Source organism: Azomonas macrocytogenes (assembly GCF_014191985.1).
Lineage (GTDB): Bacteria > Pseudomonadota > Gammaproteobacteria > Pseudomonadales > Pseudomonadaceae > Azomonas > Azomonas macrocytogenes.
In genome coordinates this window covers 1-57671 of the sequence record NZ_JACHXI010000002.1, presented here as the reverse complement: position 1 = coordinate 57671, position 57671 = coordinate 1, and the positions used below count along the sequence as shown (strand labels likewise).

The window sequence follows — 57671 nt, the reverse complement described above, 5'->3', positions numbered from 1 at the left end:
TTTCGCCCTGATACAGCCGCAACAGCCGTTGCTGATCATCATACAACTGATCGACAGCACTCCTGGCGTTGAGCTGCAGGCGGGTTCCATCGGCGAGTTCCCAGAGCCGCCGTTCCCCGGTCGAGGTCTTGAAATCCGCCCATTGAGCATGCCATTCCCGCGTGCGGCTGCCCCAGGCCGCCGCACCGGCGACCAGCAACACTCCCAGGCTCTTCAACGCGGTGCGGCGGCTGTTGCGCGGTTGCGCCAGGGTGTGGCGCGTCAGCTCGACAGGCAGGCCGTCGAAGCGCTGCAGGATCGTTTCCAGCAATGCCCAGGCCTGGGCATGCTCAGGGGCAGCGGCGAGCCATGCCCGCCATTGCGCCCGTTCTTGGTCACTGCTGTCTTCTGCGCAAAGCAGGGCATACCAGTCGGCGGCGGCCCGTTGGGCGTCGACGAAGCGTTGCGAAGGTTCAGGATGCGACATTGTGCTCAAGTCTGGGGATCAATCACCGCCATGCAGTGTAGCAGGGCGCGGGCGATGTATTGACGTACCGAGCTCTGGGAAACGCCGAGGGTCTCGGCGATCTGGCGGTGTTTCAGCCCTTCGAGCTGGTGCAGGAGAAATGCCTCGCGCACCTTGCGGGGCAAGCCATGCAGCATGGTGTCGATGGCCTGTATGGATTGCAATACTTGCCAGCGTTCCTCTGCCGAGGGGGCTACCGCCTGCGGAAGGCTCGCCAGTGCTTCCAGGTAGGCCTGCTCCAATTGGCGACGGCGCAGCAAATTGACGAACAGGCCATGGGCGATCGTCGTCAGGTAGGCGCGTGGCTGGGTAAGCTCGGGTACGGAGCGTTTGGCCAGCAGCCGCAAAAAGGTATCTTGCACCAGGTCCGCCGCGCTTTCGCTGCATCCCAGCCGGCGATACAGCCAGCTGTGCAGCCAGGGACGGTGTTCGCGGTACAGGTCGGAGAGGTGTTTTGAGTCGCTCATTGTTCCCTCAATGATGAACGGGACGGATCTCTCACTATCGTCTAATTGAGAATGATTATATTTATTGTTGGATCGAAAAGCTATACGCGTTTCGTTTTGCTGCGCGCCATGACGTGAGGCGGGCAGCGCAGATCGGCCTGTTCAACAAACGGGGCCTGGTTTGGTGCAAGGTTGTGTGGCGGAGTAGGGGGTGACGAGGATGGGGGCACATCGCTCCAGGGTACTGATGCTGCTGTAGACGACCGCGAGCGCCTACAGCAGCAGATCGCCGTCGCCAGGCATTGTCGTGCGGCGGCGGCATGATCACTGTGGCGACTGCGGTCTGCGGCAGTGCCGCCGATAGAGAACGCCGAGAGGCTTCTCAGGGGTGGAAAGCGTGCTCGAAGGAGGTGTCGATGACCGGTCGGACATTGAAGGCTTTGGGCAGGGCGCCGGTTTCATGGAGGAAATCGGCCGTGTCCTGGTAATCGGCGGCGGCCTGCGGGTCCACCGGCTCGATGGTCATCCCGGCCTGGCCGATCCAGTGGCGAGATACAGCCGGATCGAGGTTGGCCTTCTTCGCCCAGAGATCGGCGTAGGTGTCTTTATTCGCCTCGACCCAGGCGCGGGCCTTGCGCAGGCGGCCGAGGAAGTCGGCGATGGCTGCGCGCTTGGGGCCGATGGATTCGGCATTGGCGGCGATGCTGCTCAGACCCGGCATCAATCCTTTGGCGGTGATGATCGGACGGGCACCGGAAAACAGGATCTGCTGGGAGATATAGGGTTCCCACACCGGGAATGCATCGATGCTGCCACGCGGCAGCGCGGCGGCGGCATCGATCGGCATCAGCTTGACGAAGTCCACGTAATCATGCGGCAGACCGGCCTTGTCCAGGGCGCGCAAGGTCAGTTGCTGGCTCCAGGCTCCGGGCCAGTAAGCGACCTTCTTGCCCTTGAGGTCAGTGATGGATTGCGCCGGGGAGTCCTTGGGCACCAGCAGGGCGATGGTATCGGGATTCTGTCGCGAGACGCCGATCAATCTGACTGGCGCGCCTTTGGCGGCAAGGAAGATGAAGCCCGAATCACCGAGAAAACCCAGGTCCAGCGCGCCCGCATCCAAGCCCTCGGCCACTGGGGCGGCAGACTGGAAGTGTTTCCATTCGACCTGGTAGTCGGCGCCTTCGAGCGCGCCGGAAGCTTCTATCGAGGCGCGTACGTTGTAGTAGTTCTGGTCACCGATGCGCAGCACGGTATCGGTAGCCTGGGCCGGCGACACGGCCAACAGCAGCACACTCAAGCTACTGCATAAAAGATACGAGAGTTTCATGGGGATGTTTCGATGTCCTTGGGCGTGTTCGGTGGAGGCGCTGGTAGACGCTGGTGGCTGTCAGTCGCCAGTGTGCTTGGTCGCCAGGGTTTTGCTGCGGGCGTCCGGGTTGAAGCCGTGGTCGAAGGTGGCGGCAACCTCCAGTGGCCGTGCCAATAAGGCATGGGCATGGTAGAAATCGGCAGTGGCCTGTTGCTGGGTGATAGTGGCGTCGTCCACGGTCTGCCAGGTCATTTCCCGGCGGGCGAACGACAGCCGGGCCGCGTCCTCGGGAAAGCCGATGATCTGGGCCAGGGTCCTGGCGTATTCGTCGAGATGCGCGTAGGCCCAGTGCTGTGCGGCGTCCAGGCGTTCGAGGTAGTCCTGCAGGGCCGCGCGCCGGGCCGGATCGGCCAGCGCCTGGTCGGTAGCCGCCAGGTAGCTGTTGCCGGCCCAACGGCCGCGCCCGTCCACCAAGACCCGTCCGGCGCCGCTGGTTTCCATCAGCGCGGTGTAAGGCTCCCAGGTCGACCAGACATCCACTGCGCCGTTGGCCAGGGCCGTCTTGGCATCCACCGGGCCGAGGAAGCGGAATTCCACGTCCTTTTCCGTCAGGCCGACCTGGGTCAGGGCCTTGAGGGCGACGAAGTGGCCGATGGAGCCGCGCCCGGTGGCGATGCGCTTGCCCTTGAGATCGCTGGCCGTCTGCAAGGGGCTGTCGCTCTTCACCAGCAGCGCGGTGCCGTAGGGATTGGATTTGTTCACCGCGATGGCCTTTACCTGGGCACCCGCGGCCAGAGCGAACAGTAGCGGAGCGTCACCGATGATCCCGGCATCCACCACGCCGGCATTGAGTGCCTCGGCCAGCGGTGCGGCGGCTGGAAACTCCGACCACTGGATGCGATAAGGCAGATTCTGCAGGGCCTGCGCCGCTTCCAGTTGCGCCCGCATGTTGCCCTTCTGGTCGGCGATCCGCAGAGTCAGGGGCTCATCGGCACGTAACGGCGCGGCGTTAACCAGCAGAATCACCGCGAGGGCAAGCAAACCTTGGATCTTCATAGTGCTTCATCCGAAGTGAACAGGGTGCGATCGGTAATGGCTTGGACATCGACATGCTGCGGCAGGACCTCTACCTCATGAAACAGGTCGGCTACTTTCTGCACTTTTTCGATGTCCTCGGCGGTGACCGGCCGTAACCCCCTGGAAGCGCGTTGGGTGATGAAAGCCGCGGTATCCAGGGGTAAATGAGTGAGTTCGGCGTAAACCTTGGCGTATTCCTGAGGATGCTCGATAGCCCATTGCCGAGCTTGCGCAAAGCGCCGCACGACATCGGCGATTGCCGCACGCTTAGCCGGATCGGCCAGAGAAGACTCGGTCGCAGTGACGAACGACAAGGCGCTGGTCAAGCCTTCGCCGTTGCGCAGAAGACGAGCGCCATTGCGTTCGGCGATCCCCAGATAGGGATCGAATACCGCCCAGGCGTCGATCTGGCCGGCGTTGAAGGCCGCGCTGGCATCGGTCGGCAGGACGAATTTGAGGGTGACATCGCTGCGCCTGAGCCCGGCTTCTCTGAGTGCTTCGTAGAGCAGGTGCTGGGAGATGCTGCCTTTGGCAGAGGACACCACCACGCTGTGGCCTTTCAGATCCTTTACTTGGCGCAGTGGCGAGTCGGCCTGGACCAACAGGCCGTTGCCACTGCCGTAACCGGCATTGGTGGCAATGATCTTCAGCGGTACGCCACCAGCCGCTGCGGCCAGCACCGGCAGGTCACCGGCATAGGAGGTATCGACTGCCCCGGCGCGCTGCGCTTCGAACAGTGGCGCGGCGCCCTGGAAATTGGCCCAGCGATACGCGTAAGGCGTGTTTTCCAGTACACCGGCAGCCTCGACCATCGAGCGCAGATTGCGGGCCTGATCGCCCAGCACCAGGGTTACCTTGGCGTGATCGACAGGTTGATCGGCCAGCGCGGTATGACCGAACAGCAAGGCTGCCGTCGCCAGCAAGCCTTGCAGCGCCTTTGCGGGCGTGAAGCGTCTAGTTGCGGAAGGATGCATCGGTGCGCTCCAGTTGCCGGACCGCGGCCGCCCAGTGCAGTTGTGGCCGTTCGTTGGCGACGGCCTTCTCGAAGGCGCGCGCGGCTTTTTCCGCGACCTGCTCGGGCAGGATGATCAGCTCGGCGCCACCGGCTTGTGCGGCGATCTGTGCGGCGCAGGCGCGCTCCAGGTAGAAGAGATTGTAGAAGGCTTGTTCGATATTCCGGCCACTGGTGAGCAGGCCATGGTTGCGCAGGATCAGCGCATCTCGGTCACCGATGTCGGCGACCAGGCGCTGCTGTTCGTCCAGGTCGAGGGCGATGCCTTCGTAGTCGTGGTAGGCCAGACGGTTGTGGAAGCGCGCCGCGTGCTGAGAAATCGACAGCAGGCCGTTGCGTTGTGCCGACACGGCGATGCCGGCGGTGGTGTGAGTATGCAGGACGGCGTGGGTGTGCTCCCGGGCGCGGTGAATGGCGCTATGGATGACGTAGCCGGCCGGGTTGATGCCCAGGCCGCTGGGGTCATCGATGAGGGTGCCGTCGATATCCACTTTCACCAGGCTGGAGGCGGTGATTTCGTCGAAGGTCAGGCCGTAGGGGTTGATCAGAAAATGCCGGTCTGGCCCCGGTACGCGCACGGAAAAATGCGTATAGATGTGATCGGTCCAGCCTTCCCGCGCCGCCAGCCGGTAAGCGGCGGCCAGCTTGATGCGGGCTTCCCATTCTGCGGCGCTGACCCGGTCTTTGACGGAAGTGATTTGAGTGATGGCATTCATGAAAGGATTCCTTGATCAACGGGCGGCTTGTGCCTTGGCGGCGCTTGCCGGAGTTTGCAGGTACTGATTGAAGGAAGTATCGAACAGGGTTTTCGCCGGATAGCGTTTGATCAGGTCGATGCTGCTGAAAAAATCAACGGTCCGCTGGGCTTCGGCAATTCTTTGCTCGGTGATCGGCAGCACCTGGATGGCCGCACGGGAAAACCAGCGGCGCGCCACATCGCGGTCGGCGCGGCTCAATTCGGCCCAGGTATCGGCATAGCGTTCGCTATGCGCAGGATCGCTGGCTGCCCACTGGCGCGCCTGGTACAGACGCCGTAGGAAATCACCCAGCAGTTCACGCTTTTCGGCGATGGCCTGGTGGGTGGCGACGACGAAGGTCTGGGCCGGAATCAGGCCTTCGGCGGTAGCCAGGACCCGCGCACCGTTGAGTTCCTGCTGGGTGACATAAGGCTCCCAGGTGGCGATCACATCCACTGAACCGCCTTCCAGGGCATGTGAGGCGTCCAGCGCGCCGAGGTAGCGCAAGTCCACCTGATCGCGCGTGACGCCAGCCTGGTCGAGTGCGGTGAACAGCAACTGCTGGCTCCAGGAACCTTTCCAGATCGCCGCGCTTTTGCCGCGAATGTCTGCCAGGGTCTTGATGGGTGAATCCTTGCGCACCAGGATCGCCACGCCTTCGCGGTTCTGCTGGCTGATCCCGATCACCTTGATCGGTGCCCCCAGCGCGCCGAGGAACAGCGGCGGGGCATCGCCCAGCAGGCCCACGTCCAGGCTGCCGACGTTCAAGGCTTCGGCCACTGGCGAGCCGGCCGTGAACTGTTTCCATTCCAGGGTGTAGGGTAGGTCCTGCAGCAGGCCGGCGGCCTCCAGGACGGTCCGGGCGTTGAAGCTCTGATCGCCTACCACCAGCGTGGCGGCGACTGCCTGGGTCGTGGCGAGCAGGCCGATGGCCATGCCGAGCAGACGTTTGAAGGCGGATTTAGGCATACCGTGTTTCCTGGCTGTCATGTGTAGGCCCGCACGGCCGGGTAGCGGCCATTCAGGGCGTATTCGCCAACTTCGAGAACCTTGTGAACCAACGGATCGTGCAGGCTGTGGGTGCGGGTATCGCGCCAGAAACGGTCGAAGGCAAAACGGTTGTGGGTGGCGCGGGCACCCATGGCATCGAACACCTTGGCCGTGACGTCCAGGGCCGTGCGGGCCGCCAGCACCTTGGCGCTGGCTACCTCGATCGCCGTCTCGCCGCGCAGTTCGGCCGTGAAGGCTTCGTCCGCCGCCAGCAGCTCGTCCACTTTGCGCGCTGCCCGGTCGGCCAGGGCAATGGCACCCTGCAAGGCAATCCACAGCTCGCCGAACTGGCTGACGACCAGCGGGTCTTGATGGGCTTCGGCGAATTTGGAGTGCACCCAGGCGCGGCTATGTTCCTTGACGTAGTGCTGGGCTGCCCGCAGAGCGCCGAGGGCGTTGCCCAGGTAGAATTGGGTAAAGGCCGACTGATTGACCGGCGTGCGGATCACCGCCGAGAAATCGTCACCGTCTTCCAGGTCGTTGGCCTGGATTTCGTGCGCGTCGGCACGCACCCGGTCCAGGGTGAAGCTGCCACTGTCGCTGCGCTCCAACCCGAAATAATCCCAGTCGTCGGCATAGCTCAGACCGGGGCGGCCGGCAGGGATCAGCGCCACCAGCCGCGCGCCGGTCTGGGCATGGCGGGCGCTGATGTTCAGGCGGTCGGCGAAGGCTGCGCCGCTACAGAAGCCCTTGCGTCCGTCCAGGCGAAAGCCGTCGCCGTCCGGCGTGGCGATGATGTCGTCATCGAGCGGGTTGACCACCCCAGCCAGCCAGAAGCGGTTTTCGACGATGTCTTCCAGCAGGGCATTGCGCTGTGGCTGTGGCACCCGGCGCAGGTTGATGACGTTGAGCTGGTGATAGCCGTAAAGCATGCCCACCGAGCCATCGGCGGCGGCGAGTTCACGGATGGTTTGCACCACCAGCGACCAGGGTTGTCCGGCGCCGCCGCATTCGCGGGCAATGGCCAGGTTGGTCAGGCCACTGTCCTTGATCCGCTGCAACTGCGCTGCCGGTGAGGTCCGTTCGCGGGTACGCTGCACGATATCCTGGCTGAATTCATGGCCAAGCGTCGTGGCCAGCGCCAGCCAATCGGCGGCAGTTTGTGGATAGCTCATTCAATCCTCCAGTGGGCCGAGACCCAGATGTTCGCGCAGGGTGGAACCTTCATACGCCGTCCGATAGAGGCCACGTCGTTGCAGATGCGGCACCACGCTCTCACTGAATTCGGTGAAGGAGCCTGGTAGATAGCCGGGAGAAATGACAAAGCCGTCGCTGCCGCCAGCCAGGAAAATCTCGGCCAACTGCTCGGCAATCTGCGCGCCGGTGCCGATCAGTTGCGGGACGCGCACGCTGCTGGCGAAGCTGCGCCCGAGTTCCTCCAGGGTCAGGCCGTTGCCTACGGAAAGCAGTTTCTCGGCTACCGCCGGCGGTATTTCGGGGCGAGCGGCGAGGTCTTCCAGGCGGCTATCCAGGGGATAACCTGAGAGATCGAAATTAAGCTGCGCAGCCAGCGTCACCAAGCCGATCTGCGGATGCGCCAGGGCATTGTGACGGTCGCGCTTGGCGCGGGCTTCGGCTTCGCTGCCACCAATGAATGGCATGACCGCCGTGAGGATCTTGCATTGGTCCGCCGCGCGCCCTTGGGCTTGCACCTGCTGGCGCACGTCCTCGCGGAAATCGCGCATGGCGGCGAGATCCCGGTTGATGGTGAAGATGGCTTCCGCCCAGCGTCCCCCGAAGCGCCGGCCACGGCCGCTGGAGCCCGCCTGAACCAGTACGGGCCGCCCCTGCGGGCTGCGCGGAATGTTCAGCGGGCCTTCGACCTTGAACCATTCGCCCTGATGCTGGACGTTGTGGACACCGGCCGGGTCAGCCAGCACGCCGTTTTCACGATCCAGCTTGAGCGCACCCGGTGCCCAGCTTTTCCAGAGCTTGAGCGCCACTTCGACGAACTCGTCGGCCCGGTCGTAGCGCAGGTCGTGTTCCAGGTGACGATCCTTGCCGAACAGCCGGCCTTCGCTGTCGTTCATCGAGGTGACGATGTTCCAGGCCGCGCGGCCGCGCGACAGGTGATCGAGCGTCGCCAGCGCACGGGCCACATGCGCAGGCTCGTAATAGGTGGTGGAACGGGTCACGCCGAGGCCAAGCTTGCTGGTCTGGCCAACCAGATAGGCCAGAATCGGCAGTGGATCGAGCCGCGTGGCGTCTTGTGCCCCATGGCGCAGCGCCAGCTCGCGTGAGCCACCCATCTGATCGCCCACGGCGAAGCGGTCGGCGAAGAACAGGAAGTCGAACAATCCTTCTTCCAGCACTCGGGCGCTGCGGGCGTAGTACTCGGGGTCGAGGTAGTTGCTGACGGTTTCCGGGTGCCGCCAGGCGGCGTGGCTATGGATGACGGGGCCGGCGAGCAGAAAGCCGGCCAGGTGGATTTGACGGCTCATCGAGAGGCCTCGCTGGGGTGGGGTTGCAGGTAATGGTTGAAACTCTGGTCATACAGCCCAGTGACTTCGTAGGGTGCCGCCAGCACACCCGCGCGAACCAGGAAATCGGCGGTGCGCTGGCCGTCCTTCAGTGTTTGGCTGCTGATGGGCTCGACCCAGGTGGCATCGCGGCGAAACCAGCTTTCGGCGATGGCCGGGTCGGAATTGTTCTTGCGCGCCCAGGCTTTGGCGTAGATATCCACGTGCTGGCGCGCCCAGTCACGAGCCCGTTGCAGACGGGCGACAAAATCGCCGATAGCCGCCCGGTGTTCTTCCAGGTGAGCGGTATTGGCTACCACGTAGACCGGGGCCGGCATCAGGTTTTTGGCCGTGACCAGAATCCGTCCGCCCTGGCGTTCGACCATGCTGACGTAGGGCTCCCAGGTTGCGGTCGCATCCAGCGCACCCTGGGACAAGGCGGCGATGGCCTCGGTGGGCATCAGGTAGTGATATTGCGGTGCATCGACAGGCAGACCGGCCTGTTCCAGCGCCGAGTACACCAGTTGCTGACTCCAGGAACCTTTCCAGATGGCTACCCGTTTGCCGGCCAGATCGGCGACCGAATGGATCGGTGAATCCTTGCCGACCACAATGGCGGTGCCATCCAGGCGATTGCGTGTCACGGCCACGACCTTGATCGGTCCGCCCCGCGCTGCCAGGGCGATCACCGGAGTATCACCGACGATCCCGACATCGATGGAGCCAACGTTCAGGGCTTCGACTACCGGCCCACCGGCATTGAAGCGTTTCCACTGGATTGCATAGGGCAGGTCCTGCAGCTCTCCGGCCTCTTCCAGCAGCGTACTGCTGTAGTAGAACTGATCGCCGATGGTGAGACTGGTCGCGGCCTGGCCAGGTACAGCCAGGAGCATGCCGCAGAGGCTCGCCAGGGCGAGCAGGGGCTTGAGCATGGAAGCGGTCTCCGGGTGGAGCGCTCCGCTCGTGCGGTTGCGCGGGATTTCTGCGAAAGGGGAACGGCTCAGGCGCGGCGAGCGTTGCCCTGGCGCTCGCGTTCGGCGACCTTGGCGCGGACCAGCGGCAGCAGTTCGCGGCCATATTCAACGGCATCGTTCAGTGGATCGAAGCCACGGAATAGGAAGTTCTCGATGCCCAGGTCGTAATAGTCGAGCACGGCATCGGCGACCTGTTCAGGGGTGCCGACCAGTGCCGTGGAGTTGTGTCCACCACCGACCAGCCCGGCGATGCCGGTCCACAGCCTTTTGTCCACGCGTGCGCCTTGGGCGACGGTTTCTCGCAGGCGCTGGGCACCGATGCTTTCCGGCTTCAGGGAAACCTCCAGCTTTTCCCGTTCCAGCCGCGTGCGGGCGGTATCGAGTACGGTATCGGCTTTGGCCCAGGCTTGCTCTTCAGTGGCACCCAGGATCGGCCGGAAGGACACGCTGAAGGCGATGTCGCGGCCATGTTTGGCCGCTTCGGCGCGGACTTGCTCGACGATCTCGCGGGTCTGGGCCAGTGATTCACCCCACAGCATATAAACGTCGGCATGCTTGCCGGCCACCCGGATCGCCGCCTCCGACGCGCCACCGAAGTACACCGGCAGGTGCGGTTTTTGCGCGCTCTTGATCGCCGAGAAGGCATTTTCGGCCTTGTAGAACTGGCCGGCGTGATCGAAAGGCTTGTCTTCGATCCAGACTTTCTTCACCACGTCGAGGAATTCGTCGGTACGGGCATAGCGCTGGTCATGGTCGAGGAAGTCGCCATCCTTGCGCTGTTCGGCGTCGCTGCCGCCACTGATCACGTTCAGCGCCAGGCGGCCATCGAGCAGGTTGTCCAGGGTAGCCAGCTTACGGGCTGCCAGCGTTGGCGCGACGAAGCCTGGACGGTGGGCCAGCAGCAGGCCGATCTTCGAAGTCGACAGGCCGGCCAGGGCGGTGACCAGAAAGCCATCAGGCTGATCGGACCAGTAGCCGATCAGGATGCGGTCGAAACCGGCGTTCTCATGGGCCTGGGCGAAAGAGCGGATGTAGTCCTTGTCGAATACCGGGCCTATCGGCGCGATGGTTTCCGAGGAAAGACGATGGCCGATCATGCCGAGAATTTGAAGGCTCATATGCAAAAGCTCCTGCCTGTGGGGTTTTGAGGGACAAGAGCTTGCTTATTTGCTTAGAGCCTGTTCACGATCTGCTGCGCGTCGGCCATACGGCGTTGAAAATGGCCTGGATCGCCAGCCCGGTCGGAATGCTCATTTACCACTCGTAAACTCGCACGCCAGTCCGGTCCGCTTGCTCAGCCATTTTCGCCTTGTCTGGCTCTAGCTCGCGAGATCGTGAACAGTCTCTTATAAGAAAAGGATCTTGTCCGACTTGTTGTTTAGAAGGCTACAGAGCTAATCGATATGATGGAAATTCATTTTTTGCATATTCTAATATGCAAACTGTGCCCGTTTATGGCCCTCGCTTCGCTCGCCTGCTTTTGCGCAAGAGCGCTGGTAAGGAAAGTGCCTTGAGCCTGGGGTCGTTCAGGCAGTCGGGGTTTTGGATTCGCTGCGGGGCTTGCTGGTCAGTTCGGCCAGTTGTCCGGCATCGAGCGTTTCCTTCTCCAGCAGGCGGCGGGCACAGCGTTCGAGTAATGCCCGGCGCTCTTCGAGCAGGGCCACGGTACGCTGGAACGCCCGTTCGATGATCCCCTGCACCTCACTGTCGATGGCGGTTGCCGTGGTTTCGCCATATTCGTGGCGAGCCGGTAGCCCATATATCTGCTCGTTCCCCAGATAACTGTGCTGGTCGCGTTCCAGGCTGACATGGCCAAGGCGCTCGGACATGCCGTAGCGGGTGACCATGGCGCGGGCGATGTCGGTGACCTTGACCAGATCGTCGGCAGCACCGGTGGAAAAATGGGAAAACACCACCCACTCGGCCGCACGGCCACCGAGCAGGACCGCCATCTTGTTTTCCAGCTCCTCGCGGGTCATCAGAAAGCGATCCTCGGTGGGCCGCTGGATGGTGTAGCCGAGCGCACCCATCCCGCGTGGGATGATCGATACTTTGTGCACCGTGTCCATTCCCGGCAGAGCCATGGCCACCAGGGCGTGGCCCATTTCGTGATAAGCGACGACTTCCCGCTCCTTTGGATTGAGCAGGCGATTGCGTTTTTCCAGCCCGGCGACAATGCGTTCGATGGCCGCCGTGAAATCGTCCATCGCCACCGCTTCGGCCTGCCGGCGGGTGGCGAGCAGCGTTGCTTCGTTGACCAGGTTGGCCAGATCGGCACCCGTGAAACCGGGGGTCAGCGCGGCGATCTGCTGCGGATCGACATCCACTGCCAACTGCGTCTTTTTCAGATGTACCTGAAGAATCTGCACGCGCCCGATTTTATCGGGTCGATCCACCAGTACCTGGCGGTCGAAGCGTCCGGCGCGCAGCAGGGCCGGGTCCAGGATTTCCGGGCGGTTGGTGGCCGCCAGCAGGACCAGTCCGGTGGAGGTATCGAAGCCGTCCAGCTCGACCAACAACTGGTTGAGGGTCTGCTCCTTCTCGTCGTGGCCACCGCCCAGCGGGCCGATGCCGCGGGCACGGCCAAGGGCGTCCAGCTCGTCGATGAAGATGATCGCTGGCGCCTGGGCCCGGGCCTGCTCGAACAGGTCGCGGACCCGCGCTGCGCCGACGCCGACGAACATCTCGACGAACTCGGAACCGGAGATGGAAAAGAACGGCACTTTTGCCTCACCGGCTACCGCCCGTGCCAGCAGGGTCTTGCCAGTGCCCGGCGGGCCGATCAGCAGCACACCCTTGGGCATGCGCCCGCCAAGACGGCCATAGGCCTGCGGCTCCTTGAGGAAATCGACGATCTCCTTGAGTTCGTCCTTGGCCTCGTCGACCCCGGCCACGTCGGCGAAAGTCACCTTCATGTCGGTCTCGACATAGATCTTCGCCTTGCTCTTGCCAATCTGCATCATGCCGCTGCCGAGCCCGCTCCCCATGCGCTTGAGCAGAAACAGCCAGAGCGCAAAGAACAGCAGCGCTGGCAGTGTCCAGGAGAGCAGATCGCGCAGCAGGGTACTTTCGATCTTGCCGGCATAGCGAACCGGAAACTGCTGCAGGTGCTGAGCCAGATCCGGCTCGACACGGGTCGCGACGAAGTGGGTTTGGCCGCCTGGCAGTGGCTCCTTGAGCGTCCCCTCGATCTGCCGCTCGGAAACCGCCAGCTCGGTGATCCGGCCTTCCTTCAGGTATTGCTCGAATTCGCTATAGGGGATCTGCGCGACCTGCTGTCGTTCGGTCAGCAGGTTCTGGATGAGCATGAATCCCAACACGGCGATGAACCAGTAGCCGATATGAAACTGCGCCTGTTGTTTCACGGTGCCTCCCATGTGGATCAACGTGCCTTCTGCCGAGCCTGTTTGCGCATGGTCTGCGCAGCGAACAGGCTGTGACCTGTTCAAGATTCAGCACCTATCCACAAATAGTAGCCATGCTGAATGTCTGACAACGGTGTGTTTGACGCTCATCATGGCTGCCAAGGCATGGGCGACCTCGGATAAGCCTTGGAGCCATGTCGCGTCGGACGCTTGAAGGCGGCTCTTGCGTCAACTCACGACAGCATCAAGCAGACGCGACTCTAGCGGCTTGCCGCAGTCCATCGAAGATCATGGCGCGATCCAGGCAGACAGGTCGCCTGGAAATCTGTTTTCAGGATCGCTGCGTTACCATTCAAGGCTCTATAAGCCGTAGACATCCTGCTTGGCAGGCTATCAGGATCTCTTGCGCCAGTTGCTATCATCGATAGCCCGGGCCAGCGGATCATGCCTACCGCGATTTGCAGAGCCTGTTGCCGTGTATTCGTCGTCGTTGGTTCAAGTCCAGCCTCCAGGCGTGCAATGAATGCCGTGAAAACTTGGGTATAGCTGCTTCGAATGGCTTCATCCTGGCGAGAGGCATCGCTAACCATAAAAGCCAAAGGACAATGCATCTGATTGCCATCCCGATGGCCCATTTGAAGATAGTTTTTCACTATCTGCTGCAAATCTTTTGCACCGACCCGCTCAAGCAACACACCACCTGCTCGGGCTGCATTTCGAAAGGCTTCGTTATAAAGCTCTGCCTTGGATGCAAAGTGATGATAGAAGGCCCCACGAGAATTTTTTCCTCGGGCTGCTGAGCGCTGAGAGACAGTGTGCCAACATCAGACTCTATGTTCTTGAACATAAAGTCATGCCCAGCAGTATATTGACTTCAATCTCTGTTCAGGAAATGACCACATGAGTCTGCATATTCTGGGTCCCGGGTTCAGTACCTTCGTCCGCAGTGTTCGGCTGTATTGCGAGGAGAAATTGCTGAGTTACACGTACGGCCTCGAAATCAATGGCCAGACGATAACTCTACGCAGTCCAGAGCATCTGGCTCTGCATCCCTTTGGCAAGATCCCTGTGCTGTTGCATGGAGAGCGACGTATTTTTGAGACTGCGACTATCTGCCGTTACCTTGACGAAGCGTTTCCCCAGTCTTCTTTGCAACCGAGGAATTTGGCCCAGAGAGTCGAAGTGGACCAGTGGTCGGCCGCCCTGGCCTTGTATGTCGATGATCGGTTGATCCGCCATTATCTTTTGCTGCTGGTTTCTCCTATGCAACCGTCACGACCTGTCGATCGGGAAGCGGTGATTGCTGCCGAACCCCTGGTCATCCAGACCCTGGAGCTTCTGGAGCGACAGGTAGGTATTCAGGAGTTCTTCTGCGGAGCGGATTACAGCATGGCTGACGCTATCCTCACGCCTATGCTCGATTATTTGCAGCGCCTGCCAGACAGTGCGGTATGGTTGGAACAGAGACCGGGGCTTCATGATTATCTACATCGGATGCGGTTACGTCCCTCGGCAAGCAAGGTCTTGAATGAGCCCAATCAGAGCCTCCGCAGTAGGTAACCTATTCGTAAAGGCATATCCCGTTTCTGCCGAAAGGGCGCGAGATTGATCGCATCCTGCCTGAAAGCGCTTTGCCTCGGGCTTTGATATCGAGCGCCGACCCGATAGGCTGAAATGCTCTTGATCATAGAAGGTCGACACCGATGCTCCTGTCCCGTGTGCGAAGATTGTCGATATTGCTGGTCCTGCACTTGCTGATCGGGTTTTCCCTGATTCCATCCCTGGACCTGCCACCGCTTGGCCAGCTCATTGGCTGGGCGCTGCTGGTGGTGTCGTCTCTGCTGGTGCCGCTGGGTTTCCAGTCGCGCAATATCCAGAAACCGTGGCTGGCCTGGGTGAGCCTGTTGACGATGGGGGTTTTCTCCAGTCTGGCTGTGTTTTCACTGTTGCGGCTGGTGCTGCTGGGGATCTTGCTACCCTTCGGCGAAGCCTCTGCCTGGGCGCATGGATCAGCGGTTGCGGTGCTGGTCATCGTGGCAGTGGTCAGCCTGTTCGGTGTGTTCAATGCACGCCGTCTGGCCCGAGTGAAGGAGGTGGAAATCGCACTGCCTGGGCTGCCGGAGGCGTTTTCCGGCTTCAGTATCGTGCAGCTCAGCGATATTCACGTCGGCCCGACGATCAAGCATGACTATATCGAGCGTATCGTCCAGCGGGTAAACGGTCTGGACCCGGACTTCGTCGCCATCACCGGCGATCTGGTGGATGGCACCGTGGCTCAGCTTTCTCGCCATATTGCCCCGCTTGGAGCGTTGCGTGGACGCCATGGCGTCGCCGTGGTCACTGGCAACCACGAATATTACGCCGGTGCACTGCAGTGGATCGACGAACTGCGGCGCATCGGTCTGTCAGTACTGCTCAACGAGCATCTCGTGCTCCAGCACGATGGCGCCGAGCTGGTGATTGCCGGCGTCACCGACTATTCCGCCGGGCGCTACTTCGACACCCACCGGAGCGACCCGCTCGCCGCGCTGGTCGGAGCGCCAGAAGCCGCCCGCAAGATTCTCCTGGCGCACCAGCCGCGTTCGGCGCACGCGGCGCTGGAAGCCGGTTTCGACCTGCAGCTTTGCGGGCATACCCACGGTGGCCAGTTCTGGCCATGGGTCCACTTCGTTCGCTTGCAGCAGCCGTGGGTGGCTGGAATTCAGCAGTTGGGCAAGCTGAAGGTTTACATCAGCCGCGGCACTGGCTACTGGGGGCCGCCCATTCGTTTTGCCGCGCCGGCGGAAATCACCCACATTCGCCTGATTGCCGCATAGCCTTGCAGGTCAAAGATCGGCATGCTCCACGACTTCGACCCTGTCTCGATGCCGTTTGGCGCGGTAGAGAGCCTTGTCGACAGCGCCCAGCAGGGATTCGAAATTTTCCTTGCTGTCTATGGTAAAGGTGTCGGCCAGGCCGGCACTGAACGTGATCCGTAAACGCAAATCCGCTGCCAATGACTGTTGCTGCAGCGCAGTGCGCAAACGCTCCATGAAGTGCTGCGCTTGCCGAGTATCCGACCTTGGAAAAACCAGTAGAAACTCCTCGCCACCCCAGCGGACGAACACGTCCGCTTGCCGCTTGAGCTGAAAGACCGTTGCAGAGAAGGTCTGGAGCACAGCATCGCCGCTGGCGTGTCCATGTTCGTCGTTGATTTTCTTGAAATTGTCCAGGTCGATCATGGCAATTGCCAACGGATACCGCTGACGTTTCGCCTGTGCCCACTCTTTGTCAAGGAGCGCAAACGCGCCACGGCGATTGAGGGCTCCAGTAAGCGTATCGGTGATGCTCAGATGCAAGACCTGCAGGCGAAGCTGCTCTTGCAGCATCAGGGCGAAGCTCAGGGTGAAGAGAAAAGAGACCATGAAATCCATGGCAAGAGCTGTTATCGAGGGCAGGTCCGGTTTATCGAAAGGCAGAGGCGGCGGTGGATCGAGCGATAGCATCAGCAGTGACGAGCCATGGAAAAAGATCAATACCACCTGCCCAGCGAGTAATCCCCATGCGCCTCGATAACGGCTTTTCAACGTACTGGTGGCATGGAACTGGAGCCCTATCATCACCAGGATCATCAACGTGAACCAGGGGAATATGTGCGCGGTATGAATCGTCAGAATTGCGCCAACTGCGTAAAGAGTCGGCAAAGCCAAGTCCTTGGCATGCCATACGCTATCGCCAACGCATTCGGACAGGTGTTGCAAGGCCCGTGTATGACAGCCGATGGCAACCAGCAGAAGTGTGGTTCCGGTGATCAGGGCGGCTTCGGGAGAAAATACTTCCAGCCAGGCATATTGCTCCCCCAGAAGACCCGGCTGTAGCAGCGCGACGGTGCGGTAAGCCGCGAGCAGAGCATCCCCGGTAGTCCACCAATGCAATGCGACGTTGTGTTTGCCGAGCCCGACATAGGACAGGAAAAGCACGAGCGTTGTCATTATCCCGAATGGCGTGATGATGAAGAGCAACGTGACCGGATCATTCAGGAGCATAAAACAGCGGCTTTCATCATAAAGGGCGACGAGCCGATTTTCCGGCTTTTGGCGTGGCGAACGCGATCATCCGTTTCACCGCAGAAACGCTGTGCTTCGATTCACACAGCCGTGGCATGAATGGCCCGGTTCATTCTGTTTTATCGGCTTGGCTGGCTTTGGCGAACGCCAGGATCACTTCTCGCACAATTTTGCGTTGCGGCGTGGACAATGAGAGGAAGGCTTCGAAGGTTTCCCGCTCCAGATAATAGTTGGCGCTGGTTTCCTGCACTTGGATCGCGCTTGTGCAAGACCGTATCGATGGCTCGCCGAAGCGCAGCGTCTGTGGCTCCACGTCCAGCCATTTAGCCAATACCTGCAACTTGTCCTGGGAGGGAATGGACTGGCCTCGCAGCCAGCGAGAGGCTGCCTGGAAGGTGACCGAACGCCCCCAGTAGCGCGAATTGAATTCACGCTCCAGCACTGCCGGCCGGTCAGGGTAGCCCGCGGTAAGCATGGCGTTGCGTAGTCTTTCGGCGAATTCGGTTTTCTCGTTCATGGAAGCGGACGCTAAAGTCCGCTTTCATTACAAAGTGAACTATTGATTTCAATTTTATTGAAATTTTTGATTTCATTGTCAGCTTTCTAATAAGCCGGCAATGCACCATGGTCAAATCCCTGCTCGAACAGCTCCCCGAAATCGTCGCCCGTGGGCGGCAGCAAGCCGAACGGATTCTCGAAAGCCTGGAAGGACGCCACCGGGTAAGCCTGCAAACCCGAGAGTGGGTTCTGCCTTCACGGGATTCGCGGGAAGCCGACTGGATCGCTTCGGCTAACCGGCAAGACCTGCTTGGCGAAAAGCCTGCGCAGGTTTGGGCCAACCGCTTGATCTATGGCGACAATCTGCTGGCGATGGCCGCCTTGCTGGCCGGTGACGAACACACGCCGAGCCTGCGCGGCAAAGTCGACCTGATCTATATCGACCCACCGTTCGACTCCAAGGCGGATTACCGGACCAGGATCGCATTGCCCGGAGTAGAGCTGGAACAGCGGCCGACAATGATCGAGCAGTTCGCCTATTCGGATACCTGGATGGATGGCACGGCCTCGTACCTGGCGATGCTTACGCCACGACTGATCCTGATGCGGGAGTTGCTTTCGGATAAAGGCAGCTTGTGCATTCATATTGGCATGCAGGTCAGCCACTACGTCAAAGCCATCGCTGACGAAATTTTCGGCAAGGATAACTTCAATACTGAAGTCACCTGGTCCTATGGCACGCCCAGCGGCGGCCGGGCGGCGGGAAACAAGATCGTCAAGGCACACGAATACTTGCTCTGGTATGCCAAGCAATACGGCGAGCATATCTACCGCAAGGAGTATTTGCCCTATTCGGAGAAATATCTGGTTGAGCGCTTTACCGAAGTGGATGAAAACGGGCGACGTTATCGGACGCGCGAACGCCAGAAAGGCTACTTCGAGCGCCAGTATCTTGATGAAAGCAAGGGCGTTCCGCTTTCGACAGTATGGACGGACGTCAAGCAGCTCTATGCCTATCACCTGCTCAAGCGCAAGCAGGAAGAAACCGGCTACGACACCCAAAAGCCCGAGGCGCTGCTGGAGCGGATCATTCAGACCACGACCGAGCCGGACTCGCTGATCCTGGATTTTTTCGGTGGTTCCGGCACCACCGCCGCCGTTGCCGAAAAACTCGAACGCCGCTGGATCACCACTGATCTCGGCAAGCCCGCCTGCATGATCATGCGCAAACGACTGATCGACCAGGGAGCCAGGCCTTTCCTCTACCAGGCCATCGGCGATTATCAGGTCGAAGCCGCGAAGAGCGCTTTGGGTCGCAGCTTTCGCGTGGGCGATCTGTCCAGCATCGTGTTGTCGCTCTATGGCGCGCGGCCTCTGCAACCCGAAGACAATCCCTTGCGCAACCTGGGGGCGACGACCGCTGGCGGACGCAAGACGCTGGTACTGGTGGATTCGCCGAACAAAATGACCGGAGTAGCCACGCTGAACAAGGCCATCGCCCAGCGCGACAATCTGCTGGGTGGCTGGGACAAGGTGGTGGTACTGGGCTGGAACTTCGAACCGGCCATCGGTGAGAGTATCTCCGCGCTGGCGGATGACCGACTGGAAGTGCTGGTGATTCCGCCGGATCTGCTCGATCGCTTGAAAAAGAAGGGTAACAGCATCGAGAAGTTGCGTGGACAGGTGCGCTTTTCCAGCCTGCAATATCTGACGGTCTACCCCATCGAACGGCAACCCTCAGCCTCAGTTTCTCCCGCAGAAGGTGAGGAGAGACAGGCGCGAGAGGAGAGACTAAACGTTCGCCTGGCCAATTACGTGTTGCTGTCGCCGGAAGCGATCAACCTGGATGAAGCGAACCGGAAAAAGCTGCATGAGGTGATGAACCGGGAACCATTGGCCTTGATCGAGTACTGGGCGGTGGACCCGGATTACGACGGCGAGGTCTTTCGCTCAGTCTGGCAGGACTATCGCGGCAACACCGCCAAGGATGAAGGTTCATGGCGGGTGGTGGCCGAGGCGCATTTTTCGGTCCCGTATAAAGCTGGTGAACGCCGCGTCTGCGTGCGGGTGGTGGATGTGTTCGGCTTCGAAGCAGAAGTCATCCAGGTGCTGGCGCAGGTGCAGCCATGAGCCAGGATCAGTTGGCTCTTGCCAAGGCGCTGACCGTGCGCAGCAATCAGCTCTGCATCGGTTTGGAACAGGGCGTGGCGGACATTCTGGAGCTGGTCACGCCGACCACCGCCGAGCTGCTGCGCTGGTGGTTCGGCGAGGAAGCTTGCCAGGCCCGCCAGAACCTGAATTTTCACCCTGGCCAGCGCCAGGCGATCCTCCATACCCTGGTCGCCCACGAGGTGCTGGCCAGCGCTGGTTTGGTCGATCTGTACCGGCAAGCCTGTCCCGATGCACTGCTGGACGACCATCGCCTGACCGAGCTGAACCAGGCCAAGCACGCCCATCCGAAATACTGCCTGAAGATGGCCACCGGCACCGGCAAGACCTGGGTGCTGCAGGCGCTACTGGTCTGGCAGTTGCTGAACAAGAGCGCGGCGCTGGACGAAGGACGCGACGACCCGCGCTTCACCCGGCGCTTTCTGCTGGTGGCGCCGGGGCTGATCGTCTACGAGCGACTGCTGGACGCCTTCCTCGGCAAAGAGCTAGAAGGCGACAAATCGCGCGACTTCGCCAGTTCCGATGTGGTGCGCTATGCCGAGCTGTTCGTACCGCCAGCACATCGGGAGCGGGTACAGCAGTTCGTCCGCGGCAATACTTGCGAGAAACGGGAAATCGGTCTCAAGGCCACCGGCAACGGGATGCTCGCCATCACTAATTGGCACCTGCTGAGTGAAGTGGAGGACATCGACGAGGACGTGACCATGGACGCGCTGGCGATGGTCGCCGAACCCTCGACCGTCGCCTACGACGTGTTGCCGCTGACGCCAGGACACGCCACCGGCAACAGCCTGGATGTACTGGACCGCCGCTATGCCCGCGGTAACATGCTGGAGTTCCTGGCCAGTCTGCCGGATCTGATGGTGTTCAACGACGAGGCGCACCATATCCATGCAGTAAAGCGCGAGGGTGAAACCAGCGAGGTGGAATGGCAGAAAAGCCTGTCGCGCATCGCCGAAAGCAAGGGGCGACGCTTCGTGCAGGTGGACTTCTCCGCCACGCCGTATAACGACGTAGGCAGCGGCAGGAAGAAGAGCAAGGTCTATTTCCCACACATCATTGTCGACTTCGACCTGAAAGAGGCTATGCGCCGAGGCCTGGTGAAATCCCTGGTGCTGGACAAGCGCAAAGAAATCGGCGCGCTGCCCTTGGCGTTCAAGGCCGAGCGAGACGAAAGTGGCAATGTCGCCCTGTCCGAAGGACAGCGAGTTATGTTGCGCGCCGGGCTGCGAAAACTGCGTGCTCTGGAACAGGATTTCGTCCGCCTCGATCCCGACCGCCATCCGAAGATGCTGGTGATCTGCGAGGACACCAAGGTTTCTCCTGTGGTTGCTCAGTTCCTGCACAACGAGGGCCTGCACGAAGACGATGTACTGACCGTAGACTCGGGCAAAAAGGCCGAACTGGGCGAGAAGGGCTGGGCTCCGGTGCGCCAGCGGCTGTTCAATGTGGATCGACACGTGCAGCCACGGGTGATCGTCAGCGTGCTGATGCTGCGTGAGGGCTTCGACGTCAATAATATCTGCGTGATCGTACCGCTGCGTTCGAGCCAGGCGCAGATCCTCCTGGAGCAGACCATAGGTCGTGGCTTGCGGCTGATGTGGCGCGACTTGGAGTACGCTGACATCAAACGCGAGAACCGCGAACGCATCAACCGGGGCGAAGAACCGGGAAGTCTGATCGATATTCTGTCCATCATCGAGCATCCAGCCTTCCAGAGTTTCTACGACGAACTGGTGGACGAAGGGCTGGTGGGTGTCACCAGTAATGACGGCGACAGTATCTCCGGCACCGGCGATCTGATCCCCTCCGAATTGCGTGACGGCTACGAGCAGTACGATTTTGCCTTTCCCTTCATCCTGCGCGAGACGGAGGAAAGCCTGGAACATGCGCGAATCGAGCTCACCGAGCTACTGCCATTCAGCGCCATGAGCCGGACGGCACTGGCCAAACTGCTGGGCAAGGGCGACGTTTTTACCTCTCAGGATCTGCAGAGCAGCACGCTGTTCGGCGACTATCGGGTCGACGGCGTGGTGATGAACGTCAACGGTTATAACGAGTTGCTGTCGCGTCTGACTCGACGCATCAGCCAGGCCTTGAGCCAGCCGTTGCCCAAAGGCAACAGGATCGCCCAGCATCTGGCCAACCCTTACCTGCAGATGAACACCGCGCAACTGGCATCGGCACTCGACGACTATATCCGCGAACGGCTGTTCGGCGCGGCCTTCGAGCCGTTCCGCGATGAAGGCTGGCGGCTGTTGTTGCTGCAACCGGTGATCGAACACATCGTCAAGGTATTCGCTCTGGCATTGCTACGCGCAGAAGAACGACCGCTGACCGGCAGCACTGAAGTGCATCACCGCAGACTCTCGGAGGTAAAGCGGCTATTGGTGCGTGAAAGCGCCTCGCTGGCGGTGGGCAAGTGCATTTATGAGCGGCTGCCGTTCCCGACTCACAGCGGTGGGCTGGAACGCGCTTTTATTGAGTGGGCACAGGCAGATGCGAGCATTGCCGCGTTCTGCAAAATCAGTGAGAACCGTCATGATTTCGTGCGTTTGCGCTATGTGAAGGAAGACGGCCTGCCGGCTTTTTACTTTCCGGATTTCCTGGTGCGCACCGCCGAGGCTATCTATTTGGTGGAAACCAAGGCACAGCAGCAGATCAGCCATCCGAATGTGCAGCGCAAACTGAGGGCGGCGGTGACCTGGTGTGAGCGCATCAACGGGCTTGAGTTGGATCAGCGTGGTGGTTTGCCATGGCATTACGCGCTGCTGGGCGAGTCGCTGTTTCACGACTGGCGACACAAAGGTGCGCCGTTAAGCCAGCTATTGGCGTTTAGCAGAACCAGGTCGAATTTCGCTGCCGATGCTCAAGGCGCGCTGAAGCTGTAGCTGGTCGAGCCATAGTAAAAGGGCTGGAATCGGGCAGCGTGGTCTTGTCGCGACATGGCTATGCTAGGGATCTGCATTATCGATAGGGATGGGGTCTGCATGGGCTGTGAGTCGCTCAAGAAGCTCTCCGGCATCGACGAGTCGCTCGCACTCCTCGTCAGTCAAGCATGCCGTGATTGCCGCCATCAGCCAGTCGTCGCGGCGTTGACGGCTGAGCTGCAGAACATCTCGTCCGGCGTCCGTCAGTCGAATACGTACTTTGCGGCGATCCAGGGCATCCGGTGTACGGATAATCAGGCCGGATGCCTCAAGCTCGCGTAACACCGCGGCGAGATTGGAGGAGCGCATGTTTTCCGACGCTGCGAGCGTTGATGGTGTAACGCCATCGCCAAGCCGATCAATGGCGCTGATTACCAGCATGCGAGTCCAGGATTCGGGATCGTTTTGAGCCTCTTGACGCAAGCGTCGCGTCAGGTGGGTCAGCTGACTTCGGAGCCGAGTGACATTGAGAGGTTTAGCTGAATTCATTTATCTATTTTTTCATAGCTATTATAGAGTAGCAATTAGCTGGTCATTGTTTTTTCAATCCCATGAGCATGGCCGCTATCTGTCAAGTTATCTATTTCCAACCGGTACCAGGAGAAAATTCATGCCGAAAGCAGGCCAGATTTTCGAGCGTGTTTTACTGACCAACGACGATGGGTTCGACGCGCCGGGATTGCGTGTGTTGGAGCAAGTCGCTGCCACTTTGGCACGGGAAGTCTGGGTTGTTGCGCCGGAGCACGACCAGAGTGGTACCTCACATTCACTTAGCCTTCATGATTCGCTGCGTGTCAGTCGGAAAAGTGAAAGGCGCTTCGCCGTCCGTGGAACGCCTGGGGACTGCGTTGTGCTGGGCGTACGTCATTTGATGTCTGGTGGATTACCGGAGATGATTTTTTCCGGTGTCAATCGTGGCGCAAATCTTGGCGTGGAGACAGTCTTCTCCGGCACTGTCGGTGCCGCCATGACGGGCATGCTGCTGGGTGTTCCCTCTATCGCGCTGAGCCAGGCTTTCAGTGATCGAAATGCCGTCCCCTGGGAGACGGCGAGGACCTTGGCGCCTGAGATCATACGCCGTCTCTCGGTAATGGATTGGCAGAGGAATACCTGCCTCAACATCAATTTTCCCGATTGTCCTGCAGATCGTACGGGACCGCTGACCCTGACCTGTCAGGGTGCCGGCCTGCTGGATGGGGTCGACGTTGTGTCGCGTTCAGATCCAAGAGCCATCGACTATCACTGGCTGCAGTTGTCTCGATCTCTCCGACAGGATGCCGAGGGAACCGAGGCAGCTGCGGTTGCAGCAGGGTGCATCTCTGTCACCCCGTTGCGATTCGAGCGAACACACGCTGAGGCACTTGCAGAGATGCGGATGGCCTTGGCTTCGACGGAATAAATATCAAGGGCGAAGGTAGGCTGAACCGTTGTTTTCATTGCCCATGTGCGCCGTCTTCACCAACTACTGCCCAGCCCCAGCAACTCCAGCGCTCGCTGGCGCAGTTCTACCAGATGCGGGTCGTTTCGATGACGCGGGTAGTCGCGGCCGACTTCCAGCGCGGCGAGTATCCGTGCCGGGCGGTTGCCGAACACTAGCACCCGGTCGCAGAGCAGCAGGGCTTCTTCGACATCGTGGGTGACCAGCAACGAGGTGTAGCGTTGCTGTTGCCAGAGACGGATCAGTTCGCTCTGCATGGCAATCCGGGTCAGCGAGTCGAGTTTGCCCAGCGGTTCGTCGAGCAACAGCAGGCGCGGCTCGTTGACCAGCGCGCGAGCCAGTGCGGCGCGTTGGGCCATGCCGCCGGAGAGTTGGCGCGGGTAGGCGTCGCGAAAGTCGGTAAGGCCAACCTTGGCCAGGGCTTCATCGATGCGCTCGCGCTGGCTGCCGAGCAGGCCACGCGCTTGCAAGCCGAGGGCGACGTTGTCCCGGACTGTGCGCCAGGGGTAGAGCGTTGGGTCCTGGAAAACCAGGATACGTGAGGGGTCCGGCGCGCGGATCGGCTGGCCGTCGGCAAGGATTTCGCCGGTCAGCGGCGTTTCCAGCCCGGCGACCAGGCGCAGCAGGGTGGACTTGCCGCAACCGGAAGGCCCGAGTAGGGCCACGCTTTCGCCTGGCTGCAGGGTCAGGTCGATCCGGTTCAGTACTGGTAGGCTGGTTCCGCCTAGCTCGAAGGCGTGGCTCAGGTTCTTCACTTCCAGGCCCAGGCCATTGCTCGGTGCCCGGTTCGCTACGGCAGCGGCGCTTACCATTTCACGGCTCCTTGTTGCCAGGACAGGACACGGTCGCGCACCAGGAACAACAGGGTGATCAGCCCGGAGCAGAGCAGTGCCATCACCAGCAATGCAGCGTACATATTGGCGTAAGCGGCCCAACCCTGGGCCCATTGCAGATACCAGCCGAGACCGGCCTTGACGCCCATCATTTCAGCCACCACCAATACCGAGAAAGAGGCACCCAGCCCCATGAACAGGCCGACGAACACATGCGGCAGAGCGGCTGGAATCGCCACGCGGAAGATCAGGAAGCGCTGGCTGGCGCCCAGGGTGCGAGCTACGTCGTAATAGGCGCGGTCGACGCTGGCCACGCCCGACCAGGTCAGTACAGTCACCGGAAACCAGGTTGCCAGGGCGATCAGGAACACGCTGGCACCCCAACTGCTGGGGAAGATAAAGAAGCAGATCGGCAGCAGGGCCGTGGAGGGAACCGGGCCGAGAATGCGCAGTACCGGGTGCACCCAGTAGCCGATGCGCTGCGACCAGCCAATGGAGATGCCGGCGACGAAGCCGAATACCGCGCCGAGCAGTACGCCGTTGAGCAGTAGCCAGAGCGAGTGCAGCAGGCTTTCGGCCAGGCGCGCCCAATCCTCGGCGTAGACTTCCAGCAATGCCTGGGGAGGGGCGAAGAAAGGTACCGGCAGCAGTGCCTGCTTGGCGGTCGCCAACTGCCAGAGACCGAGCAGGATCGGCAGAACGACCAGCCATTTGCCGGCCGGTCGCAGCTTTCTGGCAAAGCGTCCGGGGAGCAGGGCGATCACTGCCAGTAGCGCGGCGAAGCCGAGACTGAGATTGGCCAGCTCCTGGGTGTAGGGCCAGTCCCGCGTGGCGTTGGGGGCTTCGGTGCTGTACAGGGCGAAGGCGACCCAGCACAAGGCTGCGACAAATCCTGTTCCCCAGAAGGGAAAGCTGCGCCAGGTGCCCTGGCGCGACAGTTCAGCTGAAGACGTCGGCATGGATACTCTCCGCAAATTTCAGAGGATCGGTACTGGCGCGCAGCACTTCCACGGTCTTCAAGTCCTTGGCATAGACCGCAATTTCCCGGGTGAAGGCGTTGCCTACCGAGTAGTGCGCATGGGTGTGTTGGTTGAGGATGGCGTTGACTTCCTCGGCCGTAGTGTTGAGTGCGATTTTCAGAAACTGCTGGGCAACGACCTCTGGATGCTGCGACGCCCAGACATGCGCCTGGAGGATCGAGTGGGTAATGGCGGCGGCGACCGGCTTTTGTTTGCGTGCCAGGGTGCCGCTGACGCCAACGACGCAGCAACTGAGGTTGGCGTATTCCTCGGCCAGATTGGTGGACAGCTCGCGCATCCCAGGCTGGTTGCCCAGGCGGTACATAATGGGATCGGAACCGCTGGCGGCCTGGATTTCGCCTTTCTCCAGCGCTGTGCCAAGCAGATCGATTGGGTAGGTTCGCCAGGACACATCCCGCACAGGATCGACCCCGTGGCGCTTGAGTAGCAGCGAGAAGAAATTCTTGTCCGGACTGGCCATGTCCGTCACACCAATGGTCTGACCCTTGAGTGCTTCGAAGGTCTGTGGCCCGCTTTCCTGGGTAATCAGGCGCAGGCAACCGCCATGGGTACCGGCAGTCAATTTCACATCGAATCCCTGTTCGAGGGCCTTCAGCCAGCGCAGTGCCATGCCGATGGCGGCATCGGCCTTGTTCGTGGCCAGCGATTCCAGCAGCACTTCTGTTGAGTTACCGAAATTGACGAATTCCACATCCAGGTTGTGCTGGCGAAAGATACCCTGGGTATTGGCCACCGTGACAGGGGCCAGGCAAACCGCGTTGAGGTTGACCGCCAGCTTTATCTTTTGCGGGGTCGGCAATGCCCAGCGTTGAGCATCGAGCGCAAAATCCGCGCTGCTGGCTGCAACTGGGTGGGCATGCTGGGCATGCGGGTTGTCAGCGCCCAGGGCGAGACGGCTGAAAGCCGCGGCAGCTGCGGCGCTGCCAGCCAGGCCAAGCAGGTGTCGACGGGTGAGGTGCGGGGCATGGGTCATTCGAGTCACTTCCTGGTGCTGATCAACTGTCGATTGGCAGGCACCGCGTGGTCGGGAAGCTGCAGCCAGATGGTGTCGTTCCGATGATCCTGCTGGTGTCGCGGATTTCGGAGTTTCGCGTCGTTGCGCTTTGTCGGCGGGTTACCTGGATGGACTGGTCGGCGCTCGCAGCCGGGAGAACACCGCGGCCTGGTTCGACAGGCACGGCGGTGGTTACTCCAGGGAATTTGCTTATCGACGTCAAAGGCATCGGAAAAGCACCGGCAGACGACTCTGGATTATTCGTGTCGCTCGGTAGTCCGGTAGCCTATCCAGGCATGCGTCGGTTCAACGGCCTGCATCTCGCAGGAGGATGTGGTTCAATACTGTACGCATAAAACGGCAAATGGAAATTCGATCTGGTTATATTTTAATATTCTTATATTTTATGTTTTTATCTTGCCGATATGTATTCAATGGATAATCTTTATACTCAATTGCCTGCTCAGGGTTTCATGGGCGGATTACGGGGAAAGCGCGGAATGTCCTCGCAGATATTGATCCAGGGCTGTGCGGTTTCGCACCACATGTTGACCTGGGGTTGCAGCCAGGATGTGTCGTCCAGGGTGCCGGCCTTGATCCAGTCCAGCCTGGGCGTAGCTTCCACCACGGAAGCGATGGGCGAGCCGCACTTGGGGCAGAACCGGCGCAATACCGAGCGGCCGTCACCACTTTTGGTCTCGAAGGAGGCCAGCGGTTCGCCCTCGAAATGGATGGTGCCCTTGGGGACGGCGATCAGAATGGAAAACGACGAGCCGGTTTGCTTCTGGCAGTCCCGGCAGTGGCACACGCCGGTCATGGCCGGCTTCGTATTCGCTTCCGCCCGGTAGCGCACGGCGCCGCAGAGACAGCCGCCAACGATCTTGGTCATTGATCTTATCCTTTTGAAATTCCACATTGTTGCAGAGCAAGCGCCAGCATATTTTCTCGCCCCGATGGCTAAAGCAAGCGAGCCGGCTCGGGGAGTACACACAAATGTGGAGAAACTGGCTAGAGTAGTCCGTCGGGATGCGTCATTGTGGCGCAGGATGGGGTCGCAAGACCCTATGAATTCCGGGATTCTGGATCTCTTGTCTGACCAACCGGTAAAGCCCGCTCTGTTAGAGGCTGTTGCACGGATTCAAACCGGATTCCGGCACGTGTCTATGCGGAGGACTCAAGATGCTCGGTAATCAGTCTTCCGAACAGCTCGATGGCTCCTTGCAGGTTTCCGACGAAGCGTGGCTGCAACAGCCAGAGCTCCACTACCGGTTTGAAGTCGCCGAGATTGACGATCTCCAGTTCATCTCGGTAGCGGCTGATCTGTAATAGCGGCTCGGGGATGAGGCCAAGGCCGAGGTTCTTGGCTACCAGCCCCATCTGCAGGTCAGTACCGAAGGTTTCCAGATTGGTCTTGAGCTTCAGGCCCTGGTCGAGCAGAGCGCGCTCGAGCCCGGCGCGAAAGCCGCAGCCATCCGGGTTGAGCACCCAGCCCCGTTCACTGCAATCGGCAAGCTGGCTGCTGCGTCTGCCATGGCGAGGCTTCCAACTGTTGCGAGCGGCGACCACCTGCAATTTCATACGGGCCAGCACAGTACCGACGATGCCTTCAGGAAAACCTCGACCCACCGGAAAGAGTGCAGCTACGGCATCCAGTTCGAGATTTTCCAGGCGTTCCAGCAGGGTATTACCCCAGCCATTGGATACCTGAGTCTGCAAATCGGGATAAGCGTTCTTCAATTGCTCCAGGGCATCCAGCAAGACGATGTCGCCGACGGTCTGGGGGACGCCCAGGCGCAGGATGCCGCTAGGAATCGCATCGTGGGCGACTATTTCGCGCAGCACATCCATGGCCCGCAGTACTTCTCGGCATTGTTCGTAGACGCGCAGACCCATGGCCGTCGGTTTGAGGGGTTTGGTGTTGCGGTCGAGCAGCTCGCTACCCAGGGCATCCTCGAAATTCTGCACGCGACGGGTGATGGCCGACTGGGTCAGTTGCAAGGTGTCGGCGGCCACGCTCAGCGATTGGCAGCGAACGACAGCCACGAAAGCTTCGATGTCATCTGTTTTCATGCGTTCTCAACATATTAGCTTATAAGTAAAATGAATTTTTATAATTTTTTCCTGCTTGGTAACGTGTTGTCACCTGTCATGCACTGGAAAAATGACGATGAATCAACCCCTTTTACGCCTTGAGCGTTTGCGTAACTTTGTCGACGGGCTGGCTGCCTTGCTCGAACGGCGCAGTGATGAGCATAACGTGTTGAGCGAAGGCAAGCGTCTGCTGCATGAGTTGGTTCGGCATGACGACTGGCTACCGGAAGAGTTTGCCCGACCCGACCCCGATCGTTATCAACAATACCTTTTGCATGCCGATTCCCGGCAGCGGTTTTCTGTGGTCAGTTTCGTCTGGGGGCCGGGGCAGAGCACGCCGGTGCACGATCATCGTGTCTGGGGCCTGATCGGCATGCTGCGTGGCGCCGAACAAGCGCAGAATTTTTCGTTGACGGCCAGTGGACTGCAACCCAGTGGCGAGCCGCTGCGCCTGGAACCTGGCCAGGTGGAGGCGGTGTCGCCGCGTATCGGCGATATCCATCAGGTGAGCAATGCGCTGCGCGACCGGGCTTCGATCAGCATTCACGTTTATGGCGCCAATATTGGCGCAGTGCGGCGTGCGGTGTATTTGCCGGATGGTACGGAGAAACCCTTCATTTCCGGTTATTCCAATAATTTCCTGCCCAATATCTGGGATCTTTCCAAAGAAGGTGCTGCATCATGAGTCGTATCGCCAGTCGATCATTTTCCGCTATTCGCCAGGCGTTGCTGGAACGCCGCGAGCTGGCACTACTGGATGTGCGCGAGGAAGCGCCGTTCGCTGAAGAACACCCGCTGTTTGCCGCGAATATTCCACTCTCGCGCCTGGAAGTCGAGGTTTATGCCCGTGTTCCACGACGCGATACTCCAATCACTGTCTACGACGATGGTGAAGGATTGGCGCAACTGGCCGTCGAGCGTTTGCAGACACTGGGTTACACCGATGTCGCTCTGCTGGAAGGTGGCTTGAACGGCTGGCGCGAGGCGGGCGGCGAGCTGTTTCGCGATGTGAACGTGCCGAGCAAAGCGTTCGGGGAGTTGGTGGAAGCCGAGCGCCATACGCCTTCGCTGGCTGCCGAGGAAGTCAAGACGCTGCTGGATGCCAAGGCCGATGTGGTACTGCTGGATGCGCGACGTTTCGATGAATACCAGACCATGAGCATTCCCGGTGCCATCAGCGTGCCGGGTGCCGAATTGGTTTTGCGTGTACGCGAACTGGCGCCGAATCCAGCTACCTGGGTGATTGTCAATTGCGCTGGCCGTACGCGCAGCCTGATCGGCACTCAAGCGTTGGTCAACGCCGGGATTCCCAACAAGGTAGCAGCACTGCGCAATGGAACCATCGGTTGGACCCTGGCCGGGCAACAATTGGAGCATGGGCAGGATCGTACGTTCGGTGCAGTATCGGTGGGCAATCGTGTCAACGTCGCACGTTCTGCCCGATCAGTAGCCGATAAGGCTGGGGTCGAGCGTGCGAGCCTGGCCGGCCTGGCGCACTGGCAGAGCGACGCTGGTCGTACCACTTATTTGTTCGATGTGCGAACCTCTGAAGAATATGCAGCCGGCCATCTGCCAGGTTCGCGCTCCACACCTGGTGGCCAACTGGTGCAGGAAACCGATCACTTCGCCAGCGTACGTGGCGCGCGCATTGTCCTGACGGATGACGATGGCGTTCGCGCCAACATGACTGCTTCCTGGTTGGCACAGATGGGCTGGGATGTACAGGTGCTGGACGATTTGCAGGGTGCCGATTTCAGCGAGCGCGGAAGCTGGTCTGCGCCGGTTCCGCCACTGGCGCCAACCGAAGATATTTCACCAGCCACCTTGCAAACCTGGCTGGACGAAGGCAATACCGTGCTACTGGACTTCACTACCAGTGCCAACTACGTCAAACGTCATATTCCGGGTGCCAAGTGGGCGCTGCGTGCTCAACTGCCACAGGCTCTGGAAAAATTACCGCCGGCGGGGCGTTATGTCGTCACTTGTGGTAGCAGCTTGTTGGCGCGCTATGCCGTTACCGAGTTGCATGAACTGACCGGCAAGCCGGTTTTCGTGCTGGCTGGTGGGACGGCGACCTGGATTGCCGCTGGTTTGCCGCTGGAAGAGGGTGAGACGGCATTGGCGGTGCCGCGCACAGACCGCTATCGCCGTCCCTACGAAGGTACTGACAATCCACGTGAGGCTATGCAAGCTTATCTGGACTGGGAATTTGGTCTGGTCAAGCAATTGGGGCGTGACGGTACCCATGGTTTTTTCGTCATCTGATACGCAATCCTGTCCAAATGCCAGCCCAGCTGACTGGCATTTTTCTTTCAACGTTCGCGATAGCGCACTGCTATCCAGACGACGCAATAATGGTTCGCACTCACCGTCGACAGCCTGCCTGATCGGGCGGGCCAGGCCAGTTAGTTGTAAACACGGCCTTTTGCCTGTCTCTTATACTTAAGAAGAGAACGATATCCTGCGTTTCAAAAGAGTTTGTTCGGCAATGAAACGTCGTATGGAAGGGCGTAACGAGGTCGGTATGAAGGAAGAGGAGCGGTTGCTGATCGAAGTAAAGGATGCCTTTGGCATTATTCGGGTAATTGAGATGGGTGCTTATCGCTTCCTTGAATTTGGCGATGCCGTCGAGCAGAGCTGTGTATTCATGTCCGATCCAAGTTGGCTGGAGTATGACTATACACGTGCCATGTTACTCGGTGGTTTGTGTCACGCTGCCCCGGAAACGGCCCTGTTTCTGGGGCTTGGTGCCGGTAGCCTGCCTCAGGCTTGTCTGCGCTTCTTGCCGTTGGAGGATGTGGAAATTATTGAGTTGCGCCGGGATGTGTTGCGCCTCTCGCAGGATTTGCTCGGTTTTCGTGACGACCCCAGGCTTACCTTGCGCATTGGCGATGCCACGGCTCTTCTGGCCAGTGCAGAAAGTGCCGACCTGATTTTCATTGATCTCTATACCGATAATGGTCCTTCGGCGGAGCATTTGGCCTGGACGTTTCTCGAGCAATGCCGGGACAAACTCAATTTCGGTGGCTGGCTGGTGATAAATCAATGGGCAACCCGAGATGGTCAGCCGTTGGGAGCGGCCTTGCTGCGAGGGTTGTTTCTCCGCCATTACTGGGAATGTCCGGTGCGAGAAGGCAATGTGGTACTGCTAGTACCTGCCGATCTCGATCAGGCTCTCGATTTCGCCGCGCTGCAGAGCAGGGCAGATGCGTTGGCTCCGTTGCTGGGGTATTCTCTTGACGAGTTGATCAGGAGTCTACGGCCGGCAAGTTGAGGGTATGCAAAACCCTGCCATGAACGAGTCGGAAGTCGACGAAAAGAAGCGCAATAAAGCTACTAGTTTGTTATAGTAGGACTTCTGTCACATGACAGGTCAGGTTTAGGAAAAGATTCCCATCGTTCTTCTTTCGCACGTGTCCGTTTTCGGATGTCCTGACGCTTCACCCTTCCATCCACTCGCGATTTCGCAAATTCTCTACGACCAGGCTGCCAGGGTGACCCATAAGGTCTTTCACGGTATATGCAGTTCTGGCTCATGGGTGTTTGCGGATATAAAGAGGCAGACCCATGACTCAGCAAACCGGCGGCTTTGCCGCTCTCGGTATTCATCCTTCCGTACTCGCAGCGATTACTGCAGTGGGCTACGAAGAACCTTCTCCTATCCAGGCCCAGGCGATTCCGGAAATTCTTGCCGGGCATGACATGATCGGGCAGGCGCAGACCGGTACTGGCAAGACCGCTGCTTTTGCCTTGCCGATTCTTTCCAGGATCGATCCGGCTCGCCGCGAACCTCAGGCACTGGTGCTTACTCCGACACGTGAATTGGCATTGCAAGTAGCCACGGCTTTCGAGAATTACTCCAGGCAGTTGTCAGGTGTCGGTGTGGTTGCCGTTTATGGCGGCGCCCCCATGTCGTTGCAGCTCAAGTCGTTGCGCCAGGGAGCCCAGATCATTGTGGCCACACCCGGACGGCTAGTTGACCACCTCAGCCGTAACGAGAAGCTTCTCTCTACCGTCAAGCATCTGGTGCTCGATGAAGCGGATGAGATGCTCAAGCTTGGCTTCATGGATGATCTTGAAGTGATTTTCCAGGCCATGCCGGTTAATCGGCAAAGCGTGCTTTTTTCCGCGACGCTGCCACATTCGATTCGCGAGATTGCCGAAAAGCATTTGCGTGAGCCCAAGCATGTAAAAATTGCCACCAAGACTCAAACCGTTGCCCGGATAGAGCAAGCACACTTGCTGGTACATGCCGATCAGAAAGTTCCTGCAATCCTGCGTCTGCTGGAGGTTGAAGATTTCGATGCATTGATCGCTTTTGTGCGTACCAAGCAGGCCACTCTGGATCTGGCCAGTGCACTGGAAGCCAAGGGCTACAAAGCCGCCGCGCTCAATGGCGACATTGCCCAGAATCAGCGCGAGCGAGTGATCGATTCGCTCAAGGATGGACGTCTGGACATCGTGGTAGCTACAGATGTCGCCGCACGTGGTATCGATGTTCCTCGCATTACCCATGTTTTCAATGTGGATATGCCTTACGATCCCGAATCCTATGTGCATCGCATCGGACGTACCGGGCGGGCAGGACGCGAAGGGCGTGCACTGTTGCTGGTGACGCCACGGGAGCGGCGTATGCTGCAAGTGATCGAGCGAGTCACTGGGCAGAAGGTTGCGGAAATTCGTTTGCCGAACTCCCAGCAGGTGCTCGATTCGCGCATTCGCAAGCTTACCGCCAACCTGAAGCCGATGATCGACACTGCGTCCGGTTCCCACGCCGGGCTGCTCAAGCAATTGATTGGTAGTCTGGAGTGCACTCCGGAGCAGTTGGCAGCAGCATTGCTGGCCCAGGTTACTTATGGGCAGTCAATGACGCTGGCCGAGCTGGAAAAAGAGCAACCATTGGTGCCGGATGCTTCCTCGACACGCGAGCGTAGCCGCAGTGAAGGACGCGAGCGCCGTGCTCCACTGCCAATCCTCGAAGGGCGAGTGCGCTGCCGGACCCCATTGGGAACACGCGATGGTATTGCTGCCCGTAATCTATTGGGCGCGATTCTCAACGAAGGTGGGTTGGCTCGTGAATCCATCGGCAAAATCCAGGTGCGTGACAGTTTCAGCTTGGTCGAATTACCTGAAGATGGCCTGGATCGTTTGCTGGGACGCTTGAAAGATACGCGAGTTGGTGGAAAGCAATTGAAGCTTCGTCGTTATCGAGAGGATTGAGGTATTTCTTGCAAGGCATGCAAGCCATTTGCATGCCTTGCTGCCGTTTCAATAATTCGCATCCCGCATTGTGCGGATGAAATTATCTGATTCCTCTATGGCTTGCTGCATGTTCGAAATCAGTTGATCGATATTGACTGACAAGGTGTTGTACTCGCCTTGCAGAGAGCTTATTGCTTTGGCATTGAGATTATGCTTGAGAAACAGTACTCGATCTTGTAGCAGCTCCATGACTGGATCTATGCGTTCTTCTGCTGCCTGCATGCTTTGCAGCAGCTTGGTGTATTGCTTGCGGGCATCAGCCAGTTCTCTGGTGCTGGCGGCCTTCATGCTGGTATCGCTATATCGATCCAGTTCCTCTTCCCATTCATCGAACAGAGCCCCAGCTACTTCTTCGACTGACTCGATGCGCATATGTAGCTTTCTGGCGCTTGACTGGCTTTCTTCGTATTTCTGATTGAGCGATTCATAGCGTCTTTCCAGTTCCCCGCCATTCTCGAGCTGGATGACGCTGCGATAGCGATCCAGAGCATCCCTGAACTGTCGTTGCGTATTTAATTGGGCATTACGGGCGGCTTCGACTCGTGTGACCAAGATATCGCGTTTATGTACGCCCGACCTTTCCATTGCCGAGTAGTAAGCGCTTTGGCAACCACTGAGTATGAACAACATCATGCAGACCAGAAGAGGTCTTTTCATTGAAATTCCTTGAAACGTCGTGTCTGGTTAGGGTGGCGTAGTTCGTAAAAGGTGTTTGGCAAAATATTGAGCACCGCTCGCATGGATAAAAGAATACCAAGTCAGCAAACCAGCGGTCGGAGTTGTTTCATCGGCATCGGTACATGGTGAATCGAGTAAAACCTGGCAGCGCTAATCGGCAACTTGCTACCCAATGATTGTTCAAGCGCCTTGAACCGATCACTGGAGTTGCCAACCTCAGGTCTTTGGCTGAGGAAAAACCCACTTTAGCCATGATTCGTCCGGGATTCTCGGAAGGTCATTCCAGGAATATTCGGTTTTTTATTTGTCGATAGTTTCCGATACTGACGATTGATTATTGGTTGGCGAAGGGATTTTACGATGCGGGTTCTAGTCAGGAATATTATTGCTGTTTCAAGCCTGAGCGGCGTGCTGGTATCAATGTCGGCTTTGGCCGCACCAGGTCAATTGATTAACAGCCAGAAATTACCTTGGCAAATGGCAGAGAAACTGGCGGCCGAGGCGGTGCAGATTTGTGCTGCCAAGGGATATTCGGTAACGGCTTCCGTTGTCGATCCATCGGGCCACCAGCAGGCCGTAATCAAGGGGGATACCGTACCCTTGCAATCTCTTTCTGTTTCCTATCGCAAAGCCTATACAGCTTTCTCCTATGGCCAGGCTTTCAATAAAGACACTACCAGTGAATTGATGGCCGCAAAATTAGATGGGCCGGCGAACGGAGCGCTGAATACCGTACCAGAAGTACTATTCATTCCGGGGGGGGTCACTTTGCGTAAGGCTGATCATCAGGTTATTGGTGGGCTTGGTGTTTCTGGCGCCCCAGGTGGCGATAAAGATGAAGCTTGTGCGCTTGAGGCTGTAAATAAATATCGAGCTTCATTCGAATAATTTATTGTCATGGATGAGGCGTAACCATATGCCTGTCAGACAATGCTTAATGCTTGGCTTCCAGCTTATTTTCTCCTGTCAGTCGGATAAGCCGTATTTAAAAGGCATTATCCATAACCATCTTTCTGGCCCCTGGCCGAGTTTTGACGCGTATTCTGGATAGGCGGCGTAGAACTGCTTGTGTTGTTGGCAGTAGAAGAAGCCTGCTAGTGGCCTGCACGATTAATTGGTTGACCACAAGTGTCGTTTTCGAGACCAGGTACCACGACGAGTCATAGCAGGGCTATAACGAGACATTGGCAAAGCCATATAGAAGCCTCGGGCACTGACATTGACTGAATCGAATCAACCAAACAGGCCACTGGCTATTTAATCGTAGGCTTGTACCCAGAATGTGGCATCAATCATTTTCTTCCTGTGCGTTATTTCGGGGCAATCCGAAGGGTATGCCTTGATTTTGCGTGGTCTTCGCTTGCCGCGTCTTGCTTTAGGGAAACGCTGATTTAATCGGTTTTACGTACGCCAGCGCTCATAACCTATTGATTTTGCGTGAGTGCAATTTGTTATTTTGGAAAAATCAGCGTTTCTTCAGTGAAAAGTCAGGCTTTATTCCAGTTCATGGGAGGGGGAGTAGCGTATTTCGGGAGTGTTTTGTGCCTTCAAATCCTGAGAATAAGTCAGCTCCTATTTTGAATATGAAAATTTATTTATATGGGATTTTATTATAACTTAATGCTTTAAAAATCATTTCATTTACTCGTTCAAAGCTATTATTTTGCCAAACTATAAATTGATAATGAATACCCTGATATTCGATCAACTATAGAGTTAACAAAAACAAAAGGTGGGAAGTGTTGATTGAAGATCGGTAAAAGATTTTCAAAAATCTCTCGAATTTAATTTTGGCTTGGATGCCAGCCTGTCATCCACAAGGGCTGGAGGGGCTAATGCGTATCAGTATTCTGGGCACTAACTACAAAAATTCCATTTTTGCAGGCTGTCTTTCTTTTCGTGGCCATACCGTCATCGATGTGAGCGCACCTGGTAAGAATAGGGATCCACTCGACCATGACTATCTGACACTGGAACCAGGTTTGCGATTTTTGCTGGATCAGGGGCGCAAGGCCGGGTTGCTTAGCAGTACATCCGATCTGCTGTCGGCAGTGCGAGAAACCGATCTGACATTTATCGACGAGGTGGATAGCGAAAAGCCAGGATGCATGGAAAGGCTTTGGTGCCAACTTGGTGAAGCTCTGCGTTGTAAAAGTGCTCCCCACCGATTGGTCATTCGCACCAATCGCTCCCCTGAAGTGGCACTTGCCGACATCTTGCCGTTACTCGAATCCAGTTCAGGCAAGCGCCATGGAGACGGATTCGATGTAGAGGTTCGATTGGATTTTCCTGGCCAGTCGATTGCGGCGTTAGCGTAAGGTTTTGCCCGCGCAGGCGGAGCAGGACTGCAATCCTGCGAATTGTACAAAAGCATGCAAGCTTCTTCGCGCGGATATTCTTATTCGAGAAGCTGCATATAAAACTAAAAAAATTATATGAAACGGTTCATGTCGCCAGCCAAAAAGATAAGATGAGCGCAGGCCAGTACAGCATCAAGAGTTAGGCATTCTGCTTTTCAAGCTGTTGCCAAGAGCCTTTTGACGATGTGCTTGCCTGTAGCGAGTCTGAAATCCTTGATTTTCCAGTGACCCCGGTTCGGTACGAATCGACCTTCGGCGACTGTCCTGTTGTGCATCCACATCGGGCAGAAATGATTCCGTCTTACCGCTTACTGGCTCATCCCAACCCACGTGACCTTTGGTAGGGGTCACCACTAGGAGAGGAGGCGCCATGCCTATCATTACTCTTCCCGACGGCAGTCGCCGCTCGTTCGATCATCCCGTATCCGTTACCGAAGTAGCTCAGTCGATTGGCCCTGGTTTGGCCAAGGCGACCCTCGCCGGTAAAGTGGACGGTAGGCTGATAGATGCCTGCGATCTGATCGAGCACGATGCCGTTCTGCAAATCATTACGCCAAAAGACGAAGAAGGGTTGGAAATTATCCGCCATTCCTGTGCGCATCTCGTTGGCCATGCAGTGAAGCAGCTTTACCCGACAGCCAGGATGGTGATCGGTCCGGTGATCGAAGAGGGGTTTTACTACGATATCGCTTATGAGCGTCCGTTTACGCTTAACGACCTGGCTGCCATTGAGCAGCGTATGAAAGAGTTGATCGACAAGGATTACGACGTCATCAAGAAGATGACCTTGCGTGATGACGTTATTGCAGTGTTCAAAAACCGTGGTGAGGAGTACAAGCTGCGCCTCGTCGACGATATGCCCAACGAAACAGCGATGGGTTTGTATTATCATGAAGAATACGTGGACATGTGCCGTGGCCCGCATGTGCCAAATACTCGTTTCCTGAAAGCTTTCAAGCTAACCAAGTTGTCGGGTGCCTATTGGCGTGGCGATTCGAAGAACGAGCAGTTGCAGCGTATTTATGGCACTGCCTGGGCCGATAAAAAACAGCTGGCTGCCTATATTCAGCGCATCGAAGAAGCCGAAAAACGTGATCATCGTAAGATCGGCAAGCGCCTGGGGTTATTTCATACCCAGGAAGAAGCGCCAGGTATGGTGTTCTGGCACCCCAATGGCTGGACCATTTATCAAGTGCTTGAGCAATACATGCGCCGTGTACAGCGTGAGAATGGGTATCTGGAAATTCGTACCCCTCAAGTGGTAGATCGCATTTTGTGGGAAAAATCTGGGCACTGGGCGAACTATGCCGAGAATATGTTCACGACCGAATCGGAAAGTCGGGATTACGCCATCAAGCCGATGAACTGTCCTTGTCATGTGCAGGTATATAACCAAGGTTTGAAAAGCTACCGGGAATTACCGTTGCGCCTGGCTGAGTTTGGTGCCTGTCATCGCAACGAACCTTCTGGAGCGCTGCACGGTATCATGCGGGTGCGTGGTTTTACCCAGGATGATGCGCATATCTTCTGTACCGAGGAGCAAATGCAAACCGAGTCGGCTGCCTTCATCAAACTGACCCAAGAGGTCTATGCGGATTTCGGTTTCGATGAAATTCAGCTGAAACTGTCGACTCGTCCGGAAAAGCGTGTAGGGTCCGATGAGCTTTGGGATCGAGCCGAAGCAGCTTTGGCAGCAGCGCTTGACAGTGCTAACCTGGCATATGATCTACAGCCTGGCGAAGGTGCGTTCTACGGGCCGAAAATCGAATTTTCACTAAAGGATTGTCTGGGGCGAATCTGGCAGTGCGGGACTTTACAGCTGGATTTCAACCTGCCTGTACGTCTGGACGCGGAATACGTTGGTGAAGACAATAGCCGCAAGCATCCGGTTATGTTGCACCGTGCAATCCTGGGGTCTTTTGAACGTTTTATCGGAATTCTGATCGAGCATTATGAGGGAGCTTTTCCTGTCTGGTTGGCTCCTGTGCAAGCTGTGGTAATGAACATTACCGATAAACAGGCCGCTTTTGCTGAAGAAGTGGAAAAAAGCTTGAATCAGCTAGGCTTTCGCATCAAAGCTGACTTGAGAAACGAGAAGATCGGCTTTAAAATCCGTGAGCATACTTTGCTCAAGGTTCCCTATCTCCTGGTTATCGGAGATCGAGAAGTTGAGACGGGATCCGTTGCCGTGCGTACCCGTGAAGGTGTCGATCTTGGCTCCATGCCTCTCGAACAACTCACACAATTGCTTGGTCAGACTGTATCCCAACGTGGTCGAAAAGTAATGGAGTAAAGATTATTAAGCGTGAAATGAGACAAGAAAAACGAGCTCAACCGAGACCCCCGATCAACGAGAATATCTCGGCACGCGAGGTTCGGTTAATTGGTGCGGATGGTGAGCAGGTTGGTATCGTCTCCATTGATGAAGCACTTCGAATAGCTGAAGAAACCAAGCTGGATCTGGTTGAAATCGCAGCCGATGCCATCCCGCCCGTATGCCGAGTAATGGATTACGGCAAACACTTGTTCGAAAAGAAGAAGCAGGTGGCTGCTGCCAAGAAGAACCAGAAGCAGGTTCAGGTTAAAGAAATCAAATTCCGCCCAGGGACGGAAGAAGGAGATTATCAGGTCAAGCTACGCAACCTGGTACGTTTCCTTAATGAGGGAGACAGAGCCAAGGTATCCTTGCGGTTCCGTGGTCGCGAGATGGCGCATCAGGAGCTGGGCCTGGAGTTGTTGAAGCGAGTCGAAGCCGATCTCGCCGAATATGGCACCGTGGAACAGCAGCCAAAGCTGGAAGGACGCCAGTTGATGATGGTCATTGCTCCCAAAAAACGAAAGTAACTTCCAGGGCACTGGCAGGCCTTGTGGTTGCGAATTATTGAGTGAATACGGAGTATTCAGAACATGCCAAAGATGAAAACCAAAAGTGGCGCTGCAAAGCGCTTCAAGAAGACTGCTTCGGGCTTCAAGCACAAGCATGCTTTCAAGAGTCACATCCTGACCAAAATGACTACCAAACGTAAGCGTCAGCTGCGTGGATGCACGTTGGTGCATCCGTCTGATGTTGCCAAAGTAGAGCGCATGCTGCGCGTTCGTTGATCCGGTCAAGATAGGAAATAAATCATGGCTCGTGTTAAGCGTGGCGTCATCGCCCGTCGTCGTCACAAGAAGATTCTGAAACTTGCTAAAGGCTATTACGGTGCGCGTTCACGTGTATTCCGTGTTGCCAAACAGGCAGTAATTAAAGCTGGTCAATATGCTTACCGTGACCGTCGTCAGCGTAAGCGCCAGTTCCGCGCTCTATGGATTGCTCGTATCAATGCTGGCGCTCGTCAGAATGGGCTGTCTTACAGTCGCCTGATTGCCGGCCTGAAAAAGGCTGCCATTGAGATCGACCGGAAGGTGCTGGCTGACTTGGCTGTTAACGAGAAAGTAGCGTTTACCGCTATTGTCGAAAGAGCGAAAGCTTCTCTCGCTTGAGCCCCTACGGCAATCTACGATTCTCGGAATTCGTAATAGTGTGACCTGATAGGGGAAGAGCCTTTGGCTCTTCCCCTATTTCGTATAAGGGGCTTTTGCAAAAATGAGCGTGGTAGCTGGCTCCATAAATTGTTACCAAGGCAGTTCTGCAAGACCCTCTGGAGTTCGTACATGGAAAACTTGAATGCATTGCTTGTGCAAGCGCTCGAGGCCGTGCAGCAAAGTGACGATGTGAATGCCTTGGAGTTGGTCCGGGTGCAGTACTTGGGCAAGAAAGGTGAATTGACCCAGATTATGAAGTCTCTGGGCAACCTGTCCGCTGAGGAAAAACCCAAAGCCGGCGCATTGATCAATGCGGCCAAGGAAGAGTTACAGAGCGCACTCAATAGTCGCAAAACCAATTTGGAGCAAATTGCACTGAATGCCAGGCTGGCAAGCGAACGCATCGATGTGACTTTGCCCGGTCGTGGTCAGCCTTCCGGAGGCTTACACCCTATCAGTCGCACTTTGGAGCGAATCGAGCAGATTTTCACCCAGATCGGCTACAGTGTTGCCGAGGGGCCGGAGATCGAAGACGATTATCACAACTTCGGTGCATTGAATATTCCCAGTCATCATCCTGCCAGGGCGATGCACGATACCTTTTATTTCAACGGCAGCATGCTGTTGCGTACTCATACCTCATCGGTTCAGGTGCGTACGATGGAATCGCAGCAGCCACCGATTCGGATTATCTGCCCCGGTCGCGTGTACCGCTGCGATTCCGACCAGACCCATTCGCCCATGTTTCATCAGGTGGAAGGTCTGTTGATCGACGAGGGCATCAACTTTGCCGATTTGAAAGGCACCATCGAGGAATTTCTGCGAACCTTCTTCGAAGCCGATCTGGAAGTACGTTTCCGGCCATCTTTCTTCCCTTTCACCGAACCATCTGCGGAAGTGGATATTCGCCGCAAGGTGAAGAAGAACGGCCAGGAAAGTACCGACTGGCTGGAAGTCTTAGGGTGTGGGATGGTTCACCCGACCGTATTGAAAATGTCTGGAATTGATCCCGAGAAATACCAGGGTTTTGCCTTTGGTATGGGCGTAGAGCGTTTGACCATGCTGCGTTATGGCGTGAATGACCTGCGGATTTTTTTCGACAACGATCTGCGCTTCCTAGAGCAGTTTCGCTAGTCGTCTTACTCATCAGCCAAAAACAAACGCCTACAATTTCCAGGGGAGCAGGATGAAGTTCAGCGAACAATGGTTGCGGAGTTGGGTAAAGCCGCAAGTTTCCAGTGACGAGCTGGTTGCCCGTCTATCCATGGTCGGCCTGGAGGTCGATGCTACGGAACCTGTCGCGGGGCAATTCAGTGGCGTTGTTGTTGGTGAAGTGCTGAATGTCGAAAAACATCCGGACGCCGAGAAACTAAATGTTTGTCAGGTCAGCAATGGAGCAGAAATTTTTCAGGTCGTGTGTGGCGCACCGAACGTACGACCCGGCTTGAAAATACCTTTTGCCATGATTGGAGCCAAACTGCCTGGCGATTTCAAAATCAAGAAAGCCAAGCTACGGGGCGTCGAATCATTCGGTATGCTTTGTTCTGCTGCCGAGCTTGAGATAAGCAGCGAAAATGATGGGCTCTATGAGCTTTCTGCCGATGCACCCATTGGCAGTGATATTCGCAGCTATCTGGAATTGGATGATATCTGCATTGAAATCGGCCTGACGCCCAATCGTGGAGATTGCCTGTCTATCGCTGGCCTAGCGCGAGAAGTCGGGGCAATTTATTCAAGCCGAGTCGAGCCGGTTCGGATCGAACCTGCGTCGGTCACCCATGATGAAGTTCGCTCTGTTGAGGTTCTATCTCCCGAAGCTTGCCCGAGATACATGGGGCGTGTGATTCGTAATGTCGATTTGTCCCGTCCGACTCCTTTGTGGATGGTCGAGCGATTGCGTCGTTCAGGCATTCGCGCGATCGATCCGGCTGTCGACATAACTAACTATGTAATGCTCGAGCTAGGCCAGCCATTGCATGCGTTCGATCTGGCAGAAATTCATGGCGGCATTCTTGTTCGTATGGCTGAAGAGGGCGAACGTCTTGTTCTGCTAGATGGCCAGTATATCGCTCTGCAGGCGAATACTTTGATTATCGCCGATCATGAACGGCCACTGGCCATGGCTGGAATCATGGGCGGAGAGCACAGTGGCGTCAGCGAAAGGACTCGAAGCTTGTTCCTGGAAAGCGCCTTCTTCGACACCATCACGCTGGCTGGTAAGGCACGTTCTTATGGACTGCATACGGATGCTTCCCATCGTTTCGAACGAGGTGTGGATTCGCAATTAACACGGCAGGCTCTGGAGCGGGCCACTGCATTATTGCTGGACATCGTTGGTGGCGAAGCTGGACCTATCGTCGAAGCCGTTAGCGAGCGATATTTGCCGCGTACCGAATCCATCGTTCTTCGCGCCGAACGGATCGAGCAGATCCTCGGCATGCAGATGGAAACCTCGAAAGTCATCGGTCTACTTTCATCGCTAGGATTCGGTGTACAAGATGACGCAGCCGGTCACTGGCGAGTTTCGGTTCCTTCCTACCGTTTCGATGTTACGCTGGAAATCGATCTGATCGAGGAATTGGGCCGTTTGTATGGCTACAATCGCTTACCGATACGTTATCCAAACGTTCGCCTCATGCCCAAGGCTCGTTCGGAGACGAAAGTCGGACTTTCTCGTCTCAAGAGCTTGTTGGTTGCGCGTGGATACCAGGAAGCCATTACCTATAGTTTCATCGACCCCAAGCTGTTTGCGCTATTCGATCCGAAGGCCCAGCCATTGCTGTTGAGCAATCCGATCTCCCAGGATATGGCTGCAATGCGTGCCTCACTGTGGCCAGGGCTGATCAAAGCTCTGCAATACAACCTTAATCGCCAGCAGGTCCGCGTTCGTTTTTTCGAAAGTGGCTTACGCTTCGTCGGTTCCCTTGGCGAGCTCCAGCAGGAAGCCGTATTGGCTGGATTGGTAAGCGGAGGCTGCTTGCCTGAAGCTTGGAGCAACCCCAATAACGCAGTGGATTTCTATGATGTAAAAGCCGATATCGAGGCTTTGCTCGCTACCGTAGGAAACGAGATCTCCTATCGCTTTGTTGCTGCTGAACACTCGGCGTTGCATCCTGGCCAGACGGCTCGGATAGAAAGAGATGGGCAGTTGGTCGGTTATCTAGGAGCGCTGCACCCCGAGTTGGCCAGAGCACTTGATCTAGCTCAGACCGTGTACCTGTTCGAGCTAGATCTTGCCGTAATAAGCTCAGGCCACTTGCCAAAATTCCAGGAATTATCGCGCTTCCCAGAAATGAAACGCGACCTCGCAATCCTGGTTGAGGAAAACCTGCAGGCTGATGTGATTCTGAGCATGATCAAGGAATCAGCAGGAGAATTTCTTGTCAATTTGAAGCTGTTCGACGTCTATCAGGGAAAAGGTATCGAACCTCATAGAAAAAGCCTGGCTATCTCATTGACCTGGCAACATTCTTCGCGCACTCTGAGCGATGAAGAGGTAGATGCTTGGATAAAGAATGTACTCAAATCGCTGGAAGAAAGGTTTGGCGCTACGTTAAGGAAATAGCATATGGTGGCCCTGACAAAAGCTGAGATGGCAGAGCGTCTGTATGAAGAGCTGGGTTTGAACAAACGTGAAGCCAAGGAATTGGTCGAGTTGTTTTTCGAAGAAATTCGCCAAGCATTAGAGCATAACGAACAGGTAAAGCTATCTGGATTTGGTAACTTCGACTTGAGGGACAAGCGGCAGCGCCCAGGGCGAAACCCAAAAACCGGAGAAGAAATTCCGATTACGGCGCGAAGAGTCGTTACCTTCCGACCAGGTCAGAAACTCAAGGCCAGGGTTGAAGTATATGCTGGGAACAAGTCAACATAGCAAGCGCTATGGATTCTGAAGGGTAGCCTGTAGCTGGCTGGCGTATTTCTTGTACTTTGTTATTTAGGGTACAAATTTACCTGATTCAGTTTTACAGCATGCTACTACCAGCATCAGCAAGAATTTATTTGGGATAGTTTAAAAAGTTTCATTTTTCAGCCTGTTACGGTATAGTTCGTCCCGACTTAAAGGGTAGATCCTAGTCATTCGGGGCGTAGCGCAGCTTGGTAGCGCACTTGCATGGGGTGCAAGGGGTCGAGTGTTCGAATCACTCCGTCCCGACCAAAAGCTCTAGAAAATCCAGCCACTTAGCGGTGGCTGGATTTTTTTATGCTTGGTGGTTTTCGGGGGGCTCCGAATTTTGCCCCACTTTTTGCCCCACCGGTGATTTTTACTCTATGAATACCAATCTCAGCCGAGTGCTGATCGCTACGGTCAACCCCTTGAGGTGTTGGCACCGCTGGCTCTGCAAAAGCTTGGGGTCAAGGTGAAGCCCTTCCGTTTGGTACGCGATTACAACTCGGGGACTTCTCAGCAACTAGCTGCGGGCATTGTGCTGGATACCGGGCGCTGCCGGATTACCCGCAAGCTGGGCTTCGGCAAGCAGACGGTAGCCTATGAAAGCCATCACGCCTGATCAGGCCTCGGCCTCCTGACTGCCAGCATCCTGGAAAGGATGTCCAGGTGACGGATGCCTTGTAAGCCGCAGCGCTTCGAACGAGCGCAACAGGAAGGCAATCTGCCAAAAAAAACGGTCAACTGCGCAGTACTGGCCGCCTACGTATGTACCGTGCTCCACGGCATGGCCGTTCAGGCCAAGGCCGGTTTCAGTCGTGAAATGCTGGATATGGTGATTGATCAGGTCATGTTGAATTGGCCATCAAATGCGCAGGATGGGGTTGCGGCTATTCCTGCCAGAAGCAGTGATCTTCTGATCAATCCTTTGCTTGCCTGAACTCGTTAGGCAGGAGGTCCGGACAGTGCTTAAAGCTCAACAGAAGGCACTCACATCAGAGTAACCTCTGCGCTGTGGTCATCTTGGAGTTGGTCAGTCGGTCGCGGACTCACTCGTAGCGGGAGCGCAGGTTGCAGAATGTGGCGTCGAATTCTGTCCCATTTTTTGTGCCTCACCGCTGATCATTCAAGAAAGCTCATGCATACAGGGGACGATTGCTCTCCTGAGGGGCCGCCCTGTTTTCAAATCCGCCATTTACCCGCTACTCAGCGTGGATGTCGTCGCCGGTAAACATGCTTACGCAAAGGTCCACGAAGCTACGTACTTTGGGATCCATGTAGCGGCTCGATGCGAAGACGGCATGCACAGGAGCTGGGTTCTCAGCCCAACCGGGAAGCACACAAGACAACCTTCCATTCGCCACGTACGGCTCGGCCATGAAGCGAGGCAATTGCGCGATCCCAAGCCCTTCAAGCACCAGGTTTTTTGCGGCGATCATGCTGTTGACCGCACACCGTGGAGGCGCCGTGATCTTCTCTGTGCTCGTACTGTTAATAAGGAACCAGTTGGCGCGGCCGCGCGTCGTTTTCATGATCAGGTCGTGATGCTTCAGATCGCTGACTGCGGAAAGCACCGGTCTTCCACTCAGGTAATCAGAGGTCGCATACAGTCCGTAGACTACTTCGCCAAGCTTGCGTGCCGAGAGTCCTGAGTCCTCTAGTGTGCCGACGCGAATTGCAACGTCGAACCCTTCATGAATGATGTCGACTAGGCGGTTCGTGTATTCCATCTCGACTGTCACCTTTGGTGCGAGACGCAAAAACGCCGCGATCCAGTCATCAACGACCATCGTCCCGAATTCAGAACCTGCTGTGATCTTGAGCAGTCCTTTGGGCTCCCTAGACTGTTGTGCCACCGCCGCCTCCGCCGCCTCTGCAGCGGTCAGAATGCACACGGCACGCTCAAAGTAGTCGCGTCCGACCTCCGTCACGTTCAGGCGACGTGTCGAGCGGGTGAGGAGCCGTGCGCCGAGCTTCTCTTCCATGCGCCGGACGATACGGCTGACGCGAGCCTTATCGGTTCCGAGCCTTTCCGCTGCTGCAGTGAAGGAACCATCGGTCACAACTGCCGCGAAGACTTTCATTTCTGGTAAGTCAATTGATGTGTTCATAGACAACAGTATGTGGTTCTTTGCCAGGTTTATCTATTTTTTTAGCAAATTTACAGTGCGATCCATGCAACAGCCACTCAATTTCAATTCGGGGCTGTGGCAGGGCAGGCCTGATGTGGTTGTAGATGCCGATGTAATTGAGGCGACCCCCTACACCTGTAATCGGCAACGGCTTGCTTGCATTGCAGCAAGCACCAAGCGTGCCGTATTAACTCTCTCGGAAGGCCCAGTCGCTCTCTATCGAAGAAGGATATGAAATGACAGAAACAGTCGTAATTATTGGCTCTGGTCTAGTAGGCAAAGCAATTACACGTCTTGCCGTCGCTGCGGGATACCAGGTCGTGATCAGCAATTCGCGTGGTCCTGAATCACTCTCGGAATTGGTCAAGGAGCTCGGTCCGCTAGTAAGCTCTGGAACGGTCGACGAAGCAATTGCCGCTGGGGACGTTGTCTCGCTCGCGATCCCACTGGCGACATTCGAGAAGTTGCCGGCCGACAAGTTCGCCGGCAAGGTTGTTCTCGACCAGACGAACTATTATCCCGGCATGGGTGAATTCCGCCGGGCTGATCTCGACAAGGGCGAACTGACGTCGAGCGAACTCATGCAGCGGCACCTTCGTGGCGCGAAGCTGGTCAAGGGGCTTCACAACCTCAGTTGGATCCACATGAAAAGCAACGCCCGGCCCAAGGGCGATGTCGCCCGGACAACCCTGCCAATCGCCGGTGACGACGCTGCCGCGAAGGAAGCCGTGACGCGTTTCATTGAGGCAGTCGGCTACAATGTCGTCGATGCCGGCTCGCTCGCCGACAGTTGGCGCATCGAACCCAGCACGCCGATCTACTTCTGGCGCTACGCTCCCGTCATTCCGGAGGGCGTGTCAGGCGATGAGGCCAAGCGGATCTACCAGCAGCGGGGCGAGCCCGTTTCCACCGAAGAGGCACAGAAACTCATCGATGAGGTAGTGCGTCTGTCCCCGATCGGTGGAACCTTGGAGGGTATGCCGCAGGTTCACGTGGATTTGTTCCTCGAACAGGCCAGCGCCGATACCGTTAAGAAGTAAAGCCTCTACGTCGGGCGCCCCATTGCAGGCGCCCGATGACGGCCCGCGGTCTGCGACCGGTATAGTGCGCCCGCCCGGTACGACAAGCGACACCATGTAACTGGCGTATTTCGTCTCCACGACGCAGTCAGGCTGGATCGTGGCGTTGATGTGTGTACGCGCGGCACGCTCGAAATAATCGCGCCCCACCTCGGTCACGCTCAGACACGTGTCGAGCGATTTAGCCGCCGCGCGCCGTGCTTGTCTTCCATGCGCCGAACAATGCGGCTGGCGCGCCTTGCCGGTGTTGAGCTGCTCGGCAACTGTCATGGACGAACCCTCCCTCACCGCCTTCACAAAGGTTCGTATTTTTGGCAAGTCTATTGGTGTATTTATAGACAACAGTATGTGCTTATGAATGATATTAATATGTCTTTATGTCATCTCTAGAGTGACGTTTTTGACGGCACGAATGGGAAGACGAAAGCGCAATGAAGATAGGCATCTTGAACACGGGCAACATCGGCAGCCGACTCGCGCGGGCTTGGGCCGCCGCCAACCATCAGCTGGTGCTCGCCAAAGACGGCGAGGATCGCAAGATTGCTCCGCTGCTCGCCGAACTCGGCAGTCGCGCCCAACTCGGCACCATCAAACAGGCGGCGGACTTCGGCGAAGCGGTGCTGTTCTCGGTCTATTGGCCGCGGACGGACGCCATCATCGACACCGTGGGCGACGCGCTCGACGGCAAGGTGGTGATCGAAACCATGAATCCGCTCGGTGTCACCGGCGAGTTCGTCCACTTTCATGATCATGCTTTCATGCGTGACAACTCGACCGCCGAATACCTGCAAAAACGGCTTCCTCGCGCGCGGGTGGTGAAGACATTCAATCTGCTGGCCGCGCCGCTGCTGGAAGCGGCAGCCTGGGCGGCGTCGCCGTCCAAGCCAAGCATCTTCTATGCGACGGACGATCACGAAGCGGGTCAGATCGTGCGGCAGTTGATCGAAGATGCGGGCTTCACGCCCGTCAACGCAGGCCCGCTGAAAGCTGCGCGCCGCCGTAGTTCCCCCGCACGCTGATCCATTGCGAGCCGGACAACACGCAGTGCGCCTGTGGCTGCCAGCTCAAGCGCATCGGCAAGGATGTCAGCGAAAAGCTCTACACCCCGGGCGTCTTCACGGTGGAGCGGCATGTCCACGGCAAGTAGGTCTGCGAGCGATGCGAAACCTTGACCCAGGCGCCGGTTCCGGTCTAGGTGATCGACAAGGGCATCCCGACCGTAGGGTTGCTGGACCGGGTCATGGTGGCCAAGTTCGCCGACCATTTGCCTCTGTACCGGCAGGAAAAGATCTTCGGCCGGACCGGTTTCGCCATCCCGCGCTCGTCCCTGGCGCAGTGGGTCGGTCGCTGCGGCGTACAACTGCAACCACTGGTCGACGCACTGCGGCACGCCTACGTCTGGGCCTACGTTCCCAGCCGCTTACCATCATCCTCGTGAGCCCTGTTTTCGTTCGGCTACACATCAACAACGTGACAGTACTCTCGAGGACTCGGTGAGGCATAAGGGGGAGGGCGACCGTTCCTGTATAGGCCGCCAGATTGACAGGTAGCGCTTATTACGACAGAGCCGATCAATCAATGTAAATACTGCGCCTCGATCAGATCAATCCGGCGAACCAGTTTGCGGGTCTGCAGTTCCCCCAGACGTTTGGTGCGGGCGAGTCGGAATAACTCATTACGCTCGGCGTGCAGGCCAATCAGCAGGAGCTTTCGTTCGATTTCAGCGGAGGCTAACGCCATCTGCTGCGTTTCCAGTGGGGCAGCGTGTCCCTCAATGCGCTCCCGATAGCTATCGGTGACGCGCGCTGCTATTTCCATATAAGTGCTGGTGACATCCGAGCTGTTTTCTCTTGCGCTTGCATGCAAAACCTTGTGTAGCTCCTTTTCGATCGCCTGGATCGCCGCCTCTGCAGCCTGATCGAGTGCCCGTTCTTCGCGAGTGTCCGCCTCTAACTCATGAGGAAGCAGCAGGTTTTTGACTAGCCATGGTAGCAACATACCAGCCAACACCAAGGACATGATAATGACACCGGTGGCCAGGAACACTGCCAGATCTCGGGCAGGGAACGGATAACCGAGGCTGATATAAAGCGGCAGGGTCATGATTCCGGCTAGACTGATTGCCCCGCGCACCCCAGCAACCGACATAGCCAGCGAAATGCGAGCGGCCTTGAACCACGTGAAATGCTTGGCATCGTTACCGGCAAACAGCGTAAAACGCAGCGACATCAGCACCCAGATAAAGCGCAGTACCAACAGCGCCAGATTAATCAGCAAGACGCAGCCCAGCAGATCCAACAAAGTACCCAGATCGTCCAATGCCCCGACCTGGCCAATTATGGTTGGTAACTGTTCGCCGAGCAGTACGAACATCAGCCCATTCAGCGCGTATTTCAAAGTGTCCCAAATGGACTGCCGCTGCAATCGGGTAATGGCCATCACTTGACCCGACAACTCTGTACGACTCATGACGAAACCGGCTGCTACTGCCGCCAGAATGCCCGAACAATGAAAATGCTCGGCAGCCAGATAGGCCATGAACGGCAGTAATAAACTGATCAGAATCTGTGCTGCCGTATCTTCGCCAAAATGCTTACTGACCCAGAGCTTGGCAAAACTAATAAACCAAGCAATAAGGGCGCCTATGATGATCCCTCCCAGCGCTAGGTGGAAGAAATCCAGCAACGCCTCCGACAAGGCGAAATTACCGGTAAGCACTGCGGCTACAGCGAAGCGTAGGCAGACCAGCCCCGAGGCATCGTTGAGCAGCGACTCCCCTTCCAGAATATTCATCAACCGTTTCGGTACGGGTACCCGCGCGGCAATTGCCGAGACCGCGACCGGATCAGTGGGTGAGATTACTGCCGCTAGGGCAAATGCCACTCCCAACGGAATGACTGGTAGCAGCCAATGAATAAAATAGCCAGCACCCAATACTGTGAACACCACCAATCCAACCGCCAATCCCATCACAAGACCTCGTTCGTGGGCCAAGCACTCCTTGGGAATCCGCCAGCCATCGAGAAATAGCAAGGGAGGTAGAAACAAGAGAAAGAATATTTGCGGATCCAACTGCAGTCGCCAGTCCGATACCAGACCGACAACCGCACCCAGGATGATCTGCAATAATGGTAAAGTTACCGGCAGGCTAGCCGGCAACATACGTGACAACATACTGCTGGCCAGGACGACTACGAGCATGACCAGAATGAGTGAAACAGCTTCCATGAAGTCTCCGCAGGCTACCGATCGATGAACCTGCGGATTTTGCCAGCTTGTCGCTATAGTTGCGGGAAGAAGAGTTTTAGATGGAATGCAAGAATCGCTTAGCGTCAGCTTCATCCAGCATAACCTCCGCGGGATCTGGCGCAATAAGAGGCAGAGTAAGCCCGAAGAAGCCGTAGCCCCCGAATTATCCGGCCAAGGAATAGAACTGCTGCGCAGGCGATGAGTTGACACTACCCTTGAATGCCAGTTGCCAGACGCTGCAGTTCTTTGTTGACCGTCGCCAGAGGCTCGGTGGCTAGATCATGCCGCTTCAGCAGATGGCGGAATCTCAGGATCGTCACCGCATCCGGCGACCGATCATCAATGGCCAATTGAGCAAATTCCCGATACAGATGCGTGTCGCAGAGCGCTTCCCCCAGGGTTTGATTGGCAAAGTCGAACCATTGCTGCAGGAAATTTTTCTCTAAAGGTCCGTTTCTGACTGGTGCGACTAATTAAGTATCAGCTGGTTGGGCCAATGATCGAGCAGGCGGTATTGCCGGCATACTTCCTCAGAATCGGCAACTGCGGACGAGCAGCACCGCTTTCCACATCCAGCGACAGTGAGTAATTAACCCACCATGGACCGGCAGCCCAATAGGTCATCGGGATGCAATTCTCGCCGAGATACTTCAGCAGATTATCCATGGACACCATTGCCGACGTTGAGTAATCCGGTACGCCGTGCTCCCCCAGGAAGCCACGCAGCTTGTTCTGCTTCAGCCACTCTACAAAGGGTTTGACGCGATTCACTCCAAGCATCGGATCGAACGTCTCGGAGCGATCGAAGTAGTTACCGGAAAAATCCTTGTCGATGTACATGTGCGCTTCGTACACCAGCTTGTTGTTGGGATCGCGCATCCAGGGATCTGCAATCAGTTGGCTGTTGAAATCAGGCCAATGGTAGGCGCTTGACCAGCGATCGCCGGCGACGAAAATCCAGCGATTCGTGTCCACCGTACGAACCGCTTTCGCAGCAGCCAGGGCAGCCTGCGGCCAATAGCCATTGGTATCGTGCGGCTCGTTCATCAGACCATAGCCATAGACAGCCGGATGGTTGACCACCTTTTGGGCAATACGCTGCCAGAGATTGGCGAAGGCGCTGATCGGTACGTTGCTGGAAGCGATCTGCTTATCGTAGTAACGGTAGTAGTTATGTACGTCCAGGATCACCTTCACCCCGTACTTCTGCGCATAATCCAGACTCTGCATGAGGCGCGCCAGCTCGGCACTTTGCAGTTCGGTATTGAGCGTCGGCTGGATACGCTCCCAGAGGAAGAACAGGCGAACCAGTTTCAGGCCCATGTCCGCATACTTCTTGTAATACGATTCAGCTGGATAGGTATAGTCAGTGTTATATACCCCCGGAACAGTCGTTCCACTAAAGCCGGCAGCGGAAAGATTGATCCCCACCAGATTGATCGGGGTGACAACAGGGGGCGGTGTCGGTGTTGGCTCAGGTGCTGGCGCCGGGGTAGAGGAGGTGGGACTGGTCGTGGTATTGACAGCATGAGGATGGCCCACCGTGTTGCTGTCGAGCAAGGCACCTTCGACATAAACCTTCAGATTGTTTCCGGCAACGGCAACCTGAGTAATCTTGCGCACTTGGTTATCAGTGAATTTAACCGAAACTCCCGGTACGAATGCCGCTTGGGTCGAGGCCGTTGATGAAATCAAGAAACTTGCCGACTGCCTCCCAATCCCTTTCAGCCAATCCGAATCGGTGACGCCATTGATATAGGCCGTAGCAGCTCGAGCATCAATAGAGTAACCACTCAAAACTACTATCAGTATTACAGAAATGAAAAATAGTTTACGAACACCCGCAAAGGCATGAATGTACATTCGATTTCTCCAGAACTTAATACAACAAAGGGCGATTTGCCTTTTAAAAAGTCGGGAGCATCGATTTGCTTTAATACGTCGTCCATGAAGTCACAGCAAATCAAGCAACCAGATAGCAGTACCGTCTATTCCGAACTAGAAGCTTGTGGTTCGGGATAAATCGTTGTGCATGAAGGCGCTTTATAAATGCTGCGGCTAAAATAGTGAATTATTCTGGCGTCAGTATTTTGTCAAATCTTCCACGAACGATGACTACTGCCAAGATGTCTACTCGCCATGATGGCTCCTTGACATTTCATTAGGCTGTTGATTTAAATCCTTTCATGGTCGAAGTTTTAACGTCAAAATACCGTCAAAACAGTCTGCTAAATCCGACGAACGGTAAAAAGAAAACAGACGGATCTCCAGGGAATCCATAGGTAATTCCGATTTTCATACTCGGGAAACTAACCCTGGTTACAGCAAGCTTTCAGGCATTTCCATACAGAGCAAAGCAGACATTTCAGGATTTTCCAGCTAGAAATGAATATAAATTGATCGAAAAAAGGATAATTCGATCACCTGGAAAGCCAAATCCGGATGCTGCTTTGAGTAATCACAATAAGTCTGGCTATACGAAAATACGCTTCGTAGAGCCGATGCTGACCAATTGCCAAAGACTCGGATTAATGACGCTTTGATGTCATTTTTAAGGCACTTGGGGGGATGTCTTTCAACGTCTTCAAGAGAATTTTATTTTTGTAAGCTTGGGTGGATTCAAGAAAACGGAAACAAGGAAATCTGGATCGAGCGCTACCGACACAGTGGATAGACGAGGTGTTCGAGCAGCACCGTCAGCGCCAATATCTGCGCGAGTTGCTGTTTTTCAGCGTGGTAGAGCTAAGCTCTAACTAACGACACAGCTATCGCAGGCCATGCAATAGCCTCTGGCTGTGCGCTTGTAACACAGTATTCGTGAGTTTAGCCGTGTATCTGGCCTTGTTTACCAAGACTAGGTTTAGGGGGAAAACACCATGGAACGAAGCATTTGAACAAGGATATATACGACGAACTAACCGCACTTACTTATGAATGCATATTGGATGAAACAGCTTGGTCACGGTTGCTGGTTAAATTGATTCCTGCCTCCGGCCGCCTACATGCCAATCTCATCTTTTGGAATCGCCAAAGCAACGAAACACCTCGTATCGTAGATGTCGGCATGTTCCCTGCGGACGGTATCGCGCCCTATAACGCTTATTACACAACACTCGATCCCACCCGGCGTTTTATGGAATCGAGATCTGCCGGCTGTTGGTATCACGATGTCAATGAATACGGCCGCCAGAAAATCAGGCAAGACTGTTTTTATCAGGACTTTCTGCGTGTGTTCAACATGGGAGAAATTTCCTGTGTAAAGCTGTACGAACACAATGGCAGCGGATCCTACCTGTCCTTGGTATCCGCCTACGATGGCCAATCTCCCAAAGAGCAACAACAGCAGCTTCTCTATCGCCTGGCGAAGCATCTGACGATGGCCGGACGACTGTTCGAGCGTGTCCAGCAATTGAATCTGGAGATTGACAAACGTGACCTGCTGCTGAACCAGCACCGGACACCACTCTGGCTGGTAAATGGCCGTGGGCAATTGTTCTTCTGCAATCAGGCGGCTGAGCAACGCTTACGCGAGCCGGGCTTTACGCTGTATCTGCACCAGAACCGCCTGACCGCACGCCATTCTGCTGGTCCGCTGAGCAACATGCTTCTGATCGCCAGTGGTAAGCAAGGCCCAACCAGAGCCAGTTGGATTCGTCTGGCAGGCACCATACAGCGCGAGCTGCTAGTCACGCCGGTCAATGCCGAAGCGCGCTTCAATCTGAGCTTCCAGCAGCCACTGGTACTGGTTGCCCTGTTGGAAAACCAGCCACGCTCGCAGCTTCTGGCAGAGCTTTTCCAACTGACCCCGGCTGAAACCCGTCTGGCCGAGCTGGTCGCCCTGGGCTATATGCCAGACGAATGTGCCGCGCGGTTGGGGATCTCCATCAATACCGTGCGCACTCATTTGCGGGGACTGTTTCGCAAGACCGATACCGCACGCCAAGTGGAGCTGGCCGGGCTGTTCGCCCGGCTGAACCGGTGAAAGAAAGCGCTAGGCAAGCGCCCGGCCCGTCCGTGCAATCGCACCATCTTCGTGGATGCCGCGGTCTCGTTGATGCAGACCCGCTTCTCGGGATCGAGATCAAGCTGGACGTCGAACCAGGCGCTACGCTGGCGAAGGACGTCGGAACGCTGCTGCTCCCAGACGTGCGCTGTCTTTTTGGGGTCTCAGGCGAATAAAGGGATCTGCTCACGAAACGGAATAAATCGCAATGTGGCTTCGAGCTCAATACCGCCAGACGGCAGCCGCGACGTTCGGCCGTCTGGGCAGCAGACGGTTTTCTAAAAACAGATCGGCGGTGCGCTGCTGGGCGGTGATGATTTCATCGGTCAGCGGCAGGATAGGTAAAAGTGGCGCGAGATGGGTGAACGTCCGCTCGATTACTGTCTCCGGCAATTCCATGACGGTGGCGAGCAGGCGGATGCTGTTGGCTCGGTCGTTATAGATCAGGGCCCGGGCATGACCCAGTTCGTCGAGCACGGCCAGGATGAAGTCCGGATTGGTTTGTACGTAGGGACGTGTGCCCAGATAGAAGGGGCCGACCAATCCCGGTCCCTCGCCGTTGGTCAGCAGTCGTGCACGTCCTTCCAGCTCGACAGCGGAATAATAGGGATCCCAGATCGCCCAGGCATCTACACTGCCGCTTTCGAAGGCGGCGCGAGCATCAGCTGGGGCAAGATAGACCGGCTGAATGTCCTTGATATTCAGCCCAACCTTGGCCAATACACGCAGCAGCAGATTGTGCGCGCTGGAGCCCTTCTGCAGAGCCACTTTGCGGCCCTTGAGTTCGGCGATTTTGTGGATTGGGCTATCTGGCGCGACCAGAATCGCCTCGGCCTTGGGGTTGGCCGGCTCGGTGCCGATGTACAGCAGGTCGGCGCCGGCGGCCTGGGCGAACAACGGCGGAATATCACCCGTGTAACCGATGTCCAGGCTGCCGATATTCAGCGCTTCGAGCATCTGCGGGCCGGCGGGGAACTCGATCCACTGGACGCGCGTCTGCGGAAAGCGCTTTTCCAACAGTTGGTGTTCCTTGGCCAGCACGAGGCCACTCGAACCCTTCTGGTAGCCGATGCGCAAGACTGTCGGGTCTGCCAGTGCCGCCTGAGCGCAAGCCAGCAACCCCAGCACGGCTGCGGCGAGTCGAATAATTTTCATGTGTGCTCCTGCCAGTCGATCGAAGGTTTATCCAAGAGGCTGATACCGCTTTTGGCGGCATGGCGGTCGATCTGCGCCAGCTCCTCGGCCGTGAAGGTCAGCTTGTCCAGCGCCGCAACGTTCTCGATGATCTGCTCGGGGCGGCTGGCACCGATCAGCGCCGAAGTGACCCGGGCATCGCGCAGGGTCCAGGCCAGGGCCAGCTGGGCCAGACTCTGGCCTCGGCGTTGGGCGATTTCGGTCAGCGCCCGGGCCCGCTCGATATTGGCCTCGGCCAGATGTTCCGGGCGCAGCGAAGTGCCGCCGGGCCGGTTGACTCTCGCATCGACAGGGATGCCGTTCAGGTACTTGTCGGTGAGCAACCCCTGGGCCAGGGGCGTGAAGGCGATCACCCCGGTACCCTCGGCTTCGGTGGCATCTAGCAGATCTCTCTCGATCCAGCGGTTGAACAGGTTGTAGGCCGGCTGGTGGATCAACAGCGGCACCCGCTGTTCGCGCAACAGAGCGGCGATCTCGTGAGTCTTGCCCGCCGTATAAGAGGAGGAAATACCCACATACAGCGCTTTGCCCTGACGCACGCTATCGGCCAGTGCGCCAGCGGTTTCCTCCAGCGGCGTATCGGGATCGAAACGGTGCGAATAGAAGATATCCACGTAATCGACACCCATGCGCCTGAGGCTCTGGTCGAGGCTGGCGAGGATATATTTGCGTGAACCGCCGCCCTGGCCGTAGGGTCCGGGCCACATGTCCCAGCCAGCCTTGGTGGAGAGGATCAGCTCGTCGCGGTAGGCGCGAAAATCCTCGCGCAGCAGGCGGCCGAAGTTGATTTCCGCGCTGCCATAGGGCGGCCCGTAGTTATTGGCCAGGTCGAAGTGATTGATGCCCAGGTCGAACGCGGTGCGCAGCAGGGCGCGCTGGGTGTCGATAGGGGTGGCGTCGCCGAAGTTGTGCCACAAGCCCAGGGACAGGGCCGGCAGCACCAGGCCACTGCGGCCGACGCGGCGGTAGGGAATGCGCTCGTAGCGTTGCGGTGCGGCGAGATAGGTCATGGAGATCCTTGTTCGGTGTGGTAGGGCGGGTGCAACCCGCCGTTGATGTCATGGACCAATAGGGTGGGTTGTACCTGCCCTACGGTTCCAGCCTGTCGCCGCCTTCAACGGGATATCCTTGCTGCTGAAGCGGTCATCCGACCGTTGCATCCCGGTCGGGCGGCGGGGTGGTTGATTGCGAATCAGAAATCGAAATGTGCCTGTACGCCGAAGTAGCGTTCGTCGTCGCGCGGCACGAAGCGGTAGATGTAATTGCCACCGGAGGCCATCGCCGAGGCATAGGACTTGTCGTTCAGATTCTTGCCCAGGAAGGACAC

At 57.1% G+C, this 57671-nt stretch carries 50 protein-coding genes, 1 tRNA gene and 2 pseudogenes (1 of these 53 running past the window's edge); 25 read left to right on the top strand and 28 right to left on the bottom strand.

Going from position 1 to position 57671, the window contains the following annotated elements; all coding sequences use genetic code 11:
- From FHR87_RS02770 to FHR87_RS02710, 13 genes are all read right to left on the bottom strand, one after another.
- Window positions 1–466, bottom strand: partial view of a FecR domain-containing protein gene (locus FHR87_RS02770; RefSeq protein ID WP_183165199.1) — the start only. Its footprint begins 527 nt before the window's first position; 466 of the gene's 993 nt are visible here — the first part of the coding sequence; it begins with the start codon at window positions 464–466; its stop codon lies beyond the left edge, outside the window.
- Window positions 467–471: 5 nt separating this feature from the next.
- Window positions 472–972, bottom strand: coding sequence for a sigma-70 family RNA polymerase sigma factor (locus FHR87_RS02765; protein WP_183165198.1), 501 nt, complete (start codon window positions 970–972; stop codon window positions 472–474).
- Between the two features lie 361 nt (window positions 973–1333).
- A complete protein-coding gene (locus FHR87_RS02760) occupies window positions 1334–2278 on the bottom strand; it encodes an ABC transporter substrate-binding protein (RefSeq protein ID WP_183165197.1) in 945 nt (314 codons plus the stop codon).
- A gap of 60 nt (window positions 2279–2338) precedes the next feature.
- Window positions 2339–3316 (bottom strand): ABC transporter substrate-binding protein, encoded by a 978-nt coding sequence (locus tag FHR87_RS02755; protein ID WP_183165196.1) that lies wholly within the window; start codon window positions 3314–3316, stop codon window positions 2339–2341.
- Window positions 3313–4311: an ABC transporter substrate-binding protein gene (locus tag FHR87_RS02750; protein ID WP_183165195.1), complete on the bottom strand. Its 999-nt coding sequence runs from the start codon at window positions 4309–4311 to the stop codon at window positions 3313–3315. Before FHR87_RS02750 ends, FHR87_RS02755 begins: the two co-directional genes overlap by 4 nt.
- Window positions 4292–5065, bottom strand: coding sequence for a class II aldolase/adducin family protein (locus FHR87_RS02745; RefSeq protein WP_183165194.1), 774 nt, complete (start codon window positions 5063–5065; stop codon window positions 4292–4294). The genes FHR87_RS02750 and FHR87_RS02745 overlap by 20 nt, the downstream gene beginning before the upstream one ends.
- 15 nt (window positions 5066–5080) lie before the next feature.
- The gene (locus FHR87_RS02740; protein ID WP_183165193.1) at window positions 5081–6055 is read right to left on the bottom strand and encodes an ABC transporter substrate-binding protein; all 975 of its coding nucleotides are present in this window, start codon (window positions 6053–6055) and stop codon (window positions 5081–5083) included.
- A 17-nt stretch (window positions 6056–6072) separates the two neighbouring features.
- Complete coding sequence (locus tag FHR87_RS02735) at window positions 6073–7251, bottom strand: acyl-CoA dehydrogenase family protein (protein WP_183165192.1); 1179 nt, start codon at window positions 7249–7251, stop codon at window positions 6073–6075.
- The gene (locus FHR87_RS02730) at window positions 7252–8577 is read right to left on the bottom strand and encodes an LLM class flavin-dependent oxidoreductase (protein ID WP_183165191.1); all 1326 of its coding nucleotides are present in this window, start codon (window positions 8575–8577) and stop codon (window positions 7252–7254) included.
- Window positions 8574–9527: an ABC transporter substrate-binding protein gene (locus FHR87_RS02725; RefSeq protein ID WP_183165190.1), complete on the bottom strand. Its 954-nt coding sequence runs from the start codon at window positions 9525–9527 to the stop codon at window positions 8574–8576. Before FHR87_RS02725 ends, FHR87_RS02730 begins: the two co-directional genes overlap by 4 nt.
- 68 nt (window positions 9528–9595) lie before the next feature.
- Window positions 9596–10687 (bottom strand): LLM class flavin-dependent oxidoreductase, encoded by a 1092-nt coding sequence (locus FHR87_RS02720; protein ID WP_183165189.1) that lies wholly within the window; start codon window positions 10685–10687, stop codon window positions 9596–9598.
- Window positions 10688–11095: 408 nt separating this feature from the next.
- The gene (gene ftsH / locus FHR87_RS02715) at window positions 11096–12934 is read right to left on the bottom strand and encodes an ATP-dependent zinc metalloprotease FtsH (RefSeq protein ID WP_183165188.1); all 1839 of its coding nucleotides are present in this window, start codon (window positions 12932–12934) and stop codon (window positions 11096–11098) included.
- 260 nt (window positions 12935–13194) lie between these two features.
- Complete coding sequence (locus FHR87_RS02710) at window positions 13195–13626, bottom strand: hypothetical protein (protein WP_246335765.1); 432 nt, start codon at window positions 13624–13626, stop codon at window positions 13195–13197.
- Between the two features lie 208 nt (window positions 13627–13834).
- On the opposite strand from FHR87_RS02710, the gene FHR87_RS02705 reads away from it, so the two are divergent.
- Together FHR87_RS02705 and FHR87_RS02700 are read left to right on the top strand one after the other, a co-directional pair.
- The gene (locus FHR87_RS02705) at window positions 13835–14494 is read left to right on the top strand and encodes a glutathione S-transferase family protein (RefSeq protein WP_183165187.1); all 660 of its coding nucleotides are present in this window, start codon (window positions 13835–13837) and stop codon (window positions 14492–14494) included.
- A gap of 143 nt (window positions 14495–14637) precedes the next feature.
- Window positions 14638–15750, top strand: a complete 1113-nt coding sequence (locus FHR87_RS02700) for a metallophosphoesterase (RefSeq protein WP_183165186.1) — start codon at window positions 14638–14640, stop codon at window positions 15748–15750.
- Between the two features lie 9 nt (window positions 15751–15759).
- Here FHR87_RS02700 and FHR87_RS02695 read toward each other — a convergent pair whose 3' ends face one another.
- Window positions 15760–16959 carry a GGDEF domain-containing protein gene (locus FHR87_RS02695; protein ID WP_183165185.1) on the bottom strand — a complete coding sequence of 400 codons (1200 nt, stop codon included), beginning with the start codon at window positions 16957–16959 and terminating at the stop codon, window positions 15760–15762.
- 130 nt (window positions 16960–17089) lie between these two features.
- Window positions 17090–17497, bottom strand: a complete 408-nt coding sequence (locus FHR87_RS02690; protein ID WP_183165184.1) for a transcriptional regulator — start codon at window positions 17495–17497, stop codon at window positions 17090–17092.
- A 107-nt stretch (window positions 17498–17604) separates the two neighbouring features.
- Between FHR87_RS02690 and FHR87_RS02685 the strand changes: the two genes are divergently transcribed.
- Window positions 17605–19608: a site-specific DNA-methyltransferase gene (locus FHR87_RS02685; RefSeq protein ID WP_183165183.1), complete on the top strand. Its 2004-nt coding sequence runs from the start codon at window positions 17605–17607 to the stop codon at window positions 19606–19608.
- Window positions 19605–22538, top strand: coding sequence for a DEAD/DEAH box helicase family protein (locus tag FHR87_RS02680; protein ID WP_183165182.1), 2934 nt, complete (start codon window positions 19605–19607; stop codon window positions 22536–22538). Before FHR87_RS02685 ends, FHR87_RS02680 begins: the two co-directional genes overlap by 4 nt.
- Window positions 22539–22601: 63 nt before the next feature.
- On the opposite strand, the gene FHR87_RS02675 is transcribed toward FHR87_RS02680, so the two are convergent.
- Window positions 22602–23066, bottom strand: a complete 465-nt coding sequence (locus FHR87_RS02675; RefSeq protein ID WP_183165181.1) for a MarR family winged helix-turn-helix transcriptional regulator — start codon at window positions 23064–23066, stop codon at window positions 22602–22604.
- 121 nt (window positions 23067–23187) lie between these two features.
- Between FHR87_RS02675 and surE the strand changes: the two genes are divergently transcribed.
- Entirely contained in the window at window positions 23188–23976 is a 789-nt protein-coding gene (gene surE, locus FHR87_RS02670; RefSeq protein WP_183165180.1) for a 5'/3'-nucleotidase SurE, read from the top strand.
- 56 nt (window positions 23977–24032) lie between these two features.
- Here the strand turns inward: surE and FHR87_RS02665 are convergent, their stop codons facing one another.
- The 5 genes from FHR87_RS02665 to FHR87_RS02645 form a co-directional block, all read right to left on the bottom strand.
- Window positions 24033–24827, bottom strand: coding sequence for an ABC transporter ATP-binding protein (locus FHR87_RS02665; protein ID WP_183165179.1), 795 nt, complete (start codon window positions 24825–24827; stop codon window positions 24033–24035).
- Entirely contained in the window at window positions 24821–25807 is a 987-nt protein-coding gene (locus FHR87_RS02660; protein WP_183165178.1) for an ABC transporter permease, read from the bottom strand. Before FHR87_RS02660 ends, FHR87_RS02665 begins: the two co-directional genes overlap by 7 nt.
- The gene (locus tag FHR87_RS02655; RefSeq protein ID WP_183165177.1) at window positions 25788–26861 is read right to left on the bottom strand and encodes an ABC transporter substrate-binding protein; all 1074 of its coding nucleotides are present in this window, start codon (window positions 26859–26861) and stop codon (window positions 25788–25790) included. The genes FHR87_RS02660 and FHR87_RS02655 overlap by 20 nt, the downstream gene beginning before the upstream one ends.
- Before the next feature lie 484 nt (window positions 26862–27345).
- Complete coding sequence (locus tag FHR87_RS02650) at window positions 27346–27771, bottom strand: GFA family protein (protein WP_183165176.1); 426 nt, start codon at window positions 27769–27771, stop codon at window positions 27346–27348.
- A 272-nt stretch (window positions 27772–28043) separates the two neighbouring features.
- Window positions 28044–28952, bottom strand: coding sequence for a LysR family transcriptional regulator (locus FHR87_RS02645; protein WP_183165175.1), 909 nt, complete (start codon window positions 28950–28952; stop codon window positions 28044–28046).
- A 97-nt stretch (window positions 28953–29049) separates the two neighbouring features.
- Here FHR87_RS02645 and FHR87_RS02640 point away from each other — a divergent pair, with 97 nt between their 5' ends.
- The 4 genes from FHR87_RS02640 (at window position 29050) to FHR87_RS02625 (ending at window position 34193) form a co-directional block, all read left to right on the top strand.
- Window positions 29050–29658: a cysteine dioxygenase family protein gene (locus FHR87_RS02640; RefSeq protein ID WP_183165174.1), complete on the top strand. Its 609-nt coding sequence runs from the start codon at window positions 29050–29052 to the stop codon at window positions 29656–29658.
- The gene (locus FHR87_RS02635) at window positions 29655–31238 is read left to right on the top strand and encodes a rhodanese homology domain-containing protein (RefSeq protein WP_183165173.1); all 1584 of its coding nucleotides are present in this window, start codon (window positions 29655–29657) and stop codon (window positions 31236–31238) included. The genes FHR87_RS02640 and FHR87_RS02635 overlap by 4 nt, the downstream gene beginning before the upstream one ends.
- 259 nt (window positions 31239–31497) lie before the next feature.
- Window positions 31498–32247: a spermidine synthase gene (locus FHR87_RS02630; RefSeq protein ID WP_183165426.1), complete on the top strand. Its 750-nt coding sequence runs from the start codon at window positions 31498–31500 to the stop codon at window positions 32245–32247.
- Between the two features lie 293 nt (window positions 32248–32540).
- Window positions 32541–34193: a DEAD/DEAH box helicase gene (locus FHR87_RS02625; RefSeq protein WP_183165172.1), complete on the top strand. Its 1653-nt coding sequence runs from the start codon at window positions 32541–32543 to the stop codon at window positions 34191–34193.
- Window positions 34194–34241: 48 nt separating this feature from the next.
- Here the strand turns inward: FHR87_RS02625 and FHR87_RS02620 are convergent, their stop codons facing one another.
- Window positions 34242–34892 (bottom strand): DUF2959 family protein, encoded by a 651-nt coding sequence (locus FHR87_RS02620; RefSeq protein WP_183165171.1) that lies wholly within the window; start codon window positions 34890–34892, stop codon window positions 34242–34244.
- A gap of 381 nt (window positions 34893–35273) precedes the next feature.
- Here FHR87_RS02620 and FHR87_RS02615 point away from each other — a divergent pair, with 381 nt between their 5' ends.
- The 12 genes from FHR87_RS02615 to FHR87_RS02560 all read left to right on the top strand — a co-directional run bounded on the left by FHR87_RS02615 (window position 35274) and on the right by FHR87_RS02560 (window position 45627).
- Window positions 35274–35801, top strand: coding sequence for a GlcG/HbpS family heme-binding protein (locus FHR87_RS02615; protein ID WP_183165170.1), 528 nt, complete (start codon window positions 35274–35276; stop codon window positions 35799–35801).
- Window positions 35802–36748: 947 nt separating this feature from the next.
- Complete coding sequence (locus FHR87_RS02610; protein WP_183165169.1) at window positions 36749–37231, top strand: Rossmann-fold NAD(P)-binding domain-containing protein; 483 nt, start codon at window positions 36749–36751, stop codon at window positions 37229–37231.
- Between the two features lie 412 nt (window positions 37232–37643).
- Entirely contained in the window at window positions 37644–39566 is a 1923-nt protein-coding gene (gene thrS / locus FHR87_RS02605) for a threonine--tRNA ligase (RefSeq protein ID WP_183165425.1), read from the top strand.
- 17 nt (window positions 39567–39583) lie between these two features.
- Window positions 39584–40117: a translation initiation factor IF-3 gene (gene infC, locus FHR87_RS02600; RefSeq protein ID WP_183165168.1), complete on the top strand. Its 534-nt coding sequence runs from the start codon at window positions 39584–39586 to the stop codon at window positions 40115–40117.
- Window positions 40118–40180: 63 nt separating this feature from the next.
- Window positions 40181–40375 (top strand): 50S ribosomal protein L35, encoded by a 195-nt coding sequence (gene rpmI / locus FHR87_RS02595; protein WP_183165167.1) that lies wholly within the window; start codon window positions 40181–40183, stop codon window positions 40373–40375.
- 24 nt (window positions 40376–40399) lie between these two features.
- The gene (gene rplT, locus FHR87_RS02590; protein ID WP_183165166.1) at window positions 40400–40756 is read left to right on the top strand and encodes a 50S ribosomal protein L20; all 357 of its coding nucleotides are present in this window, start codon (window positions 40400–40402) and stop codon (window positions 40754–40756) included.
- 171 nt (window positions 40757–40927) lie between these two features.
- Window positions 40928–41932, top strand: a complete 1005-nt coding sequence (gene pheS / locus FHR87_RS02585) for a phenylalanine--tRNA ligase subunit alpha (protein WP_183165165.1) — start codon at window positions 40928–40930, stop codon at window positions 41930–41932.
- A 52-nt stretch (window positions 41933–41984) separates the two neighbouring features.
- Window positions 41985–44363: a phenylalanine--tRNA ligase subunit beta gene (gene pheT, locus FHR87_RS02580; RefSeq protein ID WP_183165164.1), complete on the top strand. Its 2379-nt coding sequence runs from the start codon at window positions 41985–41987 to the stop codon at window positions 44361–44363.
- Window positions 44364–44366: 3 nt separating this feature from the next.
- Window positions 44367–44672, top strand: a complete 306-nt coding sequence (gene ihfA / locus FHR87_RS02575) for an integration host factor subunit alpha (protein ID WP_183165163.1) — start codon at window positions 44367–44369, stop codon at window positions 44670–44672.
- Window positions 44673–44880: 208 nt separating this feature from the next.
- A tRNA-Pro gene (locus FHR87_RS02570) sits at window positions 44881–44957 on the top strand.
- Between the two features lie 202 nt (window positions 44958–45159).
- Window positions 45160–45309: a hypothetical protein gene (locus tag FHR87_RS02565; protein WP_221189711.1), complete on the top strand. Its 150-nt coding sequence runs from the start codon at window positions 45160–45162 to the stop codon at window positions 45307–45309.
- Window positions 45310–45363: 54 nt separating this feature from the next.
- Window positions 45364–45627, top strand: a complete 264-nt coding sequence (locus FHR87_RS02560; RefSeq protein WP_183165161.1) for a hypothetical protein — start codon at window positions 45364–45366, stop codon at window positions 45625–45627.
- Between the two features lie 262 nt (window positions 45628–45889).
- Here the strand turns inward: FHR87_RS02560 and FHR87_RS02555 are convergent, their stop codons facing one another.
- On the bottom strand, window positions 45890–46798 hold the full coding sequence (locus FHR87_RS02555; protein WP_246335764.1) for a LysR family transcriptional regulator: 909 nt from the start codon (window positions 46796–46798) through the stop codon (window positions 45890–45892).
- A gap of 257 nt (window positions 46799–47055) precedes the next feature.
- On the opposite strand from FHR87_RS02555, the gene FHR87_RS02550 reads away from it, so the two are divergent.
- From FHR87_RS02550 to FHR87_RS02540, 3 genes and pseudogenes are all read left to right on the top strand, one after another.
- Complete coding sequence (locus FHR87_RS02550) at window positions 47056–47859, top strand: NADPH-dependent F420 reductase (RefSeq protein ID WP_183165160.1); 804 nt, start codon at window positions 47056–47058, stop codon at window positions 47857–47859.
- Window positions 47860–48329: 470 nt separating this feature from the next.
- Window positions 48330–48917 (top strand): NADPH-dependent F420 reductase, encoded by a 588-nt coding sequence (locus FHR87_RS19605; RefSeq protein WP_183165159.1) that lies wholly within the window; start codon window positions 48330–48332, stop codon window positions 48915–48917.
- Window positions 48902–49291: pseudogene (locus tag FHR87_RS02540) on the top strand (IS66 family transposase); the annotation flags it as partial. The gene FHR87_RS19605 and the pseudogene FHR87_RS02540, both read left to right, overlap by 16 nt.
- Before the next feature lie 182 nt (window positions 49292–49473).
- Here FHR87_RS02540 and FHR87_RS02535 read toward each other — a convergent pair.
- The 3 genes and pseudogenes from FHR87_RS02535 to FHR87_RS02525 all read right to left on the bottom strand — a co-directional run.
- On the bottom strand, window positions 49474–51126 hold the full coding sequence (locus FHR87_RS02535) for a Na+/H+ antiporter (RefSeq protein ID WP_183165158.1): 1653 nt from the start codon (window positions 51124–51126) through the stop codon (window positions 49474–49476).
- A 230-nt stretch (window positions 51127–51356) separates the two neighbouring features.
- A complete protein-coding gene (locus tag FHR87_RS19600; protein WP_420826717.1) occupies window positions 51357–51545 on the bottom strand; it encodes a transposase in 189 nt (62 codons plus the stop codon).
- Window positions 51546–51627: 82 nt separating this feature from the next.
- Window positions 51628–52914: pseudogene (locus FHR87_RS02525) on the bottom strand (glycoside hydrolase family 5 protein); the annotation flags it as partial.
- Window positions 52915–54211: 1297 nt separating this feature from the next.
- Between FHR87_RS02525 and FHR87_RS02520 the strand changes: the two are divergent.
- On the top strand, window positions 54212–55129 hold the full coding sequence (locus FHR87_RS02520; protein ID WP_183165156.1) for a helix-turn-helix transcriptional regulator: 918 nt from the start codon (window positions 54212–54214) through the stop codon (window positions 55127–55129).
- A 243-nt stretch (window positions 55130–55372) separates the two neighbouring features.
- On the opposite strand, the gene FHR87_RS02515 is transcribed toward FHR87_RS02520, so the two are convergent.
- Both FHR87_RS02515 and mgrA read right to left on the bottom strand, forming a co-directional pair.
- Window positions 55373–56305, bottom strand: coding sequence for an aliphatic sulfonate ABC transporter substrate-binding protein (locus tag FHR87_RS02515; protein ID WP_183165155.1), 933 nt, complete (start codon window positions 56303–56305; stop codon window positions 55373–55375).
- A complete protein-coding gene (gene mgrA / locus FHR87_RS02510) occupies window positions 56302–57354 on the bottom strand; it encodes an L-glyceraldehyde 3-phosphate reductase (RefSeq protein WP_183165154.1) in 1053 nt (350 codons plus the stop codon). The genes FHR87_RS02515 and mgrA overlap by 4 nt, the downstream gene beginning before the upstream one ends.
- Window positions 57355–57671: the final 317 nt, after the last annotated feature.

Coding starts and splice junctions, on each gene's coding strand:
- FHR87_RS02765 (WP_183165198.1), bottom strand. CDS start 972: ATGAGCGACTCAAAACACCTCTCCGACCTGTACCGCGAACACCGTCCC.
- FHR87_RS02760 (WP_183165197.1), bottom strand. CDS start 2,278: ATGAAACTCTCGTATCTTTTATGCAGTAGCTTGAGTGTGCTGCTGTTG.
- FHR87_RS02755 (WP_183165196.1), bottom strand. CDS start 3,316: ATGAAGATCCAAGGTTTGCTTGCCCTCGCGGTGATTCTGCTGGTTAAC.
- FHR87_RS02750 (WP_183165195.1), bottom strand. CDS start 4,311: ATGCATCCTTCCGCAACTAGACGCTTCACGCCCGCAAAGGCGCTGCAA.
- FHR87_RS02745 (WP_183165194.1), bottom strand. CDS start 5,065: ATGAATGCCATCACTCAAATCACTTCCGTCAAAGACCGGGTCAGCGCC.
- FHR87_RS02740 (WP_183165193.1), bottom strand. CDS start 6,055: ATGCCTAAATCCGCCTTCAAACGTCTGCTCGGCATGGCCATCGGCCTG.
- FHR87_RS02735 (WP_183165192.1), bottom strand. CDS start 7,251: ATGAGCTATCCACAAACTGCCGCCGATTGGCTGGCGCTGGCCACGACG.
- FHR87_RS02730 (WP_183165191.1), bottom strand. CDS start 8,577: ATGAGCCGTCAAATCCACCTGGCCGGCTTTCTGCTCGCCGGCCCCGTC.
- FHR87_RS02725 (WP_183165190.1), bottom strand. CDS start 9,527: ATGCTCAAGCCCCTGCTCGCCCTGGCGAGCCTCTGCGGCATGCTCCTG.
- FHR87_RS02720 (WP_183165189.1), bottom strand. CDS start 10,687: ATGAGCCTTCAAATTCTCGGCATGATCGGCCATCGTCTTTCCTCGGAA.
- FHR87_RS02705 (WP_183165187.1), top strand. CDS start 13,835: ATGAGTCTGCATATTCTGGGTCCCGGGTTCAGTACCTTCGTCCGCAGT.
- FHR87_RS02700 (WP_183165186.1), top strand. CDS start 14,638: ATGCTCCTGTCCCGTGTGCGAAGATTGTCGATATTGCTGGTCCTGCAC.
- FHR87_RS02695 (WP_183165185.1), bottom strand. CDS start 16,959: ATGCTCCTGAATGATCCGGTCACGTTGCTCTTCATCATCACGCCATTC.
- FHR87_RS02690 (WP_183165184.1), bottom strand. CDS start 17,497: ATGAACGAGAAAACCGAATTCGCCGAAAGACTACGCAACGCCATGCTT.
- FHR87_RS02685 (WP_183165183.1), top strand. CDS start 17,605: ATGGTCAAATCCCTGCTCGAACAGCTCCCCGAAATCGTCGCCCGTGGG.
- FHR87_RS02680 (WP_183165182.1), top strand. CDS start 19,605: ATGAGCCAGGATCAGTTGGCTCTTGCCAAGGCGCTGACCGTGCGCAGC.
- FHR87_RS02675 (WP_183165181.1), bottom strand. CDS start 23,066: ATGAATTCAGCTAAACCTCTCAATGTCACTCGGCTCCGAAGTCAGCTG.
- surE (WP_183165180.1), top strand. CDS start 23,188: ATGCCGAAAGCAGGCCAGATTTTCGAGCGTGTTTTACTGACCAACGAC.
- FHR87_RS02665 (WP_183165179.1), bottom strand. CDS start 24,827: ATGGTAAGCGCCGCTGCCGTAGCGAACCGGGCACCGAGCAATGGCCTG.
- FHR87_RS02660 (WP_183165178.1), bottom strand. CDS start 25,807: ATGCCGACGTCTTCAGCTGAACTGTCGCGCCAGGGCACCTGGCGCAGC.
- FHR87_RS02655 (WP_183165177.1), bottom strand. CDS start 26,861: ATGACCCATGCCCCGCACCTCACCCGTCGACACCTGCTTGGCCTGGCT.
- FHR87_RS02650 (WP_183165176.1), bottom strand. CDS start 27,771: ATGACCAAGATCGTTGGCGGCTGTCTCTGCGGCGCCGTGCGCTACCGG.
- FHR87_RS02645 (WP_183165175.1), bottom strand. CDS start 28,952: ATGAAAACAGATGACATCGAAGCTTTCGTGGCTGTCGTTCGCTGCCAA.
- FHR87_RS02640 (WP_183165174.1), top strand. CDS start 29,050: ATGAATCAACCCCTTTTACGCCTTGAGCGTTTGCGTAACTTTGTCGAC.
- FHR87_RS02635 (WP_183165173.1), top strand. CDS start 29,655: ATGAGTCGTATCGCCAGTCGATCATTTTCCGCTATTCGCCAGGCGTTG.
- FHR87_RS02630 (WP_183165426.1), top strand. CDS start 31,498: ATGAAGGAAGAGGAGCGGTTGCTGATCGAAGTAAAGGATGCCTTTGGC.
- FHR87_RS02625 (WP_183165172.1), top strand. CDS start 32,541: ATGACTCAGCAAACCGGCGGCTTTGCCGCTCTCGGTATTCATCCTTCC.
- FHR87_RS02620 (WP_183165171.1), bottom strand. CDS start 34,892: ATGAAAAGACCTCTTCTGGTCTGCATGATGTTGTTCATACTCAGTGGT.
- FHR87_RS02615 (WP_183165170.1), top strand. CDS start 35,274: ATGCGGGTTCTAGTCAGGAATATTATTGCTGTTTCAAGCCTGAGCGGC.
- FHR87_RS02610 (WP_183165169.1), top strand. CDS start 36,749: ATGCGTATCAGTATTCTGGGCACTAACTACAAAAATTCCATTTTTGCA.
- thrS (WP_183165425.1), top strand. CDS start 37,644: ATGCCTATCATTACTCTTCCCGACGGCAGTCGCCGCTCGTTCGATCAT.
- infC (WP_183165168.1), top strand. CDS start 39,584: ATGAGACAAGAAAAACGAGCTCAACCGAGACCCCCGATCAACGAGAAT.
- rpmI (WP_183165167.1), top strand. CDS start 40,181: ATGCCAAAGATGAAAACCAAAAGTGGCGCTGCAAAGCGCTTCAAGAAG.
- rplT (WP_183165166.1), top strand. CDS start 40,400: ATGGCTCGTGTTAAGCGTGGCGTCATCGCCCGTCGTCGTCACAAGAAG.
- pheS (WP_183165165.1), top strand. CDS start 40,928: ATGGAAAACTTGAATGCATTGCTTGTGCAAGCGCTCGAGGCCGTGCAG.
- pheT (WP_183165164.1), top strand. CDS start 41,985: ATGAAGTTCAGCGAACAATGGTTGCGGAGTTGGGTAAAGCCGCAAGTT.
- ihfA (WP_183165163.1), top strand. CDS start 44,367: ATGGTGGCCCTGACAAAAGCTGAGATGGCAGAGCGTCTGTATGAAGAG.
- FHR87_RS02560 (WP_183165161.1), top strand. CDS start 45,364: ATGCCTTGTAAGCCGCAGCGCTTCGAACGAGCGCAACAGGAAGGCAAT.
- FHR87_RS02555 (WP_246335764.1), bottom strand. CDS start 46,798: ATGAACACATCAATTGACTTACCAGAAATGAAAGTCTTCGCGGCAGTT.
- FHR87_RS02550 (WP_183165160.1), top strand. CDS start 47,056: ATGACAGAAACAGTCGTAATTATTGGCTCTGGTCTAGTAGGCAAAGCA.
- FHR87_RS19605 (WP_183165159.1), top strand. CDS start 48,330: ATGAAGATAGGCATCTTGAACACGGGCAACATCGGCAGCCGACTCGCG.
- FHR87_RS02535 (WP_183165158.1), bottom strand. CDS start 51,126: ATGGAAGCTGTTTCACTCATTCTGGTCATGCTCGTAGTCGTCCTGGCC.
- FHR87_RS02520 (WP_183165156.1), top strand. CDS start 54,212: ATGTTCCCTGCGGACGGTATCGCGCCCTATAACGCTTATTACACAACA.
- FHR87_RS02515 (WP_183165155.1), bottom strand. CDS start 56,305: ATGAAAATTATTCGACTCGCCGCAGCCGTGCTGGGGTTGCTGGCTTGC.
- mgrA (WP_183165154.1), bottom strand. CDS start 57,354: ATGACCTATCTCGCCGCACCGCAACGCTACGAGCGCATTCCCTACCGC.